Source organism: Pseudomonas brassicacearum (assembly GCF_918698105.1).
GTDB classification, from domain to species: domain Bacteria; phylum Pseudomonadota; class Gammaproteobacteria; order Pseudomonadales; family Pseudomonadaceae; genus Aquipseudomonas; species Aquipseudomonas brassicacearum_F.
Genome location: NZ_CAKKMI010000033.1, coordinates 1 through 57,315, shown reverse-complemented (window position 1 = coordinate 57,315; position 57,315 = coordinate 1). Strand labels below are relative to the sequence as shown.

General features: G+C 62.2%; 51 protein-coding genes, 1 pseudogene and 1 riboswitch (1 of these 53 only partly in view). Of the genes and pseudogenes, 29 read left to right on the top strand and 23 right to left on the bottom strand.

The annotated features are described in order from the left end of the window. The 3 genes from LQ215_RS15160 to LQ215_RS15150 all read left to right on the top strand — a co-directional run. Positions 1–1,030 carry the 3' portion of an MFS transporter gene (locus LQ215_RS15160; protein ID WP_230150998.1) on the top strand. It extends 335 nt beyond the left edge of the window, so only the last 1,030 of its 1,365 coding nucleotides appear in the window; its start codon lies beyond the left edge, outside the window; the stop codon is at positions 1,028–1,030. 13 nt (positions 1,031–1,043) lie between these two features. Further along, entirely contained in the window at positions 1,044–2,597 is a 1,554-nt protein-coding gene (garD, locus tag LQ215_RS15155; protein WP_014336613.1) for a galactarate dehydratase, read from the top strand. Between the two features lie 264 nt (positions 2,598–2,861). Then, positions 2,862–3,803: an AEC family transporter gene (locus LQ215_RS15150; RefSeq protein WP_230150995.1), complete on the top strand. Its 942-nt coding sequence runs from the start codon at positions 2,862–2,864 to the stop codon at positions 3,801–3,803. A gap of 108 nt (positions 3,804–3,911) precedes the next feature. Here the strand turns inward: LQ215_RS15150 and LQ215_RS15145 are convergent, their stop codons facing one another. The 6 genes from LQ215_RS15145 to gatC all read right to left on the bottom strand — a co-directional run bounded on the left by LQ215_RS15145 (position 3,912) and on the right by gatC (position 9,138). After that, the gene (locus tag LQ215_RS15145; protein WP_003177973.1) at positions 3,912–4,292 is read right to left on the bottom strand and encodes a carboxymuconolactone decarboxylase family protein; all 381 of its coding nucleotides are present in this window, start codon (positions 4,290–4,292) and stop codon (positions 3,912–3,914) included. Continuing rightward, the gene (locus LQ215_RS15140; RefSeq protein WP_230151019.1) at positions 4,289–5,350 is read right to left on the bottom strand and encodes a calcium/sodium antiporter; all 1,062 of its coding nucleotides are present in this window, start codon (positions 5,348–5,350) and stop codon (positions 4,289–4,291) included. The genes LQ215_RS15145 and LQ215_RS15140 overlap by 4 nt, the downstream gene beginning before the upstream one ends. A gap of 49 nt (positions 5,351–5,399) precedes the next feature. Next, on the bottom strand, positions 5,400–5,777 hold the full coding sequence (locus LQ215_RS15135) for a septal ring lytic transglycosylase RlpA family protein (protein WP_230150992.1): 378 nt from the start codon (positions 5,775–5,777) through the stop codon (positions 5,400–5,402). A 149-nt stretch (positions 5,778–5,926) separates the two neighbouring features. Beyond that, positions 5,927–7,372, bottom strand: a complete 1,446-nt coding sequence (gatB, locus tag LQ215_RS15130) for an Asp-tRNA(Asn)/Glu-tRNA(Gln) amidotransferase subunit GatB (protein ID WP_230150989.1) — start codon at positions 7,370–7,372, stop codon at positions 5,927–5,929. A gap of 10 nt (positions 7,373–7,382) precedes the next feature. Then, positions 7,383–8,834, bottom strand: a complete 1,452-nt coding sequence (gatA, locus tag LQ215_RS15125) for an Asp-tRNA(Asn)/Glu-tRNA(Gln) amidotransferase subunit GatA (RefSeq protein ID WP_230150988.1) — start codon at positions 8,832–8,834, stop codon at positions 7,383–7,385. A 16-nt stretch (positions 8,835–8,850) separates the two neighbouring features. Then, positions 8,851–9,138, bottom strand: a complete 288-nt coding sequence (gatC, locus tag LQ215_RS15120) for an Asp-tRNA(Asn)/Glu-tRNA(Gln) amidotransferase subunit GatC (RefSeq protein WP_003197816.1) — start codon at positions 9,136–9,138, stop codon at positions 8,851–8,853. Positions 9,139–9,352: 214 nt separating this feature from the next. On the opposite strand from gatC, the gene mreB reads away from it, so the two are divergent. The 8 genes from mreB to tldD all read left to right on the top strand — a co-directional run bounded on the left by mreB (position 9,353) and on the right by tldD (position 20,776). Beyond that, a complete protein-coding gene (mreB, locus tag LQ215_RS15115) occupies positions 9,353–10,390 on the top strand; it encodes a rod shape-determining protein MreB (protein ID WP_002555108.1) in 1,038 nt (345 codons plus the stop codon). A 140-nt stretch (positions 10,391–10,530) separates the two neighbouring features. Further along, positions 10,531–11,682: a rod shape-determining protein MreC gene (gene mreC / locus LQ215_RS15110; protein ID WP_290369121.1), complete on the top strand. Its 1,152-nt coding sequence runs from the start codon at positions 10,531–10,533 to the stop codon at positions 11,680–11,682. Further along, complete coding sequence (gene mreD / locus LQ215_RS15105; protein WP_003197820.1) at positions 11,679–12,167, top strand: rod shape-determining protein MreD; 489 nt, start codon at positions 11,679–11,681, stop codon at positions 12,165–12,167. The genes mreC and mreD overlap by 4 nt, the downstream gene beginning before the upstream one ends. A 183-nt stretch (positions 12,168–12,350) precedes the next feature. Beyond that, positions 12,351–12,947 carry a Maf family protein gene (locus LQ215_RS15100; protein WP_230150985.1) on the top strand — a complete coding sequence of 199 codons (597 nt, stop codon included), beginning with the start codon at positions 12,351–12,353 and terminating at the stop codon, positions 12,945–12,947. Positions 12,948–13,003: 56 nt separating this feature from the next. Continuing rightward, entirely contained in the window at positions 13,004–14,461 is a 1,458-nt protein-coding gene (gene rng / locus LQ215_RS15095; RefSeq protein ID WP_018613976.1) for a ribonuclease G, read from the top strand. 60 nt (positions 14,462–14,521) lie between these two features. Beyond that, positions 14,522–18,325, top strand: coding sequence for a YhdP family protein (locus LQ215_RS15090; protein ID WP_230150982.1), 3,804 nt, complete (start codon positions 14,522–14,524; stop codon positions 18,323–18,325). A 139-nt stretch (positions 18,326–18,464) separates the two neighbouring features. Beyond that, on the top strand, positions 18,465–19,328 hold the full coding sequence (locus LQ215_RS15085; protein WP_230150979.1) for a carbon-nitrogen hydrolase family protein: 864 nt from the start codon (positions 18,465–18,467) through the stop codon (positions 19,326–19,328). A 5-nt stretch (positions 19,329–19,333) separates the two neighbouring features. Further along, entirely contained in the window at positions 19,334–20,776 is a 1,443-nt protein-coding gene (gene tldD, locus LQ215_RS15080) for a metalloprotease TldD (protein WP_053118465.1), read from the top strand. 157 nt (positions 20,777–20,933) lie between these two features. On the opposite strand, the gene yjgA is transcribed toward tldD, so the two are convergent. Continuing rightward, on the bottom strand, positions 20,934–21,458 hold the full coding sequence (yjgA, locus tag LQ215_RS15075; RefSeq protein WP_014336624.1) for a ribosome biogenesis factor YjgA: 525 nt from the start codon (positions 21,456–21,458) through the stop codon (positions 20,934–20,936). 108 nt (positions 21,459–21,566) lie between these two features. Here yjgA and pmbA point away from each other — a divergent pair, with 108 nt between their 5' ends. Beyond that, on the top strand, positions 21,567–22,913 hold the full coding sequence (gene pmbA / locus LQ215_RS15070) for a metalloprotease PmbA (protein ID WP_057451544.1): 1,347 nt from the start codon (positions 21,567–21,569) through the stop codon (positions 22,911–22,913). Positions 22,914–23,117: 204 nt separating this feature from the next. On the opposite strand, the gene LQ215_RS15065 is transcribed toward pmbA, so the two are convergent. The 10 genes from LQ215_RS15065 to LQ215_RS15020 all read right to left on the bottom strand — a co-directional run bounded on the left by LQ215_RS15065 (position 23,118) and on the right by LQ215_RS15020 (position 30,125). Then, the gene (locus tag LQ215_RS15065; RefSeq protein WP_212797529.1) at positions 23,118–23,393 is read right to left on the bottom strand and encodes an HPr family phosphocarrier protein; all 276 of its coding nucleotides are present in this window, start codon (positions 23,391–23,393) and stop codon (positions 23,118–23,120) included. A 15-nt stretch (positions 23,394–23,408) separates the two neighbouring features. Continuing rightward, complete coding sequence (gene rapZ / locus LQ215_RS15060; RefSeq protein WP_058546616.1) at positions 23,409–24,266, bottom strand: RNase adapter RapZ; 858 nt, start codon at positions 24,264–24,266, stop codon at positions 23,409–23,411. Positions 24,267–24,268: 2 nt separating this feature from the next. Further along, a complete protein-coding gene (ptsN, locus tag LQ215_RS15055; protein WP_230150977.1) occupies positions 24,269–24,733 on the bottom strand; it encodes a PTS IIA-like nitrogen regulatory protein PtsN in 465 nt (154 codons plus the stop codon). 12 nt (positions 24,734–24,745) lie between these two features. Beyond that, the gene (gene hpf, locus LQ215_RS15050; RefSeq protein ID WP_039010540.1) at positions 24,746–25,054 is read right to left on the bottom strand and encodes a ribosome hibernation-promoting factor, HPF/YfiA family; all 309 of its coding nucleotides are present in this window, start codon (positions 25,052–25,054) and stop codon (positions 24,746–24,748) included. A 76-nt stretch (positions 25,055–25,130) separates the two neighbouring features. Further along, positions 25,131–26,624 carry an RNA polymerase factor sigma-54 gene (locus tag LQ215_RS15045; protein ID WP_003197849.1) on the bottom strand — a complete coding sequence of 498 codons (1,494 nt, stop codon included), beginning with the start codon at positions 26,622–26,624 and terminating at the stop codon, positions 25,131–25,133. A 164-nt stretch (positions 26,625–26,788) separates the two neighbouring features. Further along, entirely contained in the window at positions 26,789–27,514 is a 726-nt protein-coding gene (lptB, locus tag LQ215_RS15040; protein WP_018614004.1) for an LPS export ABC transporter ATP-binding protein, read from the bottom strand. Then, positions 27,514–28,062, bottom strand: coding sequence for a lipopolysaccharide transport periplasmic protein LptA (gene lptA, locus LQ215_RS15035; protein WP_230150976.1), 549 nt, complete (start codon positions 28,060–28,062; stop codon positions 27,514–27,516). The genes lptB and lptA overlap by 1 nt, the downstream gene beginning before the upstream one ends. Further along, the gene (lptC, locus tag LQ215_RS15030; protein WP_057451136.1) at positions 28,049–28,618 is read right to left on the bottom strand and encodes an LPS export ABC transporter periplasmic protein LptC; all 570 of its coding nucleotides are present in this window, start codon (positions 28,616–28,618) and stop codon (positions 28,049–28,051) included. Before lptC ends, lptA begins: the two co-directional genes overlap by 14 nt. Positions 28,619–28,625: 7 nt before the next feature. After that, entirely contained in the window at positions 28,626–29,150 is a 525-nt protein-coding gene (locus LQ215_RS15025) for a KdsC family phosphatase (RefSeq protein WP_014336638.1), read from the bottom strand. Beyond that, positions 29,151–30,125 (bottom strand): KpsF/GutQ family sugar-phosphate isomerase, encoded by a 975-nt coding sequence (locus tag LQ215_RS15020; protein WP_153387659.1) that lies wholly within the window; start codon positions 30,123–30,125, stop codon positions 29,151–29,153. A 273-nt stretch (positions 30,126–30,398) separates the two neighbouring features. Between LQ215_RS15020 and LQ215_RS15015 the strand changes: the two genes are divergently transcribed. The 10 genes from LQ215_RS15015 (at position 30,399) to hisC (ending at position 38,373) form a co-directional block, all read left to right on the top strand. Next, positions 30,399–31,208 (top strand): ATP-binding cassette domain-containing protein, encoded by an 810-nt coding sequence (locus tag LQ215_RS15015; RefSeq protein ID WP_230150975.1) that lies wholly within the window; start codon positions 30,399–30,401, stop codon positions 31,206–31,208. Then, positions 31,208–32,005 (top strand): lipid asymmetry maintenance ABC transporter permease subunit MlaE, encoded by a 798-nt coding sequence (gene mlaE / locus LQ215_RS15010; RefSeq protein ID WP_058546607.1) that lies wholly within the window; start codon positions 31,208–31,210, stop codon positions 32,003–32,005. The genes LQ215_RS15015 and mlaE overlap by 1 nt, the downstream gene beginning before the upstream one ends. Further along, a complete protein-coding gene (gene mlaD / locus LQ215_RS15005) occupies positions 32,005–32,472 on the top strand; it encodes an outer membrane lipid asymmetry maintenance protein MlaD (protein WP_003178020.1) in 468 nt (155 codons plus the stop codon). The genes mlaE and mlaD overlap by 1 nt, the downstream gene beginning before the upstream one ends. Positions 32,473–32,483: 11 nt before the next feature. Beyond that, positions 32,484–33,137, top strand: a complete 654-nt coding sequence (locus tag LQ215_RS15000; RefSeq protein WP_230150974.1) for an MlaC/ttg2D family ABC transporter substrate-binding protein — start codon at positions 32,484–32,486, stop codon at positions 33,135–33,137. 8 nt (positions 33,138–33,145) lie between these two features. Then, positions 33,146–33,451: an STAS domain-containing protein gene (locus LQ215_RS14995; protein ID WP_230151015.1), complete on the top strand. Its 306-nt coding sequence runs from the start codon at positions 33,146–33,148 to the stop codon at positions 33,449–33,451. Positions 33,452–33,566: 115 nt separating this feature from the next. Beyond that, positions 33,567–33,806, top strand: a complete 240-nt coding sequence (locus tag LQ215_RS14990) for a BolA family protein (RefSeq protein WP_003221710.1) — start codon at positions 33,567–33,569, stop codon at positions 33,804–33,806. A gap of 22 nt (positions 33,807–33,828) precedes the next feature. Further along, the gene (gene murA, locus LQ215_RS14985) at positions 33,829–35,094 is read left to right on the top strand and encodes a UDP-N-acetylglucosamine 1-carboxyvinyltransferase (protein WP_018614024.1); all 1,266 of its coding nucleotides are present in this window, start codon (positions 33,829–33,831) and stop codon (positions 35,092–35,094) included. Between the two features lie 128 nt (positions 35,095–35,222). Beyond that, positions 35,223–35,858 carry an ATP phosphoribosyltransferase gene (gene hisG, locus LQ215_RS14980; protein ID WP_058546605.1) on the top strand — a complete coding sequence of 212 codons (636 nt, stop codon included), beginning with the start codon at positions 35,223–35,225 and terminating at the stop codon, positions 35,856–35,858. Between the two features lie 123 nt (positions 35,859–35,981). Next, entirely contained in the window at positions 35,982–37,319 is a 1,338-nt protein-coding gene (gene hisD / locus LQ215_RS14975) for a histidinol dehydrogenase (RefSeq protein WP_230150973.1), read from the top strand. 1 nt (position 37,320) lies between these two features. Next, positions 37,321–38,373: a histidinol-phosphate transaminase gene (gene hisC / locus LQ215_RS14970; protein ID WP_230150972.1), complete on the top strand. Its 1,053-nt coding sequence runs from the start codon at positions 37,321–37,323 to the stop codon at positions 38,371–38,373. Positions 38,374–38,707: 334 nt separating this feature from the next. Here the strand turns inward: hisC and LQ215_RS29770 are convergent, their stop codons facing one another. Both LQ215_RS29770 and LQ215_RS29765 read right to left on the bottom strand, forming a co-directional pair. Continuing rightward, on the bottom strand, positions 38,708–39,451 hold the full coding sequence (locus LQ215_RS29770; RefSeq protein ID WP_436839580.1) for a methyl-accepting chemotaxis protein: 744 nt from the start codon (positions 39,449–39,451) through the stop codon (positions 38,708–38,710). 114 nt (positions 39,452–39,565) lie between these two features. Continuing rightward, positions 39,566–39,760, bottom strand: a pseudogene (locus tag LQ215_RS29765) (HAMP domain-containing protein); the annotation flags it as partial. 1,306 nt (positions 39,761–41,066) lie between these two features. Between LQ215_RS29765 and LQ215_RS14960 the strand changes: the two are divergent. Beyond that, entirely contained in the window at positions 41,067–41,882 is an 816-nt protein-coding gene (locus tag LQ215_RS14960; protein WP_230150966.1) for a M48 family metallopeptidase, read from the top strand. A gap of 126 nt (positions 41,883–42,008) precedes the next feature. Here LQ215_RS14960 and LQ215_RS14955 read toward each other — a convergent pair whose 3' ends face one another. The 3 genes from LQ215_RS14955 to LQ215_RS14945 all read right to left on the bottom strand — a co-directional run bounded on the left by LQ215_RS14955 (position 42,009) and on the right by LQ215_RS14945 (position 44,851). Next, on the bottom strand, positions 42,009–42,593 hold the full coding sequence (locus LQ215_RS14955) for a TMEM165/GDT1 family protein (RefSeq protein WP_058543354.1): 585 nt from the start codon (positions 42,591–42,593) through the stop codon (positions 42,009–42,011). An 88-nt stretch (positions 42,594–42,681) separates the two neighbouring features. Beyond that, positions 42,682–42,804: riboswitch (yybP-ykoY riboswitch) on the bottom strand. A 49-nt stretch (positions 42,805–42,853) separates the two neighbouring features. Then, positions 42,854–43,852 carry a class I SAM-dependent methyltransferase gene (locus tag LQ215_RS14950; protein WP_230150963.1) on the bottom strand — a complete coding sequence of 333 codons (999 nt, stop codon included), beginning with the start codon at positions 43,850–43,852 and terminating at the stop codon, positions 42,854–42,856. A gap of 33 nt (positions 43,853–43,885) precedes the next feature. Then, positions 43,886–44,851 (bottom strand): 2-hydroxyacid dehydrogenase, encoded by a 966-nt coding sequence (locus LQ215_RS14945; protein WP_230150960.1) that lies wholly within the window; start codon positions 44,849–44,851, stop codon positions 43,886–43,888. Between the two features lie 325 nt (positions 44,852–45,176). On the opposite strand from LQ215_RS14945, the gene LQ215_RS14940 reads away from it, so the two are divergent. The 6 genes from LQ215_RS14940 (at position 45,177) to LQ215_RS14915 (ending at position 55,103) form a co-directional block, all read left to right on the top strand. Further along, a complete protein-coding gene (locus LQ215_RS14940; protein WP_230150957.1) occupies positions 45,177–45,806 on the top strand; it encodes a LysE family translocator in 630 nt (209 codons plus the stop codon). A 268-nt stretch (positions 45,807–46,074) separates the two neighbouring features. Beyond that, on the top strand, positions 46,075–47,757 hold the full coding sequence (locus tag LQ215_RS14935) for a fatty acid--CoA ligase (RefSeq protein ID WP_230150955.1): 1,683 nt from the start codon (positions 46,075–46,077) through the stop codon (positions 47,755–47,757). A 330-nt stretch (positions 47,758–48,087) separates the two neighbouring features. After that, positions 48,088–49,944 carry a DUF1302 domain-containing protein gene (locus LQ215_RS14930; RefSeq protein ID WP_230150953.1) on the top strand — a complete coding sequence of 619 codons (1,857 nt, stop codon included), beginning with the start codon at positions 48,088–48,090 and terminating at the stop codon, positions 49,942–49,944. Positions 49,945–49,969: 25 nt separating this feature from the next. Further along, positions 49,970–51,334, top strand: a complete 1,365-nt coding sequence (locus LQ215_RS14925; RefSeq protein WP_230150952.1) for a DUF1329 domain-containing protein — start codon at positions 49,970–49,972, stop codon at positions 51,332–51,334. Between the two features lie 358 nt (positions 51,335–51,692). Continuing rightward, positions 51,693–54,428, top strand: a complete 2,736-nt coding sequence (locus LQ215_RS14920; protein ID WP_230150951.1) for a LuxR C-terminal-related transcriptional regulator — start codon at positions 51,693–51,695, stop codon at positions 54,426–54,428. 174 nt (positions 54,429–54,602) lie between these two features. Continuing rightward, complete coding sequence (locus LQ215_RS14915) at positions 54,603–55,103, top strand: methylated-DNA--[protein]-cysteine S-methyltransferase (protein WP_230150950.1); 501 nt, start codon at positions 54,603–54,605, stop codon at positions 55,101–55,103. A 149-nt stretch (positions 55,104–55,252) separates the two neighbouring features. Here LQ215_RS14915 and LQ215_RS14910 read toward each other — a convergent pair whose 3' ends face one another. Beyond that, a complete protein-coding gene (locus LQ215_RS14910) occupies positions 55,253–57,157 on the bottom strand; it encodes an alkaline phosphatase D family protein (protein ID WP_230150949.1) in 1,905 nt (634 codons plus the stop codon). Positions 57,158–57,315 lie beyond the last annotated feature (158 nt).

The window sequence follows — 57,315 nt, the reverse complement described above, 5'->3', positions numbered from 1 at the left end:
GCGCTTTCTGGTCGGGCTGGCCGAAGCGCCGTCCTTCCCGGGCAACGCCCGCATCGTCGCCGCCTGGTTCCCCACCGCAGAACGCGGCACCGCCTCGGCGATCTTCAACTCGGCGCAGTATTTCGCCACCGTGTTGTTCGCACCGCTGATGGGTTGGATCGTCTATCGCTTCGGCTGGCAGCACGTGTTCATCGTGATGGGCGTGATTGGCATCGTGTTCTCGCTGATCTGGCTGAAAGTGATCCACAGCCCGCGTCAGCACCCAATGATCAACGAGGCCGAGTTCAATCACATCGCCGCCAATGGTGCGATGGTCGATATGGACCAGGACAAGGGCAAGGACAAGAAAACCGACGGTCCGAAGTGGGATTACATCCGCCAACTGCTGACCAACCGCATGATGCTCGGCGTGTACCTGGGCCAGTACTGCATCAACGGCATCACCTACTTCTTCCTGACCTGGTTCCCGGTATACCTGGTGCAAGAACGCGGCATGACCATCCTCAAGGCCGGTTTCATCGCGTCCTTGCCGGCGATCTGCGGCTTCATCGGCGGCGTGCTCGGCGGGGTGATTTCCGATTACCTGTTGCGCAAGGGCCACTCGCTGACCTTCGCCCGCAAGGCGCCGATCATCGCCGGCCTGCTGGTGTCCAGCAGTATCGTGGCGTGCAACTACGTAGACATCGAATGGATGGTGGTGGGTTTCATGGCCTTGGCCTTCTTCGGTAAAGGCGTCGGCGCATTGGGCTGGGCCGTGGTCTCCGATACGTCGCCAAAACAGATCGCCGGTTTGAGCGGCGGCCTGTTCAACACCTTCGGCAACCTGGCGTCGATCACCACGCCAATCGTCATCGGCTACATCATCAACGCCACCGGTTCGTTCAAGTGGGCACTGGTGTTCGTCGGTTGCAACGCGCTGGTGGCGGTGTTCAGCTACCTGGTCATTGTCGGGCCGATCAAGCGTGTGGTGCTCAAGGAACCCACGGCCAGGGATGACCAACTTTCCAGCCTGTCTGAAGCTAAATCCTGAAGGAGCGGCGTCCATGCAACTGATTGAACATGCCGATTCGCCGCGTTACATCCGCTTGCATGAGCGGGACAACGTAGTGATCGTCGTCAATGACCAGGGTGTACCGGCCGGGACCGAGTTCCCGGACGGCCTGGTCACTGTGGACTTTGTGCCGCAGAGCCACAAGGTCACGCTGCAGGATATTCCCGAGGGTGGCGAGGTTATTCGCTATGGCCAGGTCATCGGCTATGCGCTGCAACCGATCCCTCGTGGCAGCTGGGTCAAGGAAGACCAGTTGCGCATGCCGACCGCGCCGCCGCTGGACAGCCTGCCGCTGTCCACTGATGTGCCGGTGGCCGATGCGCCGCTGGAGGGCTACACCTTCGAGGGTTATCGCAACGCCGACGGTACCGTCGGCACGCGCAATATCCTGGGCATCACCACCACGGTGCAGTGCGTGACCGGGGTGCTGGACCATGCAGTCAAGCGCATCAAGGACGAGTTGCTGCCCAAGTACCCGAACGTCGATGACGTGGTGGCGTTGACCCACAGCTACGGCTGTGGCGTAGCGATCACTGCCACCGATGCGTACATCCCGATTCGCACCGTGCGCAACCTGGCGCGTAACCCGAACCTGGGGGGCGAGGCGCTGGTGATCAGCCTGGGCTGCGAGAAATTGCAGGCCGGGCAGGTGATGCATGAGGGCGACAGCTCGGTGGACCTCAGCGAGCCTTGGTTGTATCGCTTGCAGGATTCCAGTCACGGTTTCACCGAAATGATCGAGCAGATCATGGAACTGGCCGAGACCCGCTTGAAGAAGCTCGACCAGCGCCGCCGCGAAACCGTCCCCGCTTCTGAGCTGATCCTGGGCATGCAGTGCGGCGGCAGCGATGCGTTTTCCGGCATCACCGCCAACCCGGCGCTGGGCTACGCCTCGGACCTGCTGCTGCGGGCCGGGGCGACGGTGATGTTTTCCGAAGTCACTGAAGTGCGCGATGCGATCTACCTGCTGACCTCCCGGGCGCAAACCCAGGAAGTGGCCCAGGAACTGGTTCGCGAAATGGACTGGTACGACCGTTACCTGGCCAAGGGCGAGGCCGACCGCAGTGCCAACACCACGCCGGGCAACAAGAAGGGCGGGCTGTCGAACATCGTCGAAAAATCCCTGGGCTCGATCGTCAAGTCCGGCAGCAGCGCGATCAATGGCGTGCTCGGCCCGGGCGAGCGCTTCAAGCAAAAGGGCCTGATCTTCTGTGCCACACCGGCCAGTGACTTTGTCTGTGGCACGCTGCAGCTGGCGGCGGGGATGAACCTGCACGTGTTCACCACCGGTCGCGGCACGCCGTACGGTTTGGCCATGGCCCCGGTGGTGAAGGTCTCGACTCGTACCGAACTGGCCCAGCGCTGGCCGGACCTGATCGACATCGACGCCGGCCGCATCGCCACCGGACGCGCGACTATCGAGGAGCTGGGTTGGGAGCTGTTCCACTACTACCTGGACGTGGCCAGCGGCAAGAAACAAACCTGGGCCGAGCGGCACAAGCTGTACAACGACATCACGTTGTTCAACCCGGCGCCGATTACCTGATGATTTCGTGATCGCCGCAGATCCAGTGTGGGAGCGAGCTTGCTCGCGATAGCGGTGGTTCAGCTAGCATCGATGTTGGATGTGCTGCCGTCTTCGCGAGCAAGGTCGCTCCCACAGGGGATTTGCGGAGAGTGCGGATTTTGTGTTCACTGAAGAACACATGTGGGAGCGAGCTTGCTCGCGATAGCGCTTCACCAGACGCCAATGTCGTGAGTGGCTTATCATTAGCCACCTAACGACACACCCTTCTCAAGGTCCACCGGCATGCTGGCAATTTTCCTCGAAACCCTGAACATCACCGCGCCGGTGTTTGCCATGTTGTTTCTGGGGACGTTGCTCAAGCGCATCTATTGGATCAACGACAATTTCATCCACATCGCCTCGTCCCTGGTGTTCAACGTCACCATGCCGGCGCTGTTGTTCCTCGGCATCCTGCACGCCGATCTCCATGCGGCATTGCAGCCGGACCTGTTGATCTATTTTTCCATTGCCACCCTGGTGGGCTTTGCCGTGGCCTGGGGCTGGGCGATCTGGCGCTGCCCGCGCGAGGACCGCGGCATCTACACCCAAGGCGCCTTTCGCGGCAACAACGGCGTGATCGGCCTGGCACTGGCAGCGAGCATGTACGGCGACTACGGGATTTCCCTGGGGTCGATACTCGCGGCGCTGGTGATCCTGTTCTACAACACTTTGTCGACTATCGTGCTGGCGGTCTACAGCCCGGTGATCAAGTCCGACCCCTGGAGTATCTGCAAAAGCGTGGTCAGCAACCCGCTGATCATCAGCGTGGTCGTCGCTGCGCCGTTCGCCTATTGGCAGATCGGCCTGCCGAACTGGTTCGAAACCTCGGCCAAATACCTTGCCCAGATGACCTTGCCCCTGGCGTTGATCTGCATCGGCGGCACGCTGTCGCTGGCGGCCTTGCGCAAGAGCGGCAAGATGGCCCTGAGTTCGAGCCTGGTGAAGATGGTCGGGCTGCCGCTGCTGGCCACCCTGGGTGCCTGGCTCTGGGGCTTTCGCGGAGCGGAGTTGGGGATCCTGTTCCTGTACTTCGGCAGCCCGACCGCCGCCGCCAGTTACGTCATGGCCCGGGCGGCCGATGGCAACCATGAACTGGCGGCGGCGATCATCGTCATCACCACCTTGATGGCGGCTATTACCACCAACCTGGGGATCTTTGTGTTGCAGTGGGGTGGGTGGATCTAGCCTTGGGTTTGCGCTGTTCTTGAGGTCCAAATCGCGAGCAAGCTCGCTCCCACAGGTGTATCGCAATCATCTGTGGGAGCGAGCTTGCTCGCGATAGCGTTCTAACTGTCACTCAGGTTTCTGATAGCTATCGATCACTTCCTGCGCCGCGCGAAACGCATCGATCGCCGCCGGCACACCCGCGTACACCGCGCAATGCAGCAATGCCTCGCGAATCTCTTCCACCGTGCAGCCATTATTCAGCGCGCCGCGCACATGGCCCTTGAGTTCCTGCGGGCACTTGAGGGCGGTGAGGGCGGCCAGGGTGATCAGGCTGCGGGTCTTCAGCGGCAGGCCTTCGCGGCTCCAGACGCTGCCCCAGGCATGTTCGTTGACGAAGTCTTGCAATGGCTGGGTGAACTCGGTGGCGTTGCCCAGGGCACGGTCGACGAATGCGTCGCCCATGACCTGGCGACGCATGTCCAGGCCGGTCTTTGGAGTGTCGGTCATGGCAAATCCCTCTTGTGGTGTTGGCGGCGCCAGGCGCGCAGGGAGGTGAACAGTAAAAACACGAGCAGGGCCGGCAGCACATAGAACAGCATCAGTCGTTCCAGTTGGCCGGCCAGGGGCATGCCGGTGGTGAACGACACCACGTGCAGCCCATAGGCCAGGTACAAACCCAGCAACAGCAGGCCTTCGGCGCGGGTGACACGATAACCGGAATAGAACACCGGCAGGCACAGCACCGCCACGCCGAGCATTACCGGCAGGTCGAAATCCAGGGCGTTCGGCGAGACCGACAGTGGCGTGGGGGCGACGAGGGCGGTTACCCCCAATACCCCGAGCAGGTTGAACAGGTTGCTGCCGATGACGTTGCCCACCGCAATGTCCCGTTGGCCGCGCAGGGCAGCGATCAACGAGGTGGCGAGCTCCGGCAGCGAGGTGCTGACGGCGACAATGGTCAGGCCGATGATGCGCTCCGAAAGCCCCAGGTCCGTCGCCACTTCCACCGCCGCGCCCAGCAGCAGGTGCCCGGCGAAAACCAGCATGGCCAAGCCCAGCACGATCATCGCCAGGCTCTTGGGCCACGATCCCCGGGTCACCTCGATACCCACCGTGTGCGGCCGTCCCGAGTGCCGCGACTGGCGCAGCAACAGGCCCAGGTACACCGCCAGGGCCACCAGCAGCCATACGCCGTCCAACCGGGTCAGTTCTTCATTCCAGGCCAGCACGAACACCAGCAGGCTGGCACCGATCATCAGCGGGATGTCCAGGCGCACCAGTTGGCGTGACACGCGCAACGGAATGATCAGCGCCGACAGCCCCAGGGTGACGAGGATGTTGAAGATGCTGCTGCCGATCACGCTGCCCACGGCGATGTCGGCGTTTTGCGCCAGGGTCGCCTGCAGGCTGACCGCCATTTGTGGGGCGCTGCTGCCGAACGCGACGACGCTCAGGCCGATGATCAGCGGCCGAACCTGCAAGCGTGCCGCCAGGCCCACGGCGGCGCGCACCAGCAGTTCGGCACCGCCGATCAGCAACAGCAGGGCGCCGAACAATTCGATCAGGCTCAGCAGCGGTAGGGCGGTGAGTAGGGAAATGGCCGGGCTCCGTCTATCAATCGTCGAGGGCTTGCACGCGCACCCGTGCGGTGCCGCTGCGCAACATGCCCAGCTGCTCGGCGGCTTCGCGGGACACGTCGATCAAGCGGCTTCGGGAGTATGGGCCACGGTCGTTGATGCGCACCACCACGCTGTCATTGTTGCTCAGGTTGGTGACTTTCACCCGGGTGCCGAACGGCAACTGGCGATGGGCGGCGGTCAGGCTGTGCTGGTCGAAACGCTCGCCGCTGGCGGTGCGCTTGCCATGGTGCCTGGCACCGTAATAAGAGGCGACGCCGGTCTGGTCGTAGCCGTGTGGATCGACCGTCCCGCTCTGGCTGGCGCAACCGGCCAACAGGGACAGCAGCGCGCAGGCGCCGAGGAGACGCTTCATGTTGGGTTTTCCAAATACAAATGTGGGAGCGAGCTTGCTCGCGAAGAGGCCATCACATTCAACATCTGTGTTGACTGTCATACCGCTATCGCGAGCAAGCTCGCTCCCACAGGGGATGGAGCCAGATTCAAAGACTGGCTCCATGGCAATCAGCCCTCGAGCTTGCTTTTGAGCAGTTCGTTGACCTGTTGCGGGTTGGCCTTGCCCTTGGAGGCTTTCATGGCCTGGCCGACGAAGAAGCCGAACATCTTGCCGCGCTTGGCTTCGTCTGCCGCACGGTACTGTTCGACCTGCTCGGCATTGGCCGCGAGCATTTCATCGAGCACGGCGGAAATGGCGCCGGTATCGGTGACTTGCTTCAAGCCGCGCTTCTCGATGATCTCGTCGGCGCTGCCTTCACCATTGGCCATGGCTTCGAACACCATCTTGGCGATCTTGCCGGAAATGGTGTTGTCCTTGATCCGCACCAGCATGCCGCCCAGTTGCTCGGCCGAGACCGGCGACTGGTCGATTTCCAGGCCCTGTTTGTTCAACAGGCTGCCCAGTTCCACCATCACCCAGTTGGCCGCCAGCTTGGCGTCGCCGCCGATGCTCACGACTTTCTCGAAGTAATCGGCCTGTTCGCGGCTGGTGGCCAGGACGTTGGCGTCATAGCTCGACAGCCCGAATTGCGCCTGGAAGCGCTCGCGTTTCTGCGGTGGCAGTTCCGGCAGGGTGGCGCGGACCTGGTCGAGGAACGCATTCTCGATGACCACCGGCAGCAGGTCCGGGTCGGGGAAGTAACGGTAGTCGTTGGCTTCTTCCTTGCTGCGCATCGGACGGGTCTCGTCCTTGTTCGGGTCGTACAGGCGGGTCTGCTGGATGACCTTGCCACCGTCCTCGATCAGTTCGATCTGGCGCTGGATCTCGCTGTTGATCGCCTTCTCGATGAAGCGGAACGAGTTGACGTTCTTGATTTCGCAGCGGGTGCCGAATTCGACCTGGCCCTTGGGGCGGATCGAGACGTTGCAGTCGCAGCGCAGCGAGCCTTCGGCCATGTTGCCGTCGCAGATGCCCAGGTAGCGCACCAGCGCATGGATCGCCTTGACGTAGGCCACGGCTTCCTTGGCGCTGCGCATGTCCGGCTCGGAGACGATTTCCAGCAGCGGCGTGCCGGCGCGGTTCAGGTCGATGCCGGTGGCGCCGTTGAATTCTTCGTGCAGGCTCTTGCCGGCGTCTTCTTCCAGGTGCGCCCGGGTGATGCCGACGCGCTTGACCGTGCCATCTTCAAGGGCGATGTCCAGGTGGCCCTTGCCGACGATCGGCAATTCCATCTGGCTGATCTGGTAGCCCTTGGGCAGGTCCGGGTAAAAGTAGTTCTTGCGGGCGAACACGTTGTGCTGGCCGATCTCGGCGTCAATCGCCAGGCCGAACATCACCGCCATGCGCACCGCTTCGGCGTTGAGCACCGGCAGCACGCCGGGCATGCCCAAGTCGACCAGGCTGGCCTGGGTGTTGGGCTCGGAGCCGAACGTGGTGGAGCTACCGGAAAAGATTTTCGACCGGGTGGTGAGCTGGGTATGAATCTCCAGCCCGATCACGACTTCCCATTGCATGTGTTTCTCCTCAGAAGCCGGTTGGGGTGCGGGTGTGCCAGTCAGTGTTCAACTGATACTGGTGCGCCACGTTGAGCAGGCGGCCTTCCTGGAAATACGGCGCGAGCAACTGCACGCCCACCGGCAGGCCATCGACGAAACCGGCCGGCATGGACAGGCCCGGCAAGCCGGCGAGGTTGGCGGTGATGGTGTAGACGTCTTCCAGGTACTCGGCGACCGGGTCACTGTTCTTGGCGCCGAGTTTCCAGGCCGGGTTTGGCGTGGTCGGGCCGAGGATGATGTCGACCTCGTTGAAGGCGGCCATGAAGTCGTTCTTCACCAAGCGGCGGATTTTCTGCGCCTTGAGGTAGTAGGCATCGTAGTAGCCGGCGGACAACGCGTAGGCGCCGACCATGATCCGGCGCTGCACTTCGGCACCGAAGCCTTCGCCACGGGAGCGCTTGTACAGGTCCATCAGGTTTTCCGGGTTCTCGCAGCGATAGCCGAAGCGCACGCCGTCGAAACGCGACAGGTTCGAGGACGCTTCCGCCGGGGCGATCACGTAGTACGCGGGAATCGCGTGCTGCATGTTCGGCAGGCTGATTTCCTTGATGACGGCGCCGAGCTTCTCCAGCGCCTTGACGCTGTTGTGGACCAGTTCGGCGATGCGCGGGTCGAGACCGGCGCTGAAGTATTCCTTCGGCACGCCGATGCGCAGGCCTTGCAGCGAGCCATTGAGGCTGGCGCTGTAGTCCGGCACTGGCTCATCGATGCTGGTGGAGTCGTTCGGGTCGAAGCCGGCCATGCCTTGCAGCAGGATCGCGCAGTCTTCGGCGGTGCGGGCCAGCGGGCCACCCTGGTCGAGGCTGGAGGCGTAGGCGATCATGCCCCAGCGCGAGACGCGGCCGTAGGTCGGCTTCAGGCCAGTGAGGTTGGTGAACGCCGCCGGCTGGCGAATCGAGCCACCGGTGTCGGTGGCCGTGGCCGCCGGCAACAGGCGCGCGGCCACGGCGGCGGCGGAACCACCGGACGAGCCGCCCGGTACGTGTTCCAGGTTCCACGGGTTTTTCACCGCGCCGTAGTAGCTCGACTCGTTGGCCGAGCCCATGGCGAATTCGTCCATGTTGGTCTTGCCCAGGGTCACGGTGCCGGCGGCGGCCAGCTTGGCGACCACGGTGGCATCGTACGGGGCCTTGAAGTTGTCGAGCATCTTCGAGCCGCAGCTGGTACGGATGCCTTGGGTGCAGAACAGGTCTTTGTGGGCAATCGGCGCACCGAGCAGGGCGCCGGTTTCACCGTTGGCGCGCCGGGCGTCCGCGGCCTTGGCCTGGCTCAGGGCCAGCTCCTGGGTGAGGCTGATGAAGCTGTTGAGCTGTGGATCGAGCTGGGCGATGCGCGCCAGCAGGACTTGGGTCAGCTCTTCGGAAGAAAACTTTTTATCGGCGAGTCCGCGGGCGATCTCGGCCAGGGTCATGTGATGCATGAGAGGCTCTTTCCCTTTAGTCGATGACTTTCGGAACCAGGTACAGGCCGTTTTCGACCGCTGGTGCGATGGACTGGTAGGCCTCGCGGTGATTGGACTCGGTCACGACGTCGGCGCGCAGGCGCTGGCTGGCTTCCAGTGGGTGTGCCAGTGGTTCGATACCGTCGGTATTGACCGCCTGCATCTCGTCGACCAGCCCCAGAATGCTGTTCAGGGCAGAAGTGATGTGTGGAAGATCGGCTTCATTGAGGCCCAGACAGGCCAGATGAGCGATTTTTTCCACGTCGGAGCGTTCAAGCGCCATGGGATTCTCCAGTGGAAAACAAAACGGACGCAGTCTGTCCGTGTGTTAGATTGTCGGAACACTACCGCATTTCTACGGGTCTATACCCGCGATTGTGGGGTTTGGTGCACAGAAAAGCGGCCAATTTAACATATTGGCGCCTTGCCCAAAATCCCTGTCGTTGTTAGAGTTTGCCGCACTTTTTTACCCACGCGTTGCCTAGGGTCCCTTTCCCATGTTCAAGAAACTGCGTGGCATGTTTTCCAGCGATCTTTCCATTGACCTGGGCACTGCCAACACCCTTATTTACGTGCGCGAGCGCGGTATCGTCCTGAATGAACCCTCGGTCGTGGCCATCCGCACCCACGGTAACCAGAAAAGTGTCGTGGCTGTCGGTACGGAAGCCAAGCGCATGCTGGGCCGTACACCGGGCAACATCGCGGCCATTCGCCCAATGAAGGACGGCGTGATCGCCGACTTCAGCGTCTGCGAAAAGATGCTGCAGTACTTCATCAACAAGGTTCACGAAAACAGCTTCCTGCAGCCCAGCCCTCGTGTGCTGATCTGCGTTCCATGCAAGTCCACCCAGGTAGAGCGACGCGCTATCCGTGAATCGGCCCTCGGCGCCGGTGCCCGTGAAGTGTTCCTGATCGAAGAGCCAATGGCTGCTGCCATCGGTGCCGGCCTGCCGGTGGAAGAGGCCCGCGGCTCGATGGTCGTCGACATCGGTGGTGGTACCACTGAAATCGCGCTGATTTCCCTCAACGGTGTGGTCTACGCCGAATCCGTACGTGTGGGCGGCGACCGTTTCGACGAAGCGATCATCACCTACGTGCGTCGCAACTACGGCAGCCTGATCGGCGAATCCACCGCCGAGCGCATCAAGCAGGAAATCGGCACGGCCTACCCAGGCGGTGAAGTGCGTGAAGTCGACGTGCGCGGTCGCAACCTGGCCGAAGGCGTTCCACGGGCCTTTACCCTCAACTCCAACGAAGTGCTCGAAGCGCTGCAAGAGTCGCTGGCGACCATCGTCCAGGCCGTCAAGAGCGCCCTGGAGCAGTCGCCGCCGGAGCTGGCGTCGGACATCGCCGAGCGCGGCCTGGTGTTGACCGGTGGTGGCGCGCTGCTGCGTGACCTCGACAAGCTGCTGGCCCAGGAAACCGGGCTGCCGGTGATTGTTGCCGAAGACCCGTTGACCTGTGTTGCACGCGGCGGTGGCCGTGCATTGGAAATGATGGACAAGCACACCATGGACCTGCTCTCCAGCGAATAAGTTGGCTGGATCGTCTATGTTGTTCGCTCCCGGGCAGCACTTTGCAGTGCTGCCCGTTGGCGTTTATCTTCTGTCATTCGTATCCAGGCCGGTTTGATGCCGTATGAATAAAGAAAACATTTGCCTGGGAGGAGCGGCCTATTAAACCGCTTTTCGCCAAAGGCCCCTCATTGGGTGTGCGCCTGCTGGTGCTGACCGTGCTCTCGGTCGCGCTGATGGTGGTCGATGCCCGCTTCACGCTGCTCAAGCCTGTACGCAGCCAGATGTCGCTGGTGTTGATGGAGTCCTACTGGATCACCGACCTGCCGCAGCGCTTGTGGCAAGGTGTGGCCAGCCAGTTTGGCAGCCGGACCGAGCTGGTCGCCGAAAACGAAAAACTCAAGACCGAAAACCTGCTGTTGCAGGGGCGCATGCAGAAGCTGGCGGCCCTCACCGAGCAGAACGTGCGGCTGCGCGAGTTGCTCAATTCTTCGGCGCTGGTCAACGAGAAGGTCGAAGTGGCCGAGTTGATCGGCATGGACCCCAACCCCTTCACCCACCGCATCATCATCAACAAGGGCGAGCGCGACGGCGTCGTCCTCGGCCAGCCGGTGCTCGATGCCCGGGGCCTGATGGGCCAGGTGGTGGAGCTGATGCCCTACACCTCCCGGGTGTTGCTGCTGACCGATACCACCCACAGCATTCCCGTGCAGGTCAATCGCAACGGCTTGCGCGCGATTGCCAGCGGCACCGGCAACCCGGAACGCCTGGAACTGCGCCACGTGGCCGATACCGCCGATATCAAGGAAGGCGACCTGCTGGTCAGCTCCGGTCTTGGCCAGCGCTTCCCGGCCGGTTATCCAGTGGCGACGGTCAAGGAAGTCATCCATGACTCCGGCCAGCCGTTTGCCATCGTTCGCGCGGTGCCGACGGCTGCATTGAATCGCAGCCGCTACCTGCTGCTGGTATTCAGCGACAACCGGACGCCCGAAGAGCGTGCCAACGACGCCGCCGTGGCCCAGGAAGCCCAGGACCGGCAGGGCGCCGAGTCGGCTGCCCCGGCGACAGCAGCGCCGGCGCCTGTTCCTGCCACGGTGCCAAAACCACCAGTGCCTGCACCCGCGACGACGGTTCCGGCCACCACGCCGGCGGCAACCCCGGCCACCGCACCCGCCGCGCCTGCTGTGAAACCGACCCGCTCGGCCACCCACGCGCCCGCCGCGCAGCCTGCTCAGCCAGGCCGGCCCGCCGCCAAGCCGCCAGCCTCCACGCCGGCCACCGCGCCAGCCCCCAGGGGAGCACGAGAAGAATGAGCAGTACCCAATCCGGTAACGGCTGGATGGTCTGGCTGACCTTCGCCATCGGCCTGTTGCTCAGCGTTTCGCCGCTGCCGCAGTTCATGGAAATCCTGCGCCCACTGTGGCTGGCCCTGTTGCTGGCTTTCTGGGCGCTGGCCTTGCCGCACAAGGTCGGCATGGTCACCGCCTGGTGCCTGGGCCTGGCCGAGGACGTGCTGTATGGCACGTTGCTGGGGCAGAACGCGCTGATCCTGACGCTGATCACCTTCCTGGTGCTGTCGCTGCAACAACGCCTGCGGATGTTCCCCATGTGGCAGCAGTGCCTGGTGATCCTGGTGATCTTCGGCCTGGCACAACTGGTGCAATTGTGGCTCAGCGCGCTGACCGGCAATCGCCAGCCGACCCTGGCGCTGGTCTTGCCTGCCTTGGTCAGTGCCCTGCTCTGGCCATGGGTCAGCTTCGGTTTGCGTGGCCTGCGCCTGCGTTTCAAAATCAACTGATTCGCTCAGGATATCGACACTTTTTTTGATGACTTACATCCCTGTGGCGAGGGAGCTTGCTCCCGCTGGGCTGCGTAGCGGCCCCGATTTTTACGGTCGCTACGCAACCGAGCGGGAGCAAGCTCCCTCGCCACAAAAGCTGTTTGCCTTTGGAAGTCTGTGCTTTGAGCGGGAGATGTCTTGATGAAACCGCTTTACCTCGCCTCAGGCTCGCCGCGTCGGCGTGAACTGCTCACGCAGATCGGCGTGCCCTTTACCGCCGTCGGCGCGGACATCGACGAAACTCCCCTGGACCACGAAACCCCGTCGGCCTATGTCGAGCGCTTGGCGCGCGGCAAGGCCGAGGCGGGTCGGCGAGCCCTGGACGCCGGCGTGGATGGCTGCGTGTTGGGCGCCGATACGGCTGTGGTACTGGACGGACTCATTCTCGGTAAGCCCGTGGACCAGGCCGATTCCATGACGATGCTCTTGAGCCTGTCCGGTCGTGAACATGAGGTATTGACCGCCATTGCCCTGATGGATGGGCAGCGTTGCGAATCCCGGGTTGTGCGCAGCCGGGTACGTTTTCGTTCGATCACGAAACAGGAAGCGGCGACCTACTGGGCCAGTGGCGAACCCCGGGACAAGGCCGGCGGCTATGGTATCCAGGGGCTGGGCGCGGTGTTCGTTGCCGGGCTTGAAGGCAGTTATTCAGCCGTGGTCGGCCTGCCGCTGTGCGAAACCGCAGAACTACTGGGCCATTTCGGCATACCCTGTTGGCAAACCTTGAGCGCGCGCTGAGCGCCGTCTGACTTGATGCGGCCATAATCGTGAACATGCCTGAACGAGACCCTGCCATGAGTGAAGAGATTCTGATCAACATCACGCCGATGGAATCGCGCGTGGCGGTGGTTGAAAACGGTGTTCTGCAAGAGGTCCACGTCGAGCGCACGCAAAAGCGTGGCATCGTCGGCAATATCTATAAAGGCAAGGTGGTGCGGGTGCTGCCGGGCATGCAGGCGGCCTTCGTCGACATCGGCCTGGACCGCGCGGCATTCATCCATGCGTCGGAAATTTCCATGCGCGAAGGGCCGGCCGTGGAGAGCATCAGCGCGCTGGTGCATGAAGGTCAGAGCCTGGTGGTGCAGGTCACCAAGGACCCCATCGGCTCCAAGGGCGCGCGCCTGACCACGCAACTGTCGATTCCGTCGCGCTACCTGGTGTACATGCCGCGCACCGCCCACGTCGGCATTTCCCTGAAGATCGAAGACGAAGCCGAGCGCGAGCGCCTCAAGCAGGTGGTCAGCGACTGCGTGGAAAAAGAAGGCATCAAGGAAGCCGGTGGTTTTATCCTGCGCACCGCCGCCGAAGGGGCCGGGGCCGATGAGATCCTCATGGACATCCGCTACCTGCGCAGGCTCTGGGACCAGATCGCCGCGCAGATCAAGACCATTGCCACCCCCAGCGTGATCTACGAAGACCTGGGCCTGGCGCTGCGGACCTTGCGCGACCTGGTCAGCCCCAAGATCGAGAAAATCCGCATCGACTCCCGGGAAACTTTCCAGAAGACCACGCAGTTCGTCGCCGAACTGATGCCGGAAATCGCCGACCGCCTCGAGCATTATCCTGGCGAACGGCCGATTTTCGACCTGTACGGCGTCGAAGATGAAATCCAGAAGGCCCTGGAGCGCAAGGTGCCGCTCAAGTCCGGCGGCTACCTGGTGGTGGATCCGGCCGAGGCCATGAGCACCATCGACGTCAACACCGGGGCGTTCGTCGGCCATCGCAACCTGGAAGAAACCATCTTCAAGACCAACCTGGAAGCCGCCACCGCCATTGCCCGGCAACTGCGCCTGCGCAACCTGGGTGGGATCATCATCATCGACTTCATCGACATGGAAGATGAAGAGCACCAGCGCCAGGTGCTGCGGACCCTGGAAAAACAACTCGAACGCGACCACGCCAAGACCAACATCATCGGTATCACCGAGCTGGGCCTGGTGCAGATGACCCGCAAGCGCACCCGCGAAAGCCTCGAACAGGTGCTGTGCGAGCCGTGCAGCAGTTGCCAGGGCCGTGGCAAGCTCAAGACCCCGGAAACCGTGTGTTACGAAATCTTCCGGGAAATCCTCCGGGAGGCGCGCGCCTATCAGGCGACTGGCTATAGAGTGTTGGCGAACCAGAAAGTGGTGGATCGCCTGCTCGACGAGGAGTCAGGCAATGTCGCGGAGCTGGAAGCGTTTATCGGACGCACGATTCGCTTCCAGGTGGAAACCATGTATTCCCAGGAACAATACGACGTGGTGTTGCTCTGAAGAGCTTGGGAAGCGGCGGGCCCGCGGATTTGATTATCTTTGCCAGGGGAGCCCACTGACATGGAGCGTCTGACACGCATTTTGGCGGCGGTGACTCGCTGGGGGCTGGGGTTGTGCGCGCTGCTGCTGGTGCTGCTGGCGTTGTACGTCAGCCTCGGTCGCGAGCTGACCCCGCTGGTGGCCGAATACCGCGCCGAGGTCGAGGCCCGGGCCAGCGTCGCCTTGGGCAGGCCTGTGCACATCGGAAGCCTCGACGGTAGCTGGAGCGCCCTGGCGCCGATCCTGGCGGCGCGGGACGTGGTGGTCGGCGAAGGCCCCAATGCCTTGCACCTGGATCAGGTGCGGGCCGTGCCTGACCTGTGGGACAGCCTGCTGGCACGTCAGGTGCGCATTGCCCACCTGGAAGTCAGCGGCCTGAAGATCAGCCTCAAGGAGGGCGCCGACGGCAAGTGGGCCCTGGAAGGCCTGCCGGTGCAGGACGATCAACCCCTCGATCCGCAGCAACTGCTCGAACGTATGCAGGTGGTTTCCAAGTTCTCGCTGCTCGACAGCCAGGTGACCTTGCAGCCCCTTGAGCAACCACCGCTGACCCTCACCTACGTCGGTTTGAGCCTGCGCACCGGCGCCACCCGCCAACGGCTGGACGTGCGCTTGACCCTGCCTGACGGTCAGCCGGTGGCGATCAACCTGCGCACCCGTGTCCGCGCCAGCGACTGGAAGAATGGCCAGGCCGATGCGTACCTGAGCCTGCCGCAAAGCGACTGGTCCAAATGGCTGCCCAAACGCCTGACCCAGCAATGGAATTTTTCCCGGATCAAGGCCGGTGGCGAGTTCTGGCTGAGTTGGGGGGACGGCACGGTGCAAAGCGCCGCCATGCGCTTGAATGCTCCTGACATCCTGGGTGGCTACGCCGAGCGCAAGCCGGTGCAGATCCATAACCTGGCGCTCAATGGGTATTTCCAGCGTGGCGACCAGGGATTTACCGCAACCTTCGATTCCCTGGCGATGAACCTGGGCGAAACCCGCTGGGAATCACGCCTGCAACTGCAACAGAGTGCTGCCACCGAACAGGCCGAGGAGCGCTGGCACCTGCAGGCCGACCGCCTCGACTTGACCCCGTTGACGCCTTTGCTCAATGCCCTGGCACCGTTGCCCGAAGGCCTGGCGACGACCATCGCCCGCCTCAAGGTGACCGGCGGCCTGCGCAACGTGCTGCTGGACTACCGGCCACAGAACACCGGTGACCAGAAAATCAGCTTCGCCACCAACCTGGACACCGTGGGCTTTGATGCCTATCGCGGTGCCCCGGCTGCGCGCAATGTCTCGGGGAGCCTGAGCGGCGACCTCGGTGGCGGCGAGCTGCGCATGGACAGCAAGGATTTTTCCCTGCACCTGGACCCGATTTTCGCCAAGCCCTGGCAGTACCTGCAGGCCAACGCCCGGCTGACCTGGAAGCTCGACAAGCAAGGTTTCACCCTGATCGCGCCCTATTTGAAGGTGTTGGGCGAGGAGGGCCGGATTGCCGGCGACTTCCTGATCCGCCTGCATTTCGACCACAGCCAGGAAGACTACATGGACCTGCGGGTCGGCCTGGTGGACGGTGACGGGCGCTACACCGCCAAGTACCTGCCGGCGGTCCTCAGCCCGGCGCTGGATGAGTGGCTGCGCACGGCCATCGTCAAGGGCGCGGTGGACGAGGGCTTCTTCCAGTATCAAGGCTCGCTCAATCACGGTGCGGAGGATGCGGCGCGCAGCATCAGCCTGTTTTTCAAGGTGCATGATGCCGAACTGGCGTTCCAACCGGGCTGGCCTTCGGTCAGCAAGGTCAGCGGCGATGTCTTCGTCGAGGACAGCGGCGTGCGCATCTACGCCAGCCAGGGTCAGCTGCTCCAGACCCAGGTCAAGGATGTGTCGGTGAATATTCCCCATGTACCCAGCGGGCAGAGTTCTCATCTGCTGCTGGACGGCGGGTTCGCCGGCGGACTGGGTGACGGTCTGAAGATCCTCCAGACCGCACCGATCGGGACCGCCGAGACGTTCGCCGGCTGGGAAGGCGAGGGCGACCTGCAAGGCAGCGTGAAGCTCGACATCCCCCTGGTCAAAGGCGAGCAACCGAAGATCCTGGTGGACTTCGCCACCGACAAGGCCCGTCTCAAGCTCAGCGAGCCGGCGCTGGAGCTGACCCAACTCAAGGGCGATTTCCGCTTCGATAGCAACAAGGGCTTGAGCGGCAAGGGCATCAGTGCCCGGGCATTCGACCGGCCCGTGACCGCGCAGATTTTCGCCGAGGGCCGCGCTGGTGCGCTCAACACCCGGGTCACCGCGTCCGGGCAGGTGGAGGTCAAGAAACTCACCAGTTGGCTGAATGTCACCCAGCCATTGCCGGTATCCGGTGTCGTGCCCTACCAGTTGCAAGTGATCCTCGACGGTGCCGACAGCCAGTTGTCGGTCAGTTCCAACCTCAAGGGCGTGGCGGTGGACTTGCCGGCACCCTTCGGCATGGCTGCCGATGTCGGGCGCGACACGCTGTTTCGCATGACCCTGCAAGGGCCGGAGCGGCGTTATTGGGTCGATTATGGCGACCTGGCCAGTTTCACTTACGCCGCGCCAAGCGGAAACGTCGCCGACGGTCGTGGCGAACTGTTGCTGGGTACCGGCGATGCCGTTCTGCCCGGGGCCAAGGGACTGCGACTGCGCGGCACACTGTCGGAACTGGACGTGAGCCCCTGGCAGGACTTGGTGACCAAATACGCGGGCCAGGATCCGGGCGGCAGTGCCAAGCAACTGCTCAGCAGCGTCGATCTGACGGTCGGCAAGCTCACGGCCATGGGCACGACCCTGGACCAGGCATCGGTGCAACTGGACCGCAAGCCGGACGCCTGGGCCTTGCGGCTCGACAGCCAGCAGGCCAAGGGCAATGTCAGCCTGCCGGATGCGAAGGCCGCCCCGATTGGTATCAAGCTTGATTATGTGCGCCTGCCGGCCACAGACCCGACGGTCCAGGCGGATGAAAACGCTCCGGACCCGTTGGCGTCGGTCGATCCCGGCAAAATCCCGGCGATGGATATTGCCATCGACCAACTGTTCCAGGGTCCTGACCTGATCGGAGCGTGGTCGTTGAAAGTGCGGCCGACCGCCAAGGGCATCGCGCTGAACGATCTGGACATGGGCCTCAAGGGCATGGTGTTGAACGGCAGTGGCGGTTGGGAAGGCGCGCCCGGTTCCACCAGCAGTTGGTACAAGGGCCGTATCAGCGGCAAGAATCTGGGCGACGTGCTCAAGAACTGGGGTTATGCCCCGAGCGTGACCAGCCAGACATTCCGCCTGGATGTCGACGGCCGCTGGCCCGGCTCGCCGGCGTGGGTCGCCACCAAGCGCTTTTCCGGCAGCCTCGATGCGTCGTTGAGCAAGGGCCAGTTTGTCGAAGTGGAAGGCAGCGCCCAGGCGTTGCGGGTATTTGGCCTTCTGAATTTCAACTCCATTGGCCGACGCTTGCGCCTGGACTTCTCCGACCTGTTCGGCAAGGGCCTGAGCTACGACCGGGTCAAAGGGCTGTTGGTGGCGAGCGACGGGGTGTACGTGACCCGCGAGCCCATTACCCTGACCGGGCCGTCGAGCAACCTGGAACTCAACGGCACGCTGGACATGGTCGCCGACCGGGTCGACGCCAAGCTCCTGGTAACGCTGCCGGTGACCAACAACCTGCCAATCGCCGCGCTGATCGTTGGCGCACCGGCGGTGGGTGGGGCGCTGTTTCTGATCGATAAACTGATCGGTGACCGCGTGGCGCGCTTTGCCAGCGTAAGATACGACGTCAAGGGACCGTGGAAAGAGCCGAAGATCACCTTCGACAAGCCATTCTGACAGGTGATGCGATAACCCCTGTGGGAGCGAGCTTGCTCGCGATGAGGCCGGTACATCTAACATGTGTGTTGACTGATACACCGCCATCGCGAGCAAGCTCGCTCCCACAAAGGGCACTGCCAAACAACGGGGAACTGTCATGCCAGTCGCAGTGATTCAAATGGTCAGCCAGAGCGATGTGCTCGCCAACCTGGCCCGTGCCCGCGTGCTGCTGGAGCAGGCTGCGGCAAGCGGCGCCAGGCTGGCCGTGCTGCCGGAGAATTTCGCCGCGATGGGACGGCGGGACATTGCCGATATCGGTCGTGCCGAAGCCTTTGGTCAGGGACCGATCCTGCCCTGGTTGAAACAGGTCGCCCGAGACCTCAAGTTATGGATTGTGGCCGGCACGTTGCCGTTACCACCGGTGGACCAGCCCGAGGCTAGGTCCCATGCCTGTTCGTTGCTGGTCGACGATCAGGGCCAGATCGTGGCGCGCTACGACAAGCTGCACCTGTTCGATGTGGATGTGGCGGACAATCGCGGGCGCTATCGCGAGTCGGATGACTATGCTTATGGCGCTAACGTGGTGGTTGCCGATACCCCCGTGGGCCGGGTGGGCCTGACGGTCTGTTACGACTTGCGATTCCCGGAGCTCTACAGCGAGCTGCGGGCTGCCGGGGCCGAACTGATCACGGCGCCGTCGGCGTTTACCGCAGTAACCGGCGCGGCCCATTGGGACGTGCTGATTCGCGCCCGGGCCATCGAGACCCAGTGCTACGTGCTGGCGGCCGCCCAGGGCGGCGTGCATCCGGGGCCGCGGGAGACCTTTGGCCATGCCGCGATTGTCGACCCGTGGGGCCGTGTGCTGGCACAACAGGATCAAGGTGAGGCCGTGCTGCTGGCCGAGCGCGACAGCAGCGAACAGGCGTCCATCCGGGCGCGCATGCCGGTGGCTAGCCATCGGCGCTTTTTCTCGCAGGGCGCTCGACAGCGGCCTGTCCAAGACGACGAATTCAAGGCGTAAATCATATGAGCGGGTTGTTGTCCTCAGTCAGTGAACACCTTCTAGCCCCCGGCGGCGTGACCCTCGACAGCCTGCAAGGCGTGCTGGGCGACCTGGCCGGCCCGGGCATCGATGCGGCCGACCTGTATTTCCAGGGGCAGATCTCCGAGTCCTGGTCGCTGGAAGACGGCATCGTCAAGGAAGGCAGTTTCAACCTTGACCAGGGCGTGGGCGTGCGCGCCCAGTCCGGTGAAAAGACCGGTTTTGCCTACAGCAACGCCATCACCCTCGAAGCCCTTGGCGCTGCGGCCCGTGCGGCCCGCTCGATCTCCCGCGCCGGGCAGAACGGCACGGTCCAGGCGTTCAGCAGCCAGGACGTGGCGCAGTTGTATGCGCCGGATAACCCGCTGGAAGTCATGAGCCGCGCCGAGAAAGTCGAGCTGCTCAAGCGCATCGATGTCGCCACTCGCGCCCTCGACCCGCGCATCCAGCAGGTGTCGGTCAGCATGGCCGGGGTCTGGGAACGGATCCTGGTGGCGTCCACCGACGGCGGCCTGGCGGCGGACGTGCGGCCGCTGGTGCGGTTCAACGTCAGCGTGATCGTCGAGCAGAACGGTCGCCGCGAACGCGGCGGCCATGGCGGCGGCGGGCGCACCGACTACCGTTATTTCCTCAGCGAAGACCGCGCCATGGGCTACGCCCGCGAAGCGCTGCGCCAGGCGCTGGTCAACCTGGAGGCCATTCCGGCCCCAGCCGGTACGTTGCCGGTGGTGCTGGGGTCCGGTTGGTCCGGCGTGCTGCTGCACGAAGCAGTCGGCCACGGCCTGGAAGGCGATTTCAACCGCAAGGGCAGCTCGGCCTACAGTGGGCGCATGGGGGAAATGGTCGCCTCGAAACTCTGCACCATTGTCGATGACGGCACCCTGGCCGGGCGTCGTGGCTCCCTGAGCGTCGACGATGAAGGCACCCCGACCGAATGCACCACCCTGATCGAGAACGGCGTGCTCAAGGGCTACATGCAAGACAAGCTCAATGCCCGGCTGATGGGCGTGGCCCGTACAGGCAACGGTCGTCGTGAATCCTACGCGCACCTGCCGATGCCGCGCATGACCAACACCTACATGCTCGGTGGCCAAAGCGATCCGGCGGAAATCATCGCCTCGGTGAAAAAAGGCATCTATTGCGCGAACCTCGGCGGCGGCCAGGTGGACATCACCAGCGGCAAGTTCGTGTTCTCCACCAGCGAGGCCTACCTGATCGAAGACGGCAAGATCACCGCACCGGTCAAGGGCGCGACCCTGATCGGCAACGGGCCGGAGGCGATGAGCAAGGTGTCGATGGTCGGTAACGACCTGGCGCTGGACAGCGGTGTGGGCACGTGCGGCAAGGATGGGCAATCGGTGCCGGTGGGCGTTGGCCAGCCGACCCTGAAGATCGATGCGATTACCGTGGGTGGCACGGGCGCTTAAGGATGTACACGATCCATGTAGAAGCTGTGTAGGAGCTGTGTAGGAGCTGTCGAGTGCAACGAGGCTGCGATCTTTCCCCAGACACTTGGGTCCCAAGCGAAAGAGCGAAAGATCAAAAGATCGCAGCCTGCGGCAGCTCCTACAGAGCGGATGGAACTCAGCGCAGGCCGCGTTGGGTTTCGTCCAGCTCACGGATGTACTTGAAGATTTTACGGCTCGAGGCCGGTGGCTTGTTCTGCGCCAGTTCGTGCTGGGCCTGACGGATCAGGGAGCGCAATTGCTGACGATCAGCCTCGGGGTAGTCGATGACGAATTTTTCCAGGGTGCCGTCGTCGCCTGCGATCAAGCGATCGCGCCAGCGCTCCAGGTTGTGGAAACGTTCGTTGTACTGCCGGGTGGAGGCATCGAGTTGATCGAGCAGGACCAGGATGGCGTCAGTGTCCTGATCGCGCATCAGTTTGCCGATGAATTGCAGGTGCCGTTTACGCGCGATATTCGCGGTGTGCTTGGGCGCATCGGCCAGTGCCCGGCGCAAGGCGTCGGTCAATGGCAGTTTTGCCAGCAAGTCAGGCTTGAGTGTTGTCAGGCGCTCGCCGAGGTCAACCAGAGCATGCAGCTCGCGTTTGACCTGGGATTTGCTTTTTTCACCCTCGTAGAGGGAGTCGTCGTAAGAATCAACCATGGTGGCAGTCCGCAAAGAAACGCCGCCATGATAACCAGTCGGGGGCCGCTTGTCCGGCCCGGTCGCTCGAAGGCCATCACCGAAAGCAGAATTTGAGTGGAGAACACCATGAGTGCAGTTCAAAGCGTCGGCCCGCAAGCATTGCCGGCACTGCAGGAACAAGTCGAGCAGATCCTTGCCGAGGCCAAGCGCCAGGGCGCCAGTGCCTGTGAAGTGGCGGTGTCCCTGGAACAGGGCCTGTCGACATCGGTGCGCCAGCGCGAGGTGGAAACCGTCGAATTCAATCGCGACCAGGGCTTTGGCATCACCTTGTACGTGGGCCAGCGCAAGGGCTCGGCCAGCACTTCGGCGAGCGGCCCGGAGGCCATTCGCGAAACCGTTGCCGCGGCACTGGCGATTGCCAAGCACACCTCCGAAGACGAAGCCTCGGGCCTGGCCGATGCCGCGCTGATGTGCAAGGAGCTGCGCGACTTCGACCTGTTCCACGCCTGGGACATCACCCCCGAGCAGGCCATCGAACAGGCACTGCGTTGCGAAGCCGCGGCATTCGAAGCTGACAGCCGGATCAAGAACGCCGACGGCACGACGCTCAATACCCACCAGGGCTGCCGGGTCTATGGCAACAGCCACGGTTTCATCGGCGGTTATGCATCGACCCGCCACAGTCTCAGTTGCGTGATGATCGCCGAAGCCAACGGCCAGATGCAGCGCGATTACTGGTACGACGTAAACCGCCAGGGCACCTTGCTGGCGGACCCGGTGAGCATTGGCCAGAAAGCCGCGCAACGGGCGGCCAGCCGCCTGGGCGCGCGGCCGGTGCCGACCTGCGAAGTGCCGGTGCTGTTTTCGGCCGAGCTGGCCGGTGGCTTGTTTGGCAGCTTCCTGTCGGCGGTGTCCGGCGGCAACCTGTACCGCAAGTCGTCGTTCCTCGAGGGCGCGCTGGGCCAGAAACTGTTCCCGGAGTGGATGACCATCGACGAGCGTCCGCACCTGATGCAGGCCATGGGCAGCTCCGCGTTCGACGGCGATGGCCTGGCTACCTACGCCAAGCCGTTCGTGGAAAACGGCGAGTTGGTGTCCTACATCCTCGGCACCTATTCGGGTCGCAAGCTCGGCATGCCGAGCACCGCCAATGCCGGCGGCGTGCATAACCTGTTCGTGACCCATGGCGAAGAAGACCAGGCCGCCTTGCTGCGACGCATGGGCCGGGGCCTGCTGGTGACCGAACTGATGGGCCACGGCCTGAACATGGTCACCGGAGACTATTCCCGTGGCGCGGCGGGTTTCTGGGTCGAGAACGGCGAGATCCAGTTCCCAGTCCAGGAAGTGACCATCGCCGGGAACATGCGCGACATGTTCAAGCAGATCGTGGCCGTGGGCAACGATCTGGAATTGCGCAGCAACATCCGCACCGGTTCGGTGTTGATCGAGCGGATGACGGTGGCGGGTAGCTAACGCTCAGCCAGTAAAAAAGGCGCGTCATCTATGTGATGACGCGCCTTTTTTTTTACCCGAAAATCCTGTGGCGAGCGCGCTTTTGTGGCGAGGGAGCTTGCTCCCGCTCGGTTGCGCAGCGACCGTAAGATTTTGGGGTCGCTTCGCGGCCCAGCGGGAGCAAGCTCCCTCGCCACAACAAGCCCGACTCAAGTCCTGGGGCAGTTACTCGCCTTCGTCGAAGTATCGGTTGATCAGGTCCACCAGCGCATCCATCGCTTCCTGCGCCTGTTCACCTTCGGTGCTTAGATGGATCTTGGTGCCCTTGCCGGCGGCGAGCATCATCATCGCCATGATGCTTTTACCGTCGACCGCAGTTTCGGGTGTGCGGCCAACCCTGATGGTAGTGTCTTTGAACTGGCCCGCGACGCCGACGAACTTGGCCGACGCTCGGGCATGCAAACCCAGCTTGTTGATGATTTCAATTTCCTGAGCAGGCATCGCGATGTGAATCCTTTAGCTGAGGTCGCGGTGGCGAACCTGGACGTTCTTCAGGGATTGTTGCAGGAGTTGACCCAGGCGTTCGGTCAGGTAGACGGAGCGGTGATGGCCGCCAGTACAACCGATGGCGATCGTGACATAGGCGCGGTTGCTCGCGGCAAAGCGGGGCAGCCATTTGAGCAGGTAGCTGGAGATGTCCTGGTACATTTCCTCGACATCCGGCTGGGCGGCCAGGTAGTCGATCACCGGTTGGTCGAGCCCGGACTGCTCGCGCAATTCCGGTTTCCAGTAAGGATTGGGCAGGCAGCGCACATCGAACACCAAGTCGGCGTCTACGGGCATGCCACGCTTGAAACCGAACGACTCCACCAGGAACGCCGTGCCCGGCTCAGGCTGGTTGAGCAGGCGCAGCTTGATCGTGTCGCGCAACTGATACAGGTTCAGGTGCGTGGTGTTGACCTTCAGGTCCGCCAGGTCGGCAATCGGCCCCAGTAGCTGGCTTTCATCCTCGATGGCTTCGGCCAGGGAGCGGTTGGCATTGCTCAGCGGGTGACGCCGGCGGGTTTCGGAGAAACGCTTGAGCAGTGTTTCTTCATCGGCATCCAGGTACAGCACGTCGCACTGGATATGCCGGCTGCGCACTTCCTCGAGCAGTTCAGGAAAACGCGACAGGTGGCTTGGCAGGTTACGCGCATCGATGGACACCGCCACCAGTGGTTGCGCCAGTTCGGTGTGGATCAGGGCGCGCTCGGCCAGTTCCGGCAACAGGCCGGCGGGCAAATTGTCGATGCAATAGTAGCCGCTGTCCTCAAGCACGGCGAGGGCCGTGCTTTTACCGGAGCCGGAGCGGCCACTGACAATGATCATGCGCATGTTTAATGACCGTTCTGCTCGTCCAGGACTACCTGGTACAGAGCTTCGTTACTCGCTGCGCTGCGCAGTTTTTCGCGCACTTCCTTGCGGTCCAGCATGCTGGCAATCTGGCGCAGCAGCTCAAGGTGCGCATCGGTCGCCGCTTCCGGTACCAGCAATACAAACAGCAGGTCGACCGGAGCGCCGTCGATGGCGTCGAAATCTATGGCGGTTTCAAGGTGCAACAGCGCGCTGATCGGCGTGGTACAACCCTTGAGACGGCAATGGGGAATGGCGATGCCGTTGCCAAAACCGGTGGAACCGAGTTTTTCACGGGCAATCAGGGCCTCGAAGACGTCCTGCATTTCCAGATCCGGCACCTCGCGGTGGATCAGGTTGGCAATTTGCTCGAGGGCTTTCTTTTTACTGCCGCCCGGCGCGTTCACTTGGGAACGGCCGGGGGTCAGGATGGTTTCTAGTCGGATCATGGATTGGGGGGGTTAACGACCGGTCGCGCCCTGGAGGAGGCTCTGGGTCTTTTCCTTATGCTTTTTGAGTTGGCGATCCAGCTTGTCGGTCAGCAGGTCAATCGCGGCATACATGTCTGTGTGCTCTGCGTTGGCAACCACTTCTCCGCCGGGGATATGCAGCGTGGCTTCGATTTTCTGCAGCAGCTTCTCGACGTTCATCGTGACTTGCACGTTGGTGATCTTGTCGAAATGCCTCTCCAATCGTTCGAGTTTTTCGCCGATGTAGGTGCGCAGGGGTTCGGTCACTTCCAGTTGGTGTCCACTGATGTTGACTTGCATACAGCTTCTCCTTCGTTGCCAGTGCATAAAGCGGCAGGCAGAAATACCTGCCACTGGAACGCTGTGGCGTGGCCTGTTACATCAACCGCTTGCGTTCGCTCGAAGGCGCGATCCCGAGGGATTCGCGGTATTTGGCGACGGTACGGCGGGCCACCTGAATGCCTTGTGCCTCCAGTAAACCAGCGATCTTGCTGTCACTCAACGGCTTTTTCTGATTTTCCGCGGCCACCAGTTTTTTGATGATCGCGCGGATGGCCGTGGACGAGCATTCGCCGCCTTCGGAGGTGCTGACATGGCTGGAGAAAAAGTATTTCAATTCATAGATACCCCGAGGGGTATGCATGAATTTCTGGGTGGTTACCCGGGAAATCGTCGACTCGTGCATGCCCACTGCCTCGGCAATGTCATGCAGGACCAACGGTTTCATCGCTTCGTCGCCGTACTCCAGGAAGCCGCGCTGATGCTCGACAATCTGGGTGGCCACTTTCATCAGGGTTTCGTTGCGGCTTTGCAGGCTCTTGATGAACCAGCGCGCTTCCTGCAACTGGTTGCGCATGAAGGTGTTGTCGGCGCTGGTGTCGGCGCGTTTCACAAAGCCGGCGTACTGGGCGTTGACCCGCAGCTTGGGCACCGACTCCTGGTTGAGTTCCACCAGCCAGCGATCATTGTGCTTGCGCACGATCACGTCGGGGACCACATATTCGGGCTCGGTGGATTCGATCTGCGAACCGGGGCGCGGATTGAGGCTCTGCACCAGTTCGATGACCTGGCGCAGCTCATCTTCCTTGAGCTTCATGCGACGCATCAGCTGGCTGTAGTCGCGGCCGCCCAGCAGGTCGATGTAATCGGTGACCAGCCGCTTGGCTTCGGCCAGCCACGGTGTCTTGGCGGACAACTGGCGCAGTTGCAGCAACAGGCACTCGCCCAGGTTGCGGGCGCCGATGCCGGCCGGTTCGAACTGCTGGATACGATGGAGGACGGCTTCGATCTCGTCCAGCTCGATGTCGAGCTCGGGGTCGAAGGCTTCCAGGATTTCTTCGAGCGTCTCGTCCAGATAGCCCTGGTTGTTGATGCAATCGATCAGGGTCACGGCGATCAGGCGATCGGTGTCGGACATCGGCGCCAGGTTCAACTGCCACAGCAGGTGGCTTTGCAGGCTTTCGCCGGCAGAGGTGCGGGTGGTGAAGTCCCACTCGTCGTCATCGCTGCTCGGCAGGCTGCTGGCGCTGGTCTGGTAGACGTCTTCCCAGGCCGTGTCCACGGGCAGTTCGTTGGGAATGCGTTCGTTCCATTCGCCATCCTCCAGGTTGTCCACCGTCGGGGCGGTTTCCTGGTAGGCCGGTTCCGGAATTTCGGTGTTGGTCTTCTGCTCGACGTTGTCGGCCAGCGGGTCGGTATTGTCGAAGTCGTCGCCTTCTTCCTGGCGTTCGAGCATCGGATTGGACTCCAGGGCCTCCTGGATTTCCTGTTGCAGGTCCAGGGTCGACAATTGGAGCAGGCGGATGGCCTGTTGCAGCTGCGGTGTCATCGTCAGCTGCTGGCCCATTCTCAAGACTAGCGATGGTTTCATGGCAGGGGCTTAACACCTTATTCGCCGGCGCACATGCGCCATCCACTACAGGGCGCCGAGGCGCCAAACTTAAGCAAATTATATGCCTGAAACCGAAGTGTTTGCCTAGAGCGTCGCCATAATAAAATTAAACGACGCCCGGGCAATTCGCCAGACACGTGTGCTTACAGGCGGAACTCGTGGCCCAGGTACACTTCCTTGACCAGGTCGTTAGCCAGGATCGCGGCGGAATCACCTTCGGCGATCAATTGGCCGTCATTGACAATGTAGGCGGTTTCACAGATATCCAGCGTCTCGCGCACGTTGTGGTCGGTGATCAGCACGCCGATCCCCTTGGCCTTGAGGTGATGGATGATCTGCTTGATGTCACCCACCGAGATGGGGTCCACGCCGGCGAACGGTTCGTCGAGCAGGATGAACTTCGGTGCGGTGGCCAGTGCGCGGGCGATTTCCACGCGGCGCCGCTCACCACCGGACAGGCTCATGCCAAGGTTGTCGCGAATGTGGCTGATGTGGAATTCCTGCAGCAGGCTTTCCAGCTCCTGGCGGCGACCGGCCTTGTCGAGTTCCTTGCGAGTCTCGAGGATCGCCATGATGTTGTCGGCAACCGACAGTTTGCGGAAGATCGACGCTTCTTGCGGCAAATAGCCGATACCTGCCTTCGCCCGGCCGTGCATCGGCTGGTGGCTGACATCCAGGTCATCGATCAGTACGCGACCCTGGTCGGCCTGGACCAGGCCGACGATCATGTAGAAACAAGTGGTCTTGCCCGCGCCGTTGGGGCCGAGCAGGCCGACGATCTGGCCGCTGTCGATGGACAGGCTGACATCACGCACGACTTGACGGCTCTTGTAGCTCTTGGCCAGATGCTGAGCTTTCAGAGTTGCCATTACTGGGCCTTCTGCTCGTCGGTTTTCTTTTTCGGTTGGATCACCATGTCGATCCGCGGACGCTGCTCGGTCACCTTGCTGCCGGTGGCGCGACCGGCGGTGGCGAGTTTCTTGACGGTGTCGTAGACGATTTTCTCGCCCTGGGTGACGTTGTTGTCCTTGTCGACGACCTTGGCGCGGTCGATCAGGACCACGCGATCCTTGGAGGCGTGGTATTGAATGGTTACCCCATAGCCCTGAACTGGCTTGGTATCGCCTGCGGTTTGCAGTTGCTCGAAATAGGCCAGGTTGCCCACCGAGGTCACCACGTCGATGTCGCCGGCCGGGGTGCGGGTGATGGTCACGGTATTGCCGGTGACCTTCATCGAGCCCTGGGTGATGATCACGTCGCCTTTATAGGTGGCGACGCCATTCTTGTCGTCGAGCTGGGCATCGTCGGCCTGGATGCGGATAGGCTGGTCGCGGTCGGCGGGAAGAGCCCAGGCGCTCGCGCTTCCCAGTGCTGCGCCCAGACTGAGCAAAATAGGGAGGGTTTTAGCGAGCTTCATACTGTCCTCTTACGTTCGATAGCAGGTGTATCCTGCTTTCCTTCAAATACGCTTTCATTCCCGTGCCGGTCGACACACCCCCGGCGCCGTCGATTCTAACGGGTTGCTCGGTCTGCGCATATTCTTGCTGTGGGAACACGGTCATGCGCGTGCTGGTGATGATGGTCGTGCGGTTTTTCTCGTCGGTTCGGGCGACGCGCACCGAGTCGATCAGTTCCACTTCGGTGCCGCCGGAATTGACTTCGGCGTGCTCGCTCTGTACGTGCCACGGAAATTCGGTGCCGCGGAACATGTTCAGGTCGGGCTTGGTGACCAGCGTAATGTCAGTGGCTTTTACGTGGTCGACCTTGTCGGACGTCATCTCGTATTGCACTTTGCCGTCGGGCAGGTACTGCAGGGTATGCGTGTTGGTCGCGTACCAGTCGATCTTTTCCTCGATCTGGGCCGCAGGCTGGTCGAGAAACCGTTCGGGGCTGATGTTCCAGTAGCCCACCGCGGCAAAAATCGCCGCGATACAGCCGAACACCACGATGGTGCGAATCTTCTTGCTCAGCATAAATGGCTCACAGGTAGGCGGCGTTGGCCGCTTCGAGGCGGCCCTGGGCGCGCAGGATCAGTTCACAGAATTCGCGGGCGGCACCTTCGCCACCTCGCGCCGTGGTGACGCCGTGGGCATGCTCGCGCACGAAGCTGGCCGCGTTGGCGACCGCCATGCCCAGGCCGACCCGGCGAATCACCGGCAGGTCTGGCAGGTCGTCGCCGAGGTAGGCCACCTGTTCATAGCTTAGGTTGAGTTGACCCAGAAGCTCGTCCAGCACCACCAGTTTGTCTTCGCGCCCCTGGTAAAGGTGCGGGATGCCGAGGTTCTTCGCGCGCCGCTCGACCACTGGGGTCTTGCGCCCGCTGATGATAGCGGTCTGCACGCCGGCGGCCATCAACATCTTGATGCCTTGGCCGTCGAGGGTGTTGAACGTCTTGAACTCGCTGCCGTCTTCAAGGAAGTACAGGCGACCGTCGGTCAGCACGCCGTCGACATCGAACACCGCCAGCTTGATGGCTTGGCCGCGTTGCAACAGGTCTGTGTTCATTTACATGACTCCCGCACGCAGCAAATCGTGCATGTTCAGGGCGCCCACCGGACGGTCTTCGTCGTCGACGACCACCAGGGCGCTGATCTTGTGGTCTTCCATGATTTTCAGGGCTTCGGCGGCGAGCATCTCGGCGCGGGCGGTCTTGCCGTGGGGCGTCATGACTTGCTCGATGGTCGCGCTGTGGATGTCGATGGTGCGGTCCAGGGTGCGGCGCAGGTCGCCGTCGGTGAAGATCCCGGCGAGCTTGCCGTCGGCCTCCAGGACCACTGTCATGCCCAGCCCCTTGCGGGTCATCTCCATGAGCGCGTCCTTGAGCAGCGTGCCGCGCAGCACTTGCGGCAACTCCTGGCCGGCGTGCATCACGTTTTCGACTTTCAGCAGCAGGCGACGACCGAGGGCGCCACCGGGGTGGGAAAAGGCGAAGTCTTCCGCGGTGAAGCCGCGGGCTTCCAGCAGCGCCACGGCCAGGGCGTCGCCCATGACCAGGGCTGCGGTGGTGGAAGAGGTCGGTGCCAGGTTCAGCGGGCAGGCTTCGTGTTCGACATGAACATTGAGGTTCACTTCGGCGGCCTTGGCCAGCGGCGAGTCCGGGTTGCCGGTCATGCTGATCAACTGGATGCCCAGGCGCTTGATCAGCGGCAGCAACGTGATGATCTCATTGGTGGAGCCGGAGTTGGACAGGGCCAGGATGACGTCGTCCCGGGTGATCATGCCCATGTCTCCGTGGCTGGCTTCGGCCGGATGGACAAAAAAGGCCGTGGTGCCGGTGCTGGCGAGGGTGGCGGCGATCTTGTTGCCGATGTGCCCGGACTTGCCCATGCCGACCACGACCACGCGGCCTTTGCTGGCCAGAATCATCTCGCAGGCGCGTACGAAATCAGCGTCGATATGGGGCACCAAGCCTTGTACGGCTTCGAGCTCGAGGCGGATGGTACGTTGTGCCGATTGAATCAGGTCGCTGGATTGGCTCATGTCAGAAATCGTATAGCCCGATGAAAAGGCGGCGATTATAGCGGCAATGAACAATTCCCTCACGTAAGTTCGTCATGCTTTGTTCGCGGGGCCGCAAGGTTCGACATAAAATGTGGCTTTTTACCTTAAGCCAGGCTTAACAGGCGGGGTGTCGGCCTTGGGCGCTTGGCTGTTGCAGTGATATAGTTCGCCGCCGGTTCGCATGCCCGGCGGTACCGGCGCTTGTCGGCTGCCCTGGGCATTCGAATGTGAGGCTGATCGCAAGGAGTTTAGATGAGTGCCGACAACGCCTACGCGGTCGAGCTGAAGGGACTGTCCTTCAAGCGAGGGACGCGCAGCATTTTCAATGACATCGATATTCGCATTCCACGCGGCAAGGTCACCGGCATCATGGGGCCTTCCGGGTGTGGCAAGACCACGCTGCTGCGTCTGATCGGGGCACAATTGCGCCCCAGCGCCGGCGAAGTCTGGGTCAATGGTCAGAATCTACCCGAGTTGTCTCGTAGCGACCTGTTCGATGCGCGCAAGCACATGGGCGTGCTGTTCCAGAGTGGCGCGCTGTTTACCGATCTCGATGTGTTCGAGAACGTGGCGTTCCCATTGCGGGTCCATACCGAGCTGCCGGAAGAGATGATCCGCGACATCGTCCTGCTCAAGTTGCAGGCCGTTGGGCTGCGGGGCGCCCTCGACCTGATGCCCGACGAGCTGTCCGGCGGCATGAAGCGTCGGGTCGCGTTGGCGCGGGCGATTGCCCTCGATCCGAAGATCCTCATGTACGACGAGCCCTTCGTCGGGCAGGACCCGATCGCCATGGGCGTGCTCGTGCGCCTGATCCGCCTGCTCAACGATGCGCTGGGCATCACCAGCATCGTGGTTTCCCACGACCTGGCCGAAACCGCCAGCATTGCCGACTACATCTATGTAGTCGGTGATACCCAGGTGCTGGGGCAGGGTACGCCCCGGGAACTGATGGATTCGGACAACCCGCGCATTCGCCAATTCATGAAGGGTGATCCGGACGGGCCGGTGGCGTTCCATTTTCCGGCCACGGATTACCGTACCGATCTGCTGGGGAAGCGCTGATGCGCAAGAAATCACTATTGGAAAGAATTCGCCTGTTCGGCCGCTCCGGTATCGATGTGGTGGCTGTGCTGGGTCGTTCCTCGCTGTTTCTGATGCATGCCCTGCTTGGGCGCAACTCCACGGGTGGTGGTTTTAGCCTGCTGGTCAAGCAGTTGCACTCGGTGGGCGTGATGTCCCTGGTGATCATCGTGGTCTCCGGGATCTTCATCGGCATGGTCCTGGCGCTGCAGGGGTTCAACATCTTGTCCAGCTACGGCTCGGAGCAGGCGGTCGGGCAGATGGTTGCGCTGACGCTGCTGCGTGAGCTCGGCCCCGTGGTCACGGCGCTGCTGTTTGCCGGGCGTGCAGGTTCGGCGCTGACGGCCGAAATCGGTAACATGAAGTCCACCGAACAGTTGTCCAGCCTGGAAATGATCGGCGTCGACCCGCTCAAATACATCATTGCCCCGCGCCTGTGGGCCGGTTTCATTTCCCTGCCGGTGCTGGCGATCATTTTCAGCGTCGTGGGGATCTGGGGCGGCTCGTGGGTGGCGGTAGACTGGCTGGGGGTCTATGAAGGTTCCTACTGGTCGAACATGCAAAACAGCGTCGACTTCCTCGACGATGTCCTCAATGGCGTGATCAAAAGTGCCGTGTTCGCTTTCGTCGTGACCTGGATCGCCGTGTTTCAAGGCTATGACTGTGAGCCCACGTCAGAGGGGATCAGCCGTGCCACAACCAAGACCGTGGTGTACGCCTCGCTGGCGGTCCTGGGCCTTGACTTTATTCTGACCGCCTTGATGTTTGGAGATTTCTGATGCAAAACCGCACCCTGGAAATCGGTGTCGGCCTTTTCTTGCTGGCTGGCATCCTGGCTTTGCTGCTGCTGGCCCTGCGGGTCAGTGGGCTGGCGCCGACGGCAAGCACCGATACTTATAAACTTTATGCAAACTTTGACAATATCGCCGGTTTGACGGTCAGAGCCAAAGTGACCATGGCCGGTGTCACCATCGGCAAGGTCACGGCCATCGATCTGAATCGCGAGGATTTCACCGGTCGGGTGACGCTGCAGTTGGAAAAGCGCGTGGACAACCTGCCGACTGATTCCACTGCATCTATCCTCACGGCTGGGCTGTTGGGTGAGAAATACATTGGCATCAGCGTGGGCGGGGAAGACACCGTGCTCAAGGACGGTGGCGTCATCCACGACACGCAATCGTCCCTGGTGCTCGAGGACCTGATCGGTAAATTCCTGCTCAATACCGTTAGCAAAGACGCCAAATGAGGAGCTTTTGAATGATCTCTATCTTGCGACGTGGCCTGTTGGTGTTGCTCGCGGCGCTGCCGTTGATGGCTAACGCCACGGCTGCGCCTTCGGCCCATGACATCATCCAGGACACGACGACCCGGTTGTTGGCAGACCTTTCCGCCAACAAAGAGAAATACAAGCAGGACCCCAGTGCTTTCTATGACGCGCTGAACGGCATCGTCGGCCCCGTGGTGGACGCCGACGGCATCTCCAAGAGCATCATGACCGTCAAGTACTCGCGCAAGGCGAGCCCGGCGCAGATGACCCGCTTCCAGGAGAACTTCAAGCGCAGCCTGATGCAGTTCTATGGCAACGCCTTGCTTGAGTACAACAACCAGGGCATTACCGTTTCGCCGGCAAAGGATGAAAACGGCAACCGCACCAGCGTTGACATGCAGGTCAAGGGCAACAATGGCGCGATCTACCCTGTTTCCTACACACTCGAAAAAATCAACGGCGAGTGGAAGGTGCGCAACGTGATCATCAATGGCATCAACATCGGCAAGCTGTTCCGTGATCAGTTCGCCGACGCGATGCAGCGCAATGGCAACGACCTGGACAAGACCATCAATGGTTGGGCCGGTGAGGTCGCCAAGGCCAAGGACGTGGCCGAAGAAGCCAAAGAGAAGCAGGCACAATGATCGAGTCGGTGAGTGAGTCGGCCGTTCGTCTGGATGAGGCTGGCGTGCTGATGCTCAGTGGCGTGCTGGATTACCGCACCGGCCCGGCCCTGCGCAAGCAGGGCCAGGCGCTGATCAAGTCCGTCAGTGCCACCGAGGTGGTCATTGACTGCTCGGCGGTGCAGAAGTCCAGCAGCGTCGGCCTGTCGCTGCTGCTGTGCTTCATGCGGGACGCCAAGGCCGCCGGCAAGACGTGGAGCATCCGTGGGATGCCCGAAGACATGCGCGAAATAGCCCAGGTCAGCGAACTGACCGAGCTGTTGGCGCACCCCTGACCCACATCGTTGGAAAAGTCCCCCCGTCAGAGTCCTGCTTCGCGGGGTTCGCAGGCGCGGGGCTTTTTTGTATGATGTGCGACCCGCGCGCACAGGGCGCCGATTGAGGTTGAGCATGCAGGCTGTAGAAGTGAAGAGCTTCCTAGAAGGAAAGCTGCCTGGTACGCAGGTGGAGGTTGAAGGCGAAGGCTGCAACTTCCAGTTGAACGTGATCAGCGATGAACTGGCGGCGTTGAGCCCAGTGAAGCGTCAGCAGAGCATCTATGCCCATTTGAACCCATGGATCGCCGATGGCAGCATCCACGCGGTCACGATGAAATTTTTCAGCCGCGCGGCCTGGGCCGAGCGCACCTGAGCCCAAGGGCCTCGAGATTCTTATGGATAAACTGATTATTACCGGCGGCGTTCGTCTTGATGGCGAAATCCGTATTTCCGGGGCAAAGAACTCCGCCCTGCCGATCCTCGCCGCGACCCTGCTGTGCGACGGTCCCGTGACCGTAGCCAACCTGCCGCACCTGCACGACATCACCACGATGATCGAGCTGTTCGGCCGCATGGGCATTGAGCCGGTGATCGACGAGAAGCTCAGCGTCGAGATCGACCCGCGCACCATCAAGACCCTGATCGCCCCGTACGAACTGGTGAAGACCATGCGTGCGTCGATCCTGGTATTGGGCCCGATGGTCGCCCGTTTCGGTGAAGCCGAAGTCGCTTTGCCTGGCGGTTGCGCCATTGGCTCGCGTCCGGTGGACCTGCACATTCGCGGCCTGGAAGCCATGGGCGCGGTGATCGACGTCGAAGGCGGCTACATCAAGGCCAAGGCGCCGGAAGGCGGCTTGCGCGGCGCGCACTTCTTCTTCGATACCGTCAGTGTGACCGGTACCGAGAACATCATGATGGCCGCCGCACTGGCCAAGGGCCGCAGCGTGCTGCAAAACGCCGCGCGCGAGCCTGAAGTGGTCGACCTGGCGAACTTCCTGATCGCCATGGGTGCCAAGATCAGCGGCGCCGGCACCGACACCATCACCATCGATGGCGTCGAGCGCCTGCATTCGGCCACCTACAAAGTGATGCCAGACCGGATCGAAACCGGCACCTACCTGGTGGCCGCAGCCGTCACCGGTGGCCGCGTCAAGGTCAAGGACACCGATCCGACCATCCTTGAAGCCGTCCTGGAGAAACTCAAGGAAGCCGGTGCCGAAGTCACCTGCGGCGAAGACTGGATCGAAGTGAACATGCACGGCAAGCGGCCAAAGGCCGTCAACGTGCGGACCGCTCCGTACCCGGCGTTCCCGACCGACATGCAGGCGCAGTTCATCTCCCTCAACGCCATTGCCGAAGGCACGGGCGCTGTGATCGAGACGATCTTCGAAAACCGTTTCATGCACGTCTACGAACTGCACCGCATGGGCGCCAAGATCCAGGTCGAAGGCAACACGGCCATCGTCACCGGCACCGAGAAGCTCAAGGGCGCGCCAGTGATGGCCACCGACCTGCGGGCCTCGGCCAGCCTGGTGATCTCGGCCCTGGTTGCCGAAGGCGATACCCTGATCGATCGCATCTACCACATCGACCGTGGCTACGAGTGCATCGAAGAAAAACTGCAGATGCTCGGCGCCAAGATCCGCCGCGTACCGGGCTAGTTCCGGCTGCATGGCACAAGGACGTGCCCGTTGATTTCGTTTCACATCGAGGGTGTTTGCACCCTCGATGTGTGTCCGGCGCCGCTTGCGACCGGGCATGAGTACCTTGATAAGGACTGACGTTTCCCATGTTGACCATCGCACTGTCCAAGGGCCGCATCCTTGACGACACCCTGCCGCTTCTGGCTGAAGCGGGCATCGTGCCGACCGAGAATCCGGACAAGAGCCGCAAGCTGATCATCCCCACGACCCAGGCCGACGTGCGCTTGCTGATCGTGCGTGCCACCGATGTGCCGACCTACGTGGAACATGGCGCCGCCGACCTGGGCGTTGCCGGCAAGGACGTGCTGATGGAATACGGCGGCCAGGGCCTGTACGAACCCCTGGACCTGCAGATCGCCCGCTGCAAGCTGATGACCGCCGGTAAAGTCGGCGCGCCGCAGCCCAAGGGGCGTTTGCGCGTGGCGACCAAGTTCGTCAACATTGCCAAGCGTTATTACGCCGAGCAGGGCCGTCAGGTGGATATCATCAAGTTGTACGGTTCGATGGAGCTGGCGCCGCTGATTGGGCTGGCGGACAAGATCATCGACGTGGTCGACACCGGCAACACCCTGCGGGCCAATGGCCTGGAACCCCAGGATTTCATCGCTGACATCACCTCCCGGCTGATCGTCAACAAGGCTTCGATGAAAATGCAGCACGCCCGTATCCAGGCTTTGATCGATACCCTGCGCAAGGCAGTGGAATCGCGACACCGCGGCTGATTCACCTGCGCGACCTTGAGTCGCGCCCGTCTATCCGTGTCATAGCCAATTTTCTCAGGTGCCCACGCGAATGGACTGGTAGCTTAGGGCGCCTGAGCATTTGCCATTAATGAGGCCCTCGCTATGACCGCTCCCACTTCGATTCGCCGACTCAATGCTGCCGACCCGGATTTCGCACATCATCTGGATCATCTGCTGAGCTGGGAAAGCGTGTCTGACGACTCGGTCAATCAGCGGGTGCTGGACATCATCAAGGCCGTGCGCGAACGTGGCGATGCCGCCCTGGTGGAATTCACCCAGAAGTTCGACGGCCTGCAAGTGGCGTCCATGGCCGACCTGATCCTGCCGCGCGAGCGCCTGGAACTGGCCCTGACCCGGATCACCGTGCCCCAGCGCGAAGCCCTGGAAAAAGCCGCATCCCGGGTACGCGACTATCACGAAAGGCAGAAACAGGACTCCTGGAGCTACACCGAAGCCGACGGCACCGTGCTGGGCCAGAAGGTCACGCCGCTGGACCGCGCCGGCCTGTACGTGCCGGGCGGCAAGGCGTCCTATCCGTCCTCGGTGTTGATGAACGCCATCCCGGCCAAGGTCGCCGGCGTGACCGAAGTGGTCATGGTCGTCCCGACCCCGCGCGGTGAAATCAACGAACTGGTGCTGGCCGCCGCCTGCATCGCTGGCGTGGACCGGGTGTTCACCATCGGCGGTGCCCAGGCCGTGGCTGCGCTGGCCTATGGCACCGAAAGTGTGCCGCGGGTCGACAAGGTGGTCGGCCCGGGCAATATCTATGTCGCCACCGCCAAGCGCCACGTGTTTGGCCAGGTCGGCATCGACATGATCGCCGGCCCTTCGGAAATCCTCGTGGTGTGCGACGGCCAGACCGACCCGGACTGGATTGCCATGGACCTGTTTTCCCAGGCTGAGCATGACGAAGACGCCCAGGCGATCCTGGTCAGCCCGGACGCCGAGTTTCTCGACAAGGTCGCCGCCAGCATCGACAAGCTGCTGCCGACCATGGACCGCGCCGAGATCATCAATACGTCGATCAATGGCCGTGGCGCGCTGATCAAGGTCCGCGACATGGAGCAGGCCATCGAAGTCGCCAATCGTATCGCGCCGGAACACCTGGAATTGTCGGTCGCCGACCCACAGGCCTGGTTGCCGCAGATCCGTCACGCCGGTGCGATCTTCATGGGCCGTCACACCAGTGAGGCCCTGGGCGACTATTGCGCAGGCCCCAACCACGTGCTGCCGACTTCCGGCACCGCGCGCTTCTCGTCGCCGCTGGGGGTGTATGACTTCCAGAAACGTTCGTCGATCATCTTCTGCTCCGAGCAGGGCGCCTCCGAACTGGGCAAGACCGCTTCGGTGCTGGCCCGTGGCGAATCGCTGAGCGCCCACGCGCGCAGTGCCGAGTACCGCATTCTTGATGAGAATTCCGTTAAAGGGCAGGGGAACTGAAATGAGTAAATTCTGGAGCCCGTTCGTCAAGAACCTGGTGCCCTACGTGCCGGGCGAACAGCCAAAGCTGAGCCGCCTGGTCAAGCTCAACACCAACGAGAACCCCTACGGCCCATCGCCCAAGGCCTTGGCGGCGATGCAGACCGAGCTGAACGACAACCTGCGCCTGTATCCGGATCCCAACAGCGACCTGCTGAAAAGCGCCGTGGCCCGCTATTACGGCGTGCAGAGCAACCAGGTGTTCCTGGGTAATGGCTCGGATGAAGTGCTGGCGCACATTTTTCACGGCCTGCTGCAGCACGACCAGCCGCTGTTGTTCCCGGACATCAGCTACAGCTTCTACCCAGTGTATTGCGGGTTGTACGGCATCCAGTTCGATGCGGTGCCGCTGGATGAGCAGTTCCGAATCGACCCGGCAGACTACGCCAAACCCAATGGCGGGATCATTTTCCCCAACCCGAACGCGCCGACCGGCTGCCTGCTGGCGCTGGAAGCGGTCGAGCAAATCCTCAAGGCCAGCCCGGATTCGGTGGTAGTGGTCGACGAGGCCTATATCGACTTCGGCGGCGAGACGGCCATCAGCCTGGTGGATCGCTATCCGAACCTGCTGGTGACCCAGACCCTGTCCAAGTCCCGGTCCCTGGCGGGGCTGCGCGTGGGCCTGGCGGTGGGCCATCCGGACCTGATCGAAGCGCTGGAGCGGATCAAGAACAGCTTCAACTCCTACCCACTGGATCGCCTGGCGAATGTCGGTGGCGCGGCGGCGTTCGATGATCGCGAATATTTTGACCGGACTTGCCGGTTGGTCATCGAGCACCGCGAATGGGTCGTGGCCCAACTGCAGGCCAAGGGCTTTGAAGTGCTGCCCTCGGCGGCCAACTTCATCTTCGCCCGCCATCCCCGGCACGATGCGGCAGGGTTGGCGGCGAAACTGCGGGAGCAGGGTGTGATCGTGCGGCACTTCAAACAGGAGCGGATTGCCCAATTCCTGCGGATCAGCATCGGCACACCGGAGCAGAACCAAGCGCTGATAGACGCCCTCGGCGAACTCTAAACCCTGCATTGAACCTGTGGGAGTCTGTGGGAGCAAAGCTTGCTCGCGATGGCGTAGTGTCAGTCACCTCAATGTTTGGCTGGACTGACGCTATCGCGAGCAAGCTTTGCTCCCACAGTTTTTTGGGGGGTTCGCAATATCGGCATGCCACCGCCAATCCCCTGTGGGAGCAAGCCCGCTCGCGGTGGCGTAGTGTCAGTCACTTCAAGGCTGGCTGAACGGACGCCATCGCGAGCAAGCCCAGCTCCCACAGTTTTTTCGGGCGTTCGCAAGATCGGCATTTCACCGCCAATCCCCTGTGGGAGCAAAGCTTGCTCGCGATGAGGCCTTTGGATCAGACCCTGAACTGATTGATCAACCGCCGTTGCTGCTCCGCCAGTTTGGTCAACCCGGCGCTGGCCGCGCTGGATTCGTCGGCGCCGCTGGCGACTTCGCTCGCCACTTGCCCGATGTTGATCACGTTGCGGTTGATGTCATCGGCTACGGCGCTTTGTTCTTCGGCGGCGCTGGCGATCTGGGTGTTCATGTCGTTGATCACCGACACGGCCTGGGTGATCGTTTCCAGGGCCTGGGCCGCTTTCGCCGCTTGCTGCACGCTTTCGTCGGTGCGGTTCTGGCTGTCTTCCATCACCCGCACCACGTCCCGGGTGCCTTGTTGCAACTGTTGGATCATCGTCTGGATTTCTTCGGTCGCCTGTTGTGTCTTCTGCGCCAGGTTGCGCACTTCATCGGCGACTACCGCGAACCCACGGCCCTGTTCACCGGCCCGGGCGGCCTCGATGGCCGCGTTGAGGGCCAGCAGGTTGGTCTGCTCGGCAATTCCGCGGATGGCGGTGAGGATCGCGTTGATGTTCTCGCTGTCCTTGGCCAGGGTCTGCACCACACCCACCGCCTTGCCGATCTCCACGGCCAGGGCACCGATGGAGGTGGAGGTGTCCCGCACGATCTGCATGCCCTGGCTGGCAGCCTGGTCTGCATGACTGGCGGCCTGGGCGGCTTGGGTCGCGTTGCGGGCCACGTCCTGGGCGGTGGCGGTCATTTCGTGCACGGCGGTGGCGACCTGATCGATCTCCGACATCTGCTTTTGCACACCCTGGTTGGTGCGGATCGCAATATCGGCGGTGTGCTCCGACGAATCGCTGACGCTCTGCACCGAGGTCACCACCTGGGTGATCATGCCCTGCAACTTGCTCAGGAAGGTATTGAAGCCCCTGGCGATCGCCCCCAGTTCATCGGCGCGGTCGCTGACCAGGCGACGGGTCAAGTCGCCTTCGCCCTGGGCGATGTCATCGAGCATCGCCACCATTTGCTTGAGTGGCCGGGCAATGCCGTGGCCCACCAGCCAGATCACCAACAGACCGATGCCGGCAATCACCAGGCCCACCATCGCCATGCCGAAGATGTCGGCCTGGCGTTGATGGTCGAGGTCTTTCTGCAGCGCTTGCAGATCGGCCATGACCGCGCTCAGCGGCAATTGCAACATCAGCGTCCAGCGGGCGTTGGTCTCGCCGATGCCGAACGGCATGTACACCTCGATATGCCCGTGTTCTTCGTCGATGTCGTAGCGCACTTCGCCGACGCCCAGCTTGGCCAGGTTATCCAGTTCGCTGGCGTCCAGCAGATCGCTGGCTTTTTCCCCGAGCTTGCTCGGGTCCTTGGTGAAGGCCACCAGCCGGTTGTTGCTGGAAAGCAAGGCCATTTCCCCGGCACCGTCGTACAGCTTGCCATCGGCGGCCACGAGCATGTCCTGGATGAAGTTCACCGACAGATCGGCGCCGACGATGCCCTGGAACTTGCCATCGATCATGATCGGTTCGATGAACGAGGCGAGCATGGTCATCGTGTTGCCGACGCGATAGGGTGCCGGGTCGATCACGCAGGCTTTCTTGCTGTCCTGGGAGCACAGGTAGTACTCACTGGCGCGGATGCCGGTGGACAGCAGTTTCTGATCGGTCACATCGGCGAGTTTTTCCAGGCCCAGAGTGCCGTCCTGGTTACGGAACCACCACGGCAGGAAACGCCCGTTGGTTTCCATGCCCACCACCTGGCTGTTCACATAATGGGTGTCGTCGTGGTCGATGGCGTTCGGCTCCCAGGCGATGTAGGCGCCGAGGATCTTCGGATTGCGCACCACGGTCTCGCGCAACAGACTGATCATTTGCTCGCGGGACACCTTCAGTTGCGGGTTGCCGTCCGCGCCGTTCATGCCCATCAGGGCGTTGCTGGTGGCCAGGCCGCGGGCGAGCAGCAGCGGGGCTTCCAGTTCCCGCTGGATCAGGCTGGCCTGGGTGCGGGCCAGGGCGCCGAGGCGTTGTTCGATGAGCTGTTCGAACTGCGCCTTGGTCCGCTGTTGCACCATGTCCTGGGTGCGCGCGCCGGCAAACAGCGCATACAGCACAAGGGCGCCCACCACGCTGAGCACGATGGCGCCGGCCAGGGCAGCCACGGAAAACTGGATCGATTTGAATTTCATAAAGGCTCCGGACGCGGAAATGACGTCTGGAGTGGTTATCGGCGTTTCTGTGGCGCGGCATGAGGCGCTGTTCGTCGGCTGACTGTTTTAGCTGCGTGAGTGTCGCAAATGGACTGAGTGAGGGCCTGTCCGAAAAAATCTGCAATCCCTCGTTCTGTATCTGGCGCCGATACAAATCAAGGCCTAGGATACGCCCACGTTTCCAGGGAGCTTCTTTTACATGAACAAGACATTGAGGGTGAGTGCTCTGAGCGCGGCGCTGCTGCTCGCCGGTTGCCAGTCGGTCAATACCACCAGCGGCGGAGCCGTGGGCGTGGAGCGCAAGCAGTACATGTTCAGCATGCTGTCGACCGATCAGGTCAACCAGATGTATGCCCAGTCCTATCAAAAGACGATGGGGGAGGCGAAAGCCCAGGGCGCGCTGGACAAGACCAGCAACGACGCCAAGCGCATCCAGGTCATTGCCGACCGCCTGATTGCCCAGGCACCCGTGTTCCGCCCGGATTCGGCGCAGTGGAATTGGGAAGTGAACCTGATCAAGAGCGATGAACTCAACGCCAATTGCGGTCCTGGCGGCAAGATCATGTTCTACACCGGCCTGATCGACCAGTTGAAGCTGACCGACGCTGAAATTGCCGCGATCATGGGCCACGAAATCGCCCACGCCCTGCGCGAGCACGGGCGCGAAGCGATGTCCAAGGCCTATGGCATCGAGATGGCCAAGCAAGGCGCCGGCGCCTTGTTCGGCCTGGGCCAGGACAGCCTGGCGTTGGCCGACACCGTCGCCAACTACGGCATGACCTTGCCCAACAGCCGCGGCAACGAGAACGAAGCCGACCTGATCGGCCTCGAACTGGCCGCCCGCGCCGGCTACGACCCGAACGCGGCGATCACCTTGTGGAACAAGATGGCCAAGGCCTCGGAAGGCGCGCCACCGGAGTTCATGAGCACCCACCCGTCGTCGAGCAGCCGTATCGCTTCGTTGCAGGCGGCGATTCCGAAGGTGATGCCGCTTTATCAGCAGGCCAAGAAGTAAGCATCGTCAAGGGGTGAAACTGTTTTTGTGGCGAGGGAGCTTGCTCCCGCTGGGTTGCGAAGCAGCCCTAAGCTTTTGCGGCCGCTGCGCGCCCGAGCGGGAGCAAGCTCCCTCGCCACAACAGCTTCAAACCCACCCACTACTCTGCATCGCCTTGTACACCGCCACGATCGCCAGGACGAAGAATGCCGAGGCGGCCAGGCGGCGGATCAGGGTCAGGGGCAGTTTCTCGGCGGCGAAATTGCCCGCCAGGACCACCGGCACGTTGGCAATCAACATGCCCACGGTGGTGCCGATGATCACCAGCCACAACTCCGGGTATTGCGCGGCGAGCATCACCGTGGCGATCTGCGTCTTGTCGCCGATTTCCGCCAGGAAGAACGCAATCAGCGTAGTCAGAAATGGTCCGAACTTGCGGGCCGTGTTCGCTTCTTCATCGTCCAGTTTGTCCGGGACCAGGGTCCACAGCGCCGTGGCCGTGAAGCTGGCCGCCAATATCCAGTGCAACATCGCGTTGGAGAAAAACCCGCTGACCCAGGCCCCTACGGCCCCGGCGGCTGCGTGGTTGGCGAGTGTCGCGGCAATGATGCCGGCGATGATTGGCCAGGGTTTGCGAAAACGAGCGGCCAGGATGAGCGCGAGCAATTGCGTCTTGTCGCCGATTTCGGCCAGCGCAACGATCGCCGTGGGTACGAGGAGTGAGTCCAGCATCAGGAATTCCTAAAGGGGCGGGTCGACACGGCTATGACACGTACAGCCTTCCCGCCCCGGGTAAGGTGTGCGTGTCATAGGTCTTGTCAAACCCAGCGGCCATCTGTGTGGACGCTTGGGCCGCATACGCCATGGTCTGCTGACCAAGTATGTTGACGTATGCCGGGCGAGCATGGCGCTCGCGGGAGACTACTCCCCTAGGACGGAGCGGATTCTGCCTAGGCAAATCCGATTGAGCAAGTGCTGTTGCCTAAAAGATTTCAACCGCGCTTGGCCCGGTAGATACGAAAGCCCTGGCCTTCGGCCTTGATGGCGCAGACGCCCAGATGTTCCTCGATCAGTGGCTGGTACTTGAGGAAACTATTGGCAACCAGCCGCAGTTCGCCACCGTTTTTCAGATGTTTGGCTGCTTTTCGCAGCAGGTTTTCCGTGGCGTGGTAATCGGTGTGCACGCCGACATGGAACGGTGGGTTGCTCAGGATCGCGCTCAAGCCCATCGGTGCGGCGTCGATGCCGTCACCAGTCAGCACCTCGGCCTCCAGGCCGTTGGCGGCCAGGGTCAGGCGACTGCTGGCGGCGGCGAATGCGTCCACGTCCAACAGCGTGACGGTGTTGTGCGGATAGCGCCGCTTGACCGCCGCCCCCAACACCCCGGCACCGCAGCCGAAGTCCAGCAAATGCCCGCTGGGCAGTTTATCCAGATGTTCCAACAGCAGCGCACTGCCGCGGTCCAGGCGACCATGGCTGAACACCCCCGGCAGGCTGATGACCTTCAACGGGCCTTCGGCCAGGGGCAATTCATAAGTCTGGGCCAGGCTTTCCAGGGGCTTGGCCTCGGGCGCGTTGGCGACGGTGACCTGCCACAGTTGGCAATGCCGCGCACTGTCGAGCTTGCGCGGCTTGCCGAACGGGTTGAGCTGTTTGGACGCGCCTTCGATACCGCTGCGCTTTTCCCCCACCAGGTACACCTCGCGCCCGGCCAGGCGCGCCGCCACGGCATTGAGGATGTAGTCGGTCAGGTCCTTGGCCTTGGGCAGGAACACCACAGCCGTGTCGAACCCACGCTCGGGGATGTTCACGCCAAAGTGGCTGCGCTCGGGGAAGCGAGCCTCCAGCGCGGCCTGATCCCCGGCATGCCAGCACCAGCCATGGGCTTGGGGCAAACGGCCGAGCAGGTCGTCGGCGGGCAGGCCGGCCAACAACACCGAGCCCTGGAATAACTCGGCCTGACGAAGCAGTACTTCACTGCGCGGATCCATGGTCTGCTCCTTGAAAAAAAGTGCGGCAGTTTATCAACTGACGACACGCCGCGCTGTACCGCTGAAAAAGCCTTGGGTGTTTTCGCTCATTTGCTCGACGATCCGTTGTCGCGCCTCGCGGCTGCCCCAAGCGTTGTGCGGGGTGACGATCAACCGTGGAATATCGCCGGCCAGCAGCGGGTTGCCCTGGGTCGGCGGCTCCACGCTGAGCACGTCGGTGGCCGCGCCCCCCAAGTGCCCGCTGCGCAGGGCCTCAGCCAGGGCCTGTTCGTCGATCAGGCCGCCACGGGCGGTGTTGACCACGAATGCACCGGGCTTGAGCAGCGCCAGTTCGCGGGCGCCGATGAAGTTGCGGGTGTGCTCGTTGAGCGGGCAGTGCAGGGTCAGGGCATCGACTTGTGGCAGCAGTTGTTCCAGCGGCAAGCGGTCGGGGCGGGCCGGACGCCCGGGGACCTGCCCCAGCAGCACACGCATGCCAAAGGCTTCGGCCAACCGCCCGACGGCGCTGCCCAATTCACCGTGGCCGAGCAAACCGAGGGTTTTGCCTTCCAGTTCGACAATCGGATAGTCCAGCAGGCAGAACTGCGAAGCCTGCTGCCAGCGACCTGCACCCACCGCCTTTTGATAGTCGGCCAGGCGCGTCGCCAGGTTCAGCAACAGCATGAGCGTGTGCTGGGCCACCGACGGCGTGCCGTAACCCTGGCAATTGCACACGGTGATGCCGTGGCTGCGGGCGGCGGCCAGGTCGACATTGTTGGTGCCGGTGGCGCTGATCAGGATCAACTTCAGTTCGGGGCTGGCCGCCATGGCCTGTGCATCGATCACGATCTTGTTGGTGATCGCCACGGTGGCACCCTTGAGCCGCTCGATGACCTGGTCCGGCGTGGTCCGGGCGAACAATTGCAGGTCGCTGAAGCAGCTGCGCAGCGGGCCCAGGTCCAGGTCGCCGAGGTCCAGGGAAGGGTGGTCGAGGAAAACTGCACGAGCGGTGTTCGTCATCAGCTGTACCTTTTATGTCAAGAACCGAAGGCGTAATGTGGCGAGCCTATCAGATGAAATGTGGCTGTGGCGGTGTGTACTCGTGGCGAGGCAGCAAGCGCTGGGCTCTGTAGGAGCTGGCGAAGCCTGCGATCTTTTGATCTTTTGATCTTTTGATCTTTTGATCTTTCGCTTGAGATTCAAGTGTCTGGGGAAAGATCGCAGCCTCGTTGCACTCGTCAGCTCCTACACAGCTCATACACAGCTCCTACGGCGCAGTCGAGTGGGAGCAAGCTCCCTCGCCACAGGGTTTCATCCAACAAAGATTGTCCCAAGGAGCTCCACCATGTACCTCACCGAATTCCTCACCGTCGCCCTGATCCACCTGCTGGCCGTTGCCAGCCCCGGGCCGGATTTTGCCGTGGTGGTGCGCGAAAGCGTGACCCACGGCCGGCGCGCCGGGACCTGGACGGCACTGGGCGTCGGCACGGCGATTTTCCTGCACGTGGGCTATTCGTTGCTGGGCATCGGCCTGATCGTCTCGCAATCGATCGTGCTGTTCAACGCGCTGAAGTGGGCCGCCGCCGCGTACCTGCTGTACATCGGCTTCAAGGCACTGCGGGCGCAACCGGCCAAGCCCACCGATGACAACTTGCACAAGGAGGCCGGTGAGCGTACCGCCCGCGGCGCGTTCACCTCGGGCTTCGTCACCAATGGCCTGAACCCCAAGGCGACGCTGTTTTTCCTGTCGCTGTTCACCGTGGTGATCAACCCACATACGCCGTTGGCCGTCCAGGCTGGTTACGGCGTATACCTGGCGGTGGCGACGGCCGCCTGGTTCTGCCTGGTGGCGCTGCTGTTCAGCCAGCAGCGGGTGCGCGCCGGTTTTGCGCGCATGGGTCACTGGTTCGACCGGACCATGGGCGCGGTGCTCGTCGCTATTGGGGTGAAGCTGGCGTTTACCGAGGCGCACTGATCCCGCTCTGTGTCGTAGCTGTGCAGGAGCTGTCGAGTGCAACGAGGCTGCGATCTTTCTCCTGACAATTGAGTCGTGAGCGAACGATTAAAAGATCGCAGCCTCGTTGCACTCGGCAGCTCCTACAGGTGCGCGCAGGTCCTGGACATGGCTCAGGGCTAGTATTGGCGCACTGATCAAATCATTCCTTCGGCTGATTTGATCAGTGTATAAGCGCTCTAGAGTGCTTACTTCCAGCCAAGACCGTGCAGTCAGAAAAGGGACTCTTATGTTGCAGACTCGCGTTATTCCTCCAGCCGAAGGCGCCTATCAATACCCGCTGCTGATCAAGCGGCTGCTGATGTCCGGCACGCGTTACGAGAAAACCCGCGAGATCATCTACCGTGACCAGTTGCGCTACAGCTATCCGACGCTGATCGAACGGGTCGCGCGGCTGGCCAACGTGTTGACCGAGGCAGGGGTCAAGGCCGGTGATACCGTGGCGGTGATGGACTGGGACAGCCATCGTTATCTGGAATGCATGTTCGCGATCCCGATGATCGGCGCGGTGATCCACACCATCAATGTGCGCCTGTCCCCGGAACAGATCCTCTACACCATGAACCACGCCGAGGACCGCTTCGTGCTGGTCAACAGCGAGTTTGTCGGTTTGTACCAGGCGATTGCCGGGCACCTGACCACGGTGGACAAAACCCTGCTGCTGACCGACCTGCCGGAAAAAACCGCCGACCTGCCGAACCTGGTGGGTGAATACGAACAACTGCTGGCCGCTGCCGCCCCGACCTACGACTTCCAGGATTTCGACGAAAACTCCGTCGCCACCACGTTCTATACCACCGGCACCACCGGCAACCCCAAGGGCGTGTACTTCACCCATCGGCAACTGGTGCTGCACACCATGGGCGTGGCGACCATCATGGGGTCTATCGACAGCGTTCGGCTGCTGGGCACCAACGACGTGTACATGCCCATCACGCCGATGTTCCATGTCCATGCCTGGGGCCTGCCCTATGTCGCGACCATGCTCGGGCTCAAGCAGGTCTACCCGGGTCGCTACGACCCCGAATTCCTGGTCCAGTTGTGGCGCAAGGAAAAGGTCACCTTTTCCCATTGCGTGCCGACCATCCTGCAAATGGTCCTCAATGCCAAGGGCGCCCAGGACACCGATTTCGGCGGCTGGAAAATCGTCATCGGCGGCAGCGCCCTGAACCGCAGCCTGTACGAAGCGGCCAAGGCCCGGGGCATCCAGCTCACTGCCGCCTATGGCATGTCGGAAACCGGCCCGCTGGTGTCCTGCGCCCACCTCAACGATGAACTGATGGCCGGTAGCGAAGACGAACGTACCACCTACCGGATCAAGGCCGGTGTGCCGGGCCCGCTGGTGGAAGCGGCGATCGTCGACACCGAGGGGCGCTTCCTGCCGGCCGACGGCGAGACCCAGGGTGAACTGGTGCTGCGCGCGCCGTGGCTCACCGAGGGCTATTTCAACGAGCCACAGAAGGGCGCCGAGCTCTGGGCCGGCGGCTGGCTGCACACCGGTGACGTCGCCACACTGGACAACATGGGCTTCATCGACATCCGTGACCGCATCAAGGATGTGATCAAGACCGGTGGCGAATGGATATCCTCCCTGGACCTGGAAGACCTCATCAGCCGTCACGTGGCGGTACGCGAAGTAGCAGTGGTCGGCATCCCCGACCCGCAGTGGGGTGAGCGGCCGTTTGCCTTGCTGGTGGTTCGCGAAGGGCATCAGCTCGGGGCCCGCGAACTCAAGGAACACCTCAAGCCGTTCGTCGAGCTGGGGCATTTGAGCAAGTGGGCGATCCCGAGCCAGATCGCCCTTGTTACGGAAATTCCCAAGACCAGCGTCGGCAAGCTCGACAAGAAGCGCATCCGCGTCGACATCACCGAATGGCAGAGCAACAACAGCGCCTTCCTCTCCACGCTTTAGGCCTTTTCTCCGTGCCCGAAAGGGCACGGCAGCCCCACCAAGCAAGCGCTTGACTTGTCAAACCGCAAATTTCAGCCATCCTTGCCGTGCCGACACCTGTCGGCCTGGCGAAAGGACTGTTCCAGAGTGGTCGGGGCCGCAAATCACACTTTAGAGGGATCAAGCCGTACTACCTGCTGGCTATAGTCCGCTAACGGATTCTCAGGAACGGGGCGCACGCACGAAAGGGCGATGCGACCTTGATGGATGTCGGGATGCTGTCGCTCCCTGCCATCGAGGTGTTCTTGAAAGGTCCACTGCCATAACAATAATGCACATGGAGTAGCGTCGATGACCTCAGCAACCACGTTCTGGCGCCGGGCAAAACTGCCTCTGGCGGTCAGTCTCGCCTCTTCGCTCGCCGGGCCAGCCTTCGGCGTCAGTTTCAACATCGGTGAAATCGAAGGCCAGTTCGACTCGTCCCTGTCGGTCGGCGCGAGCTGGTCCACGGCCAACGCCAACAAGGACCTGATCGGTGTCAACAATGGCGGCAAGGGTTTGTCGCAGACCTCCGATGACGGTCACTTGAACTTCAAGCGAGGGGAAACCTTCTCGAAGATCTTCAAGGGCATCCACGACCTGGAACTGAAGTACGGCGATACCGGCGTGTTTGTGCGCGGCAAGTACTGGTACGACTTCGAACTCAAGGACGAAAGTCGCCTGTACAAGGACATCAGCGACAGCAACCGCAAGGAAGGCGCCAAGTCCTCCGGCGGGCAGATTCTCGATGCATTCGTCTACCACAACTATGCCATTGCCGATCAGCCGGGTTCGGTCCGCCTGGGCAAGCAGGTGGTCAGCTGGGGTGAAAGTACCTTCATCCAGGGCGGCATCAACTCCATCAACCCGGTCGACGTGTCCGCGTTCCGTCGCCCTGGTGCCGAGATCAAGGAAGGCCTGATCCCGGTCAATATGTTCTACGTCTCCCAGAGCCTGACCGACAACCTGTCGGCCGAAGCGTTCTACCAGTTGGAGTGGGACCAGACCGTGGTGGATAACTGCGGTACGTTCTTCTCCCAGCCGGATGTGATTGCCGATGGGTGTACCGATAACCTGCGGGTACTGAACAAGCGTTCGACCATTCCGTTGCCGGGCGTCATTCTTCCAATCCTGGAAGGCCAAGGTGTTGATATCAACGAAGAAGGCGTGCTGGTACGTCGTGGTCCGGACCGCGATGCCCGCGACAGCGGCCAGTGGGGCGCATCGTTGAAGTACATGTTCGAACCGCTGGACACCGAGTTCGGTGCCTACTTCATGAACTACCACAGTCGTGCGCCGATTTTCAGTGCCCAGGGGGCAGCGCAGCAGTTCTACACTGCGGGGCCAATCGCGGCACTGCGTCCTCTGATCGTGGCAGGTAACTCCAACTACTTCGTCGAATACCCGGAGGATATCCGTCTCTATGGCCTGAGTTTCTCCACGACACTGCCTACCGGCACGGCGTGGAGCGGTGAGATCAGCTATCGCCCGAATGCGCCAGTGCAACTGAGCACCACTGACATTCTCTTCGCCGGTGTGACGCCGCTTCCCGGGTTTGGCGATGCATCGGTGCTCCAGGGCACGCCAGGCCAAGACCTGCATGGCTACAGTCGGAAGGAGATCACGCAGTTCCAGACCACATTCACGCACTTCCTGGATCAGGTCATGGGCGCCAGCCGCCTGACCCTGGTGGGTGAAATCGGGGTGACCCATGTCGGTGGCCTGGAAAGCAAATCCGACGCTCGTTATGGCCGCGATCCGGTGTTCGGGCCGGGCGAACTGCCCAACGGTTTCTGTAACTCGCTCAATACCTCGACTGCGGCGGGGGGCGGCCAGACCATCAACGACGTCAACAGCAACTGCAACAACGACGGCTTCACCACCTCCACCTCCTGGGGCTACCGCGCGCGCGCCATCTGGGAATACCCGGACGTCTTCGCCGGCGTGAACCTCAAGCCCAACGTGGCCTGGTCCCATGACGTCAAAGGCTACTCGCCAGGCCCTGGCGGCAACTTCGAGGAAGGCCGCAAAGCCGTGAGCCTCGGGCTGGATGCCGAGTACCAGAACACCTACAACGCCAGCCTGGCCTACACCAACTTCTTTGGTGGCGACTTCAGCACTGTGGACGATCGTGATTTCCTGGCGCTCAGCGTCGGCGTGACCTTCTAAGCACCGTATTTCAGGACGACACACTATGAAAATAACAAAGAATCTGTTGCAGGCCGGTGTTCTGGGGCTCTCCCTGCTGGCCGCCAGCGTCATGGCGGCAGTGCCTGCGGCCGAGGCCGATAAACTCGGCAAGAGCCTGACCCCGATGGGCGCCGAGATGGCCGGCAATGCCGACGGCTCGATCTCGGCCTGGAAACCCATGGCCAAGAATGCCGGTGCCGTGGACAGCAAGGGCTTCCTTGCCGACCCATTCCCGACTGAAAAACCGCTGTTCACCATCACGGCGCAGAACGTCGAGCAGTACAAGGACAAGCTCGCCCCGGGCCAGTACGCGATGTTCAAGCGTTACCCGGAAACCTTCAAGATGCCGGTCTATCCGACCCATCGCGGTGCCACCGTGCCGGACGAGGTGTTCGCCTCCATCAAGAAAAACGCGGTCAACACCAAGCTGGTCTCCGGCGGCAACGGCCTGGAGAACTTCGAGACAGCCGTGCCGTTCCCGATTCCCCAGAGCGGCGTGGAAGTCATCTGGAACCACATCACCCGCTATCGCGGCGGCAGCGTGACGCGCCTGGTTACCCAGGCCACCCCGCAGCCCAACGGTTCGTACAGCCTGGTGTACTTCCGCGACCAATTCGTGTTCCGCGACAAGATGAAGGACTTCGATCCGGCCAACCCGGGCAACATCCTGTTCTACTTCAAGCAACAAGTGACCGCGCCGGCGCGCCTGGCCGGTGGTGTGCTGTTGGTACACGAAACCCTCGACCAAGTGAAGGAGCCGCGTTCGGCGTGGGTCTACAACGCCGGCCAGCGCCGTGTACGCCGTGCCCCGCAAGTGTCCTACGACGGCCCGGGTACCGCCGCCGACGGCCTGCGTACCTCCGACAACCTGGACATGTACAACGGCGCGCCGGATCGTTACGACTGGAAGCTGGAAGGCAAGAAGGAGCTGTACATCGCCGCCAACAGCTACAAGATCGATTCGCCGCAACTCAAGTACGCCGACATCATCAAGGCCGGCCACATCAATCAGGACCTGACCCGCTACGAGCTGCGTCGTGTCTGGCATGTGACTGCGACGCTGAAGGAAGGCCAGCGCCACATCTACGCCAAGCGTGACTTCTTCATTGATGAAGACACCTGGCAAGCCGCGGTGATCGACCACTACGACGGTCGTGGCCAACTCTGGCGCGTGGCCGAGGCCCATGCCGAGAACTACTACGACAAGCAAGTGCCGTGGTACGCCTTGGAAACCCTCTACGACCTGCAGTCCGGCCGCTACCTGGCACTGGGCATGAAGAACGAAGAGAAATCGGCCTACGACTTCGGCTTCACCGCCACCACCGCCGACTTCACCCCGAACGCCCTGCGTCAGGACGGCATCCGCTAAACCGCTTTACCCGAGGCCGCATCCTCGAAGAAACGCCCCGACTGGTTCGGGGCGTTTTTTTGACCCACACAAAACCCCTGTGGCGAGGGCGCTTGCTCCCGCTGGGCTGCGCAGCAGCCCCAAACCAGCCTTCTCATTGTGTCAGGTACAACGCAGTCGCTGCCTTTGGGGGTTGCTTCGCAACCCAGCGGGAGCAAGCTCCCTCGCCACAAGAGCGGTGGCTGCCTAAGTTTTTTCAAGTCGGTCGGCGTGTAGTCTTTTTGTAGCCATTTGTAGCACTCCCTTCAATACCTCCTCGTTTACCGCTAGTCTGCGGACATCTGCAACGCCGCCACCCGCATTTCAACAAGAGCCGGCCATGACTGATTTGTCTTCACTTCCGGATTGTGCCCGCGCAGCCATCGCGGTACAGGACGGGCGTTTCTACCGCCCGCCCTTACCCGACGGCCATGTTCTGCGGCCGCGGTTGTGCGAGCGTTTGAGCGCAGGGCTCGGAGGCAGGTTGCTGTTGGTCAGTGCCCCGGCGGGGTTTGGCAAAAGCTCCCTGGCGGTGGAGTTCTGCCAGAGCCTGCCGGCCCATTGGCAAAGCCTGTGGCTGGGGCTCAGCGCCCGGGACAACGATCCGGGCCGCTTCCTGGAACGGTTGCTCGAAGGACTCCAGGCCTTTTTCCCGCAATTGGGCGGCAGGGCCCTGGGGCTGCTGAAAATGCGCCAGCGCCATCAACCCTTTGCCTTCGAAGAATGGCTCGACGGCCTGCTGGACGAACTGTCCACACACTTATCGCCCCACGAGCCCTTTCTGCTGGTGCTCGACGATTACCACCTGGCCCAAAGCCCGGTGCTGGATCGCTGCCTGCAATTTTTCCTCAATCACCTGCCCGACGGGATGCTGGTCCTTGTCACCAGTCGCCAGCGCCCGGATTGGCATTTGGCGCGCCTGCGCCTGTCGCGGCAACTGCTCGAACTCAATGAACAGGACCTGCGCCTGACCCATGACGAAGCCTTGACCCTGCTCCAACATCACAGCAGTTCGTTGCGCGGTGAGGCGCTGGAAAATCTTATCCAGCGCAGCGAAGGTTGGGTGGCCGGGCTGCGCTTCTGGTTGCTGGCCGCCTCCGAAGCCGGTACCGAAGGCCTGCTGCCCCAGGCCTTGCACGGCGGCGAAGGGCTGATTCGCGATTACCTGCTCGAAGAAGTCATCGACTGCCTGCCCGCCGAGGTGCAGGCATTTCTCTACGACACGGCCCCTCAGGAACGCTTTTGCAGCGAACTGTGCGACGCCGTGCGCGAAGCCCATGACAGCGCCGAGATCCTGCGTTACCTGGCGGCCCACCAGGTATTCCTGGTGCCGCTGGATGAGCACGGCCATTGGTACCGGTACCACCATCTGTTTTCCGACCTGCTGCGCAGTCGCCCCAGCGCACCGGCCATGGTCCCGGCCGCGACCCTGCACCTGCGGGCCTGCCGCTGGTTCAACGCCCAGGGCCTGATCGACGAAGCCGTGGAACAGGCGCTGCGGGCCGGGCACCTGGATGTGGCGGCGAACCTGGTGCAGAACCTCTCGGAAGAACAACTGCTGGCCGAGCAGAACGTCGGCATGTTGCTGCGCTGGAAAATGGACTTGCCCGACAGCCTGCTCATCAGCACCCCGCGGCTGATCGTGCTCTACAGCTGGGCGTTGGGGCTGGCCTGCCAGTTGGACGCTGCCGAAGAACTGGCGGCGCACTTGAGTCGTTTCCTGCCGGCTCCCTCGGCCACTGCGCAAAAATCCATGCTCGCCCAATGGCTGGCCCTGAGCGGAATCGTCGCCCGTGGCCGGGGCGATCGCGAGGCCACCGTGCGCTATTGCAGCGAAGCGTTGGAGAGCCTGCCGCAAAAACGTTACGGCCAGCGCCTGATGTGCCTGTCCACACTGTCGAACCTGGCGATTGCCGACGGCGACCTGTGGCGCGCCCGGAACCTGAACCGTGATTCCCTGGAGCTGGCGCAGCGGGTCGGTAATCCACTGTTCGAGGCCCTGGCCCATTACGATCGTGCCCGGGTCCTGCAGGCGCGGGGAGAGATCCTGCGGGCGCTGGATGAAGTGCACCAGGGCCTGCAACGTTTGCACAAGCTGTCGCCCCAGCGGCTTTATGCGGTGCGGGCGCGCTTGATCATGTACGAAGGTTTTTTGTTGACCTTGCGCCTGCAGCCCCAGGCCGGCTTGGCGCGTTTGCAGGCAGGCCTCACCGAAGCCCGCGCTTGCCGCGACATCAGCGTGCTGATCGGCCATTGCGTGATCGCGCGTATCGAAGGCTACAGCGGCGAGTTTGCCCGGGCCTTCGCCGAACTGGCTGAAGCCGAGCGCCTGATGCACATCTGGGATGTTCCGCCGATCTACTATCTGGCGATGATCACCCTGGTCAAGTGCGAACTCTGGTTGGCCCAGGGCCGCACCGACCTGGCCGAAGCCTGGCTGGCCCGGCTGGGCCAGACCTACACGGGCGAACGGGCCGCCGCCGCACCGGAATTCCACCCGCAACTGCCGCTGCATGTCGAGTTGCAACAGGCGGTGCTGGAGTCCATCCGGGGCCAACCGATACTCGCGCAAGGGCGGCTCGATGCCTTGCTCGAACACGGTCAGCAGAGTGGCCGGCAGATGCTCAGCGTGATGGCGCTCAACCAGAAAGTCGCCTTGCTGCTGAGTATCGGGCGTGAACCCGAAGCCCGTCGCACCCTGGCCCAGGCTTTCGAAGCCGCCAGCGGCGGGGTATTGCAGCCTTTCGAATGGTTGTTCGGCGAGCACCGTGAATGGTTGCGCGAACAACTGCTACAGGCACCACCCAGTACCTTGCGCGAGCATCTGCTCGAACGCCTGCCCTCGACGGTGGCCCAGCTCGCCGACCCAGCGGCGCCTGTCGAAACCCTCAGCAGTCGCGAGCGGGCTGTGTTGCAGCTGATTGCCCAAGGGTGCTCGAACCAGGAAATCAGCGAGCAGTTGTTTATCTCGCTGCACACCGTCAAGACCCACGCCAGCCACATCAACAGCAAACTTGGTGTCGAGCGCCGCACCCAGGCAGTGGCGCGGGCGAAGGCGTTGGGGTTGTTGGGCTGAGCGAGATTTTGGGAGCGGTGAGAAACTCCTGTGGCGAGGGAGCTTGCTCCCGCTGGGCTGCGAAGCAGCCCCCAACTGTTAACCTGACACACCGCGGTGGCAAGTGTAGGGTCGCTTCGCAACCCAGCGGGAGCAAGCTCCCTCGCCACAAAGGCTTTGACAAGGAATCCCTCGATGTTGCCCCTCTACAAAACCATCCAATCCCCCGTCGGCCAACTGATCCTCGTCGCCCGGGAGACACGGCTGGCGGCCATCCTCTGGGAAAACGAGCGGCTCAATCGGGTGCGGCTGGGGCCTTTGGAGGAGGACACCCAGCATCCGGTCCTCAAGGAAACCGAGCGTCAGTTGCTGGAATACTTCGCCGGCCAGCGCCGTCGTTTCGAGCTGCAACTGGACTTCGCGGGCACCGATTTCCAGATCCGGGTCTGGCAAGCCCTGTTGACCATCCCCTTCGGTGAAACCCGCAGCTACCGCGACATCGCCATCCAGATTGGCCAACCGACGGCGGTTCGGGCGGTCGGCGCCGCCAATGGCCGCAACCCCATCTCGATCATCGCCCCATGTCACCGCGTCATCGGCAGTTCCGGCAGCCTTACCGGCTTCGCTGGCGGTCTGGCGGCGAAACGGTTGCTGCTCAGCCTTGAAGGTCAGCAGAGCCTGCAATTGGCGTTCTGACCTGCCGACTTCCCTGTGGGAGCGAGCTTGCTCGCGATGACGGCGGCACAGACAGCATCATCGGCAATTGACCCACCGCTATCGCGAGCAAGCTCGCTCCCACAGGTGTTTGGGTGTGACTGCAATTTTTGCATCCGCTCCCACAGGTTTCAGGCTGATGGGGATTGGGGAGGCCGCATGCGCGTCGGCGGTTGGCCGTTGGCGTTGTGCTGGTAGATCTTCGTGGGCTGCCCCTGTTCGTTGAAGAACACCTGGCCAATGCCGGCACTGTTCCACAGCCGCTCACCGGCCTCGGCGTGTTCCGGGGTATGGGGGACGATGCGCATGCTGCGGCGCTTGGTGAACCAGTTCAAGGGCGAGCGCGGCGAGTACAGCCAGCGGTTCAGGCGATCGAACCATTCCAGCAGCGCAGGGGGAAATTCATTCTTGATGCCGCTGCTGGTGATCTGCCAGATGCGCGGACCGCCCTTGCGGTGTGGGATCAATACTTCGTAAACGAAGGAATAATGCACGTCCCCCGACAGCACCACGTAATTACCCGGCGTACGCGAGTGGCGGAAAATATTCAGGATCACCTGGGCCGCGCCGCGATGGGCCATCCAGTTTTCCGCATCCACCAGCAGCGGATAACCGCACCAGCTGAACACCCGTTGTACGGTCTCGATCAGCTTCACGCCGAAGATCGGCGCCGGTGAGACGATGATCGCCGAGGGGTGATCCAACAACTCCTGCTGCAACTCGCTCAGGGCCTCCCAATCCAGCAGGCCGGAAGGTTGCTTGAGGTTGTTCTCGCTGCGCCAGCGGCGGGTGCGGGTGTCGAGCACCACCAGGGCCGGGGTACTCGGCAGTACGTAATGCCATTGCTGGAAAGCCAGCAGGGTGTCGATCAGTTTGTCCTGTGGCTCACTGTCGAGGTAACGGTCCCGGGCGGTATCGCTCAGGGCCAAGGTTTGCGGCAGCACATCAACGAAGGCGTCCGGGTTGTTACCCCAGCCCTGGCAGAGCATGTAGGCGATCAACGCGTTGCCGATGATGCGTTTGGAGAAGGGATGGCCGTAGGCCGTTTCCTCCCACTGCGCAGACAGGTTCCAGTCATCGGTAATGTCGTGGTCGTCGAAAATCATCAGGCACGACAGGTGCGCAAACACCCGTGCCACGCTGCCCAGCCCGGTCTTGAACGCATCGATGCGCTGCTGTTCCAGGTCGTAGCGCTGGCGCCGTTCGACGGTCAATTCGGGCGGCTGCACGGTGATCAGCGTCCAAGGCACCGGCGACCACACCAGCAGGTACATCGCCATGACCTCGGCGAAAGTCACCAGGTGATTGTCGGCGCTGCTGCTGGTGAAAATCGGCTTGCGGGCCCCGCCGAAAAATCGCTCGCGCAGGGTTTCGTTGCTCTCAAGTGCGGGCAACAAATCGGCACGATGGTAATAACTGGCCGGGTGCTGATAGAGCTTGGCGCTGTCTTCCACCACGGCACCGTCCAGGCATTCCTCGAACAACCCCAAGCGTTCGATCAGCCCATGAATCGCGCGCAACATGGGGCCGGCGACGTCGTCGGCATAGACCTGGTCGCCGCTCATCATCAGCAGTGCCGGGCGCTGCTGCGGGGCTTGCGCCAGCAGCCGGTCGACGCAGAGCAGGCCGTCGTTGGCTGGGTAGTGGGGTTTGCGGCAAGAGCCGTGGACCAGTTGCTCGATGCGCGAATGCAGCAGGAAGTTCGGACACTGTGCGCCGTCATACAGCAGATGCGGCGCCCATTCGGCGATGGGCGCGCCGTCCACCAGCAAGTCGTAGTCGATCGTCACGTCCTGGGGCAGGGGGCTGTCGAGCCGCACATCGATCAGGTGCACAAACGCCTGCTGCCCCACCGGCACCACGGTGCAGCACGTCGCATCCAGTGCACGATCGCCCACGCCGGCCACGCGCAAGGTCAACGCCAAGGCTCGCGTGCCCACCAGCCACATCACCAGCCGCGTGGGCTCCAGCCGTCGCAACAGTGGGCCGACCAGGACGGCAGGCAGGGTGGGGGTGTCGGCAGTGGACGGCAGCATTCGTGGGTAAAAGCTCTGTTCGGGGAGAGGCGGGGATCATAACGCAATGTGCCGGGTTGCTGGGGCTGGGAGGCGTCGTGGTAACCCTGCTTTCGTGGCGAGGGAGCTTGCTCCCGCTGGGGCGCGAAGCACCCCCAAAACCTGACACCGCGGTGTGT

Coding starts and splice junctions, on each gene's coding strand:
- LQ215_RS14955 (WP_058543354.1), bottom strand. CDS start 42,593: ATGCTGGACTCACTCCTCGTACCCACGGCGATCGTTGCGCTGGCCGAA.
- LQ215_RS15090 (WP_230150982.1), top strand. CDS start 14,522: ATGGAGCGTCTGACACGCATTTTGGCGGCGGTGACTCGCTGGGGGCTG.
- LQ215_RS14940 (WP_230150957.1), top strand. CDS start 45,177: ATGTACCTCACCGAATTCCTCACCGTCGCCCTGATCCACCTGCTGGCC.
- ptsN (WP_230150977.1), bottom strand. CDS start 24,733: ATGATCCGACTAGAAACCATCCTGACCCCCGGCCGTTCCCAAGTGAAC.
- mreB (WP_002555108.1), top strand. CDS start 9,353: ATGTTCAAGAAACTGCGTGGCATGTTTTCCAGCGATCTTTCCATTGAC.
- tldD (WP_053118465.1), top strand. CDS start 19,334: ATGAGCGGGTTGTTGTCCTCAGTCAGTGAACACCTTCTAGCCCCCGGC.
- LQ215_RS15145 (WP_003177973.1), bottom strand. CDS start 4,292: ATGACCGACACTCCAAAGACCGGCCTGGACATGCGTCGCCAGGTCATG.
- LQ215_RS15100 (WP_230150985.1), top strand. CDS start 12,351: ATGAAACCGCTTTACCTCGCCTCAGGCTCGCCGCGTCGGCGTGAACTG.
- LQ215_RS15000 (WP_230150974.1), top strand. CDS start 32,484: ATGATCTCTATCTTGCGACGTGGCCTGTTGGTGTTGCTCGCGGCGCTG.
- LQ215_RS15015 (WP_230150975.1), top strand. CDS start 30,399: ATGAGTGCCGACAACGCCTACGCGGTCGAGCTGAAGGGACTGTCCTTC.
- LQ215_RS15025 (WP_014336638.1), bottom strand. CDS start 29,150: ATGAACACAGACCTGTTGCAACGCGGCCAAGCCATCAAGCTGGCGGTG.
- rng (WP_018613976.1), top strand. CDS start 13,004: ATGAGTGAAGAGATTCTGATCAACATCACGCCGATGGAATCGCGCGTG.
- gatC (WP_003197816.1), bottom strand. CDS start 9,138: ATGGCGCTTGAACGCTCCGACGTGGAAAAAATCGCTCATCTGGCCTGT.
- yjgA (WP_014336624.1), bottom strand. CDS start 21,458: ATGGTTGATTCTTACGACGACTCCCTCTACGAGGGTGAAAAAAGCAAA.
- lptB (WP_018614004.1), bottom strand. CDS start 27,514: ATGGCAACTCTGAAAGCTCAGCATCTGGCCAAGAGCTACAAGAGCCGT.
- hisD (WP_230150973.1), top strand. CDS start 35,982: ATGACCGCTCCCACTTCGATTCGCCGACTCAATGCTGCCGACCCGGAT.
- lptA (WP_230150976.1), bottom strand. CDS start 28,062: ATGAAGCTCGCTAAAACCCTCCCTATTTTGCTCAGTCTGGGCGCAGCA.
- LQ215_RS14960 (WP_230150966.1), top strand. CDS start 41,067: ATGAACAAGACATTGAGGGTGAGTGCTCTGAGCGCGGCGCTGCTGCTC.
- LQ215_RS14950 (WP_230150963.1), bottom strand. CDS start 43,852: ATGGATCCGCGCAGTGAAGTACTGCTTCGTCAGGCCGAGTTATTCCAG.
- pmbA (WP_057451544.1), top strand. CDS start 21,567: ATGAGTGCAGTTCAAAGCGTCGGCCCGCAAGCATTGCCGGCACTGCAG.
- LQ215_RS14920 (WP_230150951.1), top strand. CDS start 51,693: ATGACTGATTTGTCTTCACTTCCGGATTGTGCCCGCGCAGCCATCGCG.
- gatA (WP_230150988.1), bottom strand. CDS start 8,834: ATGCATCACATGACCCTGGCCGAGATCGCCCGCGGACTCGCCGATAAA.
- garD (WP_014336613.1), top strand. CDS start 1,044: ATGCAACTGATTGAACATGCCGATTCGCCGCGTTACATCCGCTTGCAT.
- rapZ (WP_058546616.1), bottom strand. CDS start 24,266: ATGCGCATGATCATTGTCAGTGGCCGCTCCGGCTCCGGTAAAAGCACG.
- hisC (WP_230150972.1), top strand. CDS start 37,321: ATGAGTAAATTCTGGAGCCCGTTCGTCAAGAACCTGGTGCCCTACGTG.
- LQ215_RS14930 (WP_230150953.1), top strand. CDS start 48,088: ATGACCTCAGCAACCACGTTCTGGCGCCGGGCAAAACTGCCTCTGGCG.
- gatB (WP_230150989.1), bottom strand. CDS start 7,372: ATGCAATGGGAAGTCGTGATCGGGCTGGAGATTCATACCCAGCTCACC.
- LQ215_RS14925 (WP_230150952.1), top strand. CDS start 49,970: ATGAAAATAACAAAGAATCTGTTGCAGGCCGGTGTTCTGGGGCTCTCC.
- LQ215_RS14935 (WP_230150955.1), top strand. CDS start 46,075: ATGTTGCAGACTCGCGTTATTCCTCCAGCCGAAGGCGCCTATCAATAC.
- hisG (WP_058546605.1), top strand. CDS start 35,223: ATGTTGACCATCGCACTGTCCAAGGGCCGCATCCTTGACGACACCCTG.
- LQ215_RS15085 (WP_230150979.1), top strand. CDS start 18,465: ATGCCAGTCGCAGTGATTCAAATGGTCAGCCAGAGCGATGTGCTCGCC.
- LQ215_RS14915 (WP_230150950.1), top strand. CDS start 54,603: ATGTTGCCCCTCTACAAAACCATCCAATCCCCCGTCGGCCAACTGATC.
- lptC (WP_057451136.1), bottom strand. CDS start 28,618: ATGCTGAGCAAGAAGATTCGCACCATCGTGGTGTTCGGCTGTATCGCG.
- LQ215_RS15065 (WP_212797529.1), bottom strand. CDS start 23,393: ATGCCTGCTCAGGAAATTGAAATCATCAACAAGCTGGGTTTGCATGCC.
- mreD (WP_003197820.1), top strand. CDS start 11,679: ATGAGCAGTACCCAATCCGGTAACGGCTGGATGGTCTGGCTGACCTTC.
- LQ215_RS15150 (WP_230150995.1), top strand. CDS start 2,862: ATGCTGGCAATTTTCCTCGAAACCCTGAACATCACCGCGCCGGTGTTT.
- murA (WP_018614024.1), top strand. CDS start 33,829: ATGGATAAACTGATTATTACCGGCGGCGTTCGTCTTGATGGCGAAATC.
- LQ215_RS14910 (WP_230150949.1), bottom strand. CDS start 57,157: ATGCTGCCGTCCACTGCCGACACCCCCACCCTGCCTGCCGTCCTGGTC.
- LQ215_RS15045 (WP_003197849.1), bottom strand. CDS start 26,624: ATGAAACCATCGCTAGTCTTGAGAATGGGCCAGCAGCTGACGATGACA.
- LQ215_RS15135 (WP_230150992.1), bottom strand. CDS start 5,777: ATGAAGCGTCTCCTCGGCGCCTGCGCGCTGCTGTCCCTGTTGGCCGGT.
- LQ215_RS14990 (WP_003221710.1), top strand. CDS start 33,567: ATGCAGGCTGTAGAAGTGAAGAGCTTCCTAGAAGGAAAGCTGCCTGGT.
- LQ215_RS14945 (WP_230150960.1), bottom strand. CDS start 44,851: ATGACGAACACCGCTCGTGCAGTTTTCCTCGACCACCCTTCCCTGGAC.
- mlaE (WP_058546607.1), top strand. CDS start 31,208: ATGCGCAAGAAATCACTATTGGAAAGAATTCGCCTGTTCGGCCGCTCC.
- LQ215_RS29770 (WP_436839580.1), bottom strand. CDS start 39,451: ATGTCGGAGATCGATCAGGTCGCCACCGCCGTGCACGAAATGACCGCC.
- hpf (WP_039010540.1), bottom strand. CDS start 25,054: ATGCAAGTCAACATCAGTGGACACCAACTGGAAGTGACCGAACCCCTG.
- LQ215_RS15020 (WP_153387659.1), bottom strand. CDS start 30,125: ATGAGCCAATCCAGCGACCTGATTCAATCGGCACAACGTACCATCCGC.
- mlaD (WP_003178020.1), top strand. CDS start 32,005: ATGCAAAACCGCACCCTGGAAATCGGTGTCGGCCTTTTCTTGCTGGCT.